The 57,671-nt window shown below is 69.3% G+C and carries 54 protein-coding genes and 1 pseudogene (2 of these 55 cut by a window edge); 26 read left to right on the top strand and 29 right to left on the bottom strand.

Annotated features, from left to right (window positions below):
- A protein-coding gene (locus RYH79_RS09285; RefSeq protein WP_370898415.1) for a GNAT family N-acetyltransferase crosses the window boundary here: on the top strand, positions 1 to 464 show its 3' portion. The gene continues 133 nt to the left of window position 1, outside the view; only the last 464 of its 597 coding nucleotides appear in the window; its start codon lies off the left edge, out of view; it ends in the stop codon at positions 462 to 464.
- On the opposite strand, the gene RYH79_RS09290 is transcribed toward RYH79_RS09285, so the two are convergent.
- On the bottom strand, positions 444 to 1,472 hold the full coding sequence (locus RYH79_RS09290; RefSeq protein ID WP_370898417.1) for a ZIP family metal transporter: 1,029 nt from the start codon (positions 1,470 to 1,472) through the stop codon (positions 444 to 446). The two genes, RYH79_RS09285 and RYH79_RS09290, sit on opposite strands and share 21 nt — an antisense overlap.
- 85 nt (positions 1,473 to 1,557) lie before the next feature.
- Entirely contained in the window at positions 1,558 to 1,851 is a 294-nt protein-coding gene (locus RYH79_RS09295) for a hypothetical protein (RefSeq protein WP_370898419.1), read from the bottom strand.
- Positions 1,852 to 1,921: 70 nt separating this feature from the next.
- On the opposite strand from RYH79_RS09295, the gene RYH79_RS09300 reads away from it, so the two are divergent.
- Entirely contained in the window at positions 1,922 to 2,404 is a 483-nt protein-coding gene (locus RYH79_RS09300; RefSeq protein ID WP_370898421.1) for a hypothetical protein, read from the top strand.
- Positions 2,405 to 2,413: 9 nt separating this feature from the next.
- Here the strand turns inward: RYH79_RS09300 and RYH79_RS09305 are convergent, their stop codons facing one another.
- Positions 2,414 to 3,166 carry a YqjF family protein gene (locus RYH79_RS09305; protein WP_370900837.1) on the bottom strand — a complete coding sequence of 251 codons (753 nt, stop codon included), beginning with the start codon at positions 3,164 to 3,166 and terminating at the stop codon, positions 2,414 to 2,416.
- 110 nt (positions 3,167 to 3,276) lie between these two features.
- On the bottom strand, positions 3,277 to 4,668 hold the full coding sequence (locus RYH79_RS09310; protein ID WP_370898424.1) for a cryptochrome/photolyase family protein: 1,392 nt from the start codon (positions 4,666 to 4,668) through the stop codon (positions 3,277 to 3,279).
- A gap of 159 nt (positions 4,669 to 4,827) precedes the next feature.
- On the opposite strand from RYH79_RS09310, the gene RYH79_RS09315 reads away from it, so the two are divergent.
- Both RYH79_RS09315 and RYH79_RS09320 read left to right on the top strand, forming a co-directional pair.
- Positions 4,828 to 5,343, top strand: coding sequence for a DUF8743 domain-containing protein (locus RYH79_RS09315; RefSeq protein ID WP_370898426.1), 516 nt, complete (start codon positions 4,828 to 4,830; stop codon positions 5,341 to 5,343).
- 109 nt (positions 5,344 to 5,452) lie between these two features.
- Positions 5,453 to 6,409, top strand: a complete 957-nt coding sequence (locus RYH79_RS09320; RefSeq protein ID WP_370898428.1) for an oxidoreductase — start codon at positions 5,453 to 5,455, stop codon at positions 6,407 to 6,409.
- Positions 6,410 to 6,416: 7 nt separating this feature from the next.
- Here RYH79_RS09320 and RYH79_RS09325 read toward each other — a convergent pair whose 3' ends face one another.
- The gene (locus tag RYH79_RS09325; RefSeq protein WP_370898430.1) at positions 6,417 to 7,589 is read right to left on the bottom strand and encodes an ABC transporter permease; all 1,173 of its coding nucleotides are present in this window, start codon (positions 7,587 to 7,589) and stop codon (positions 6,417 to 6,419) included.
- A gap of 96 nt (positions 7,590 to 7,685) precedes the next feature.
- Here RYH79_RS09325 and RYH79_RS09330 point away from each other — a divergent pair, with 96 nt between their 5' ends.
- Both RYH79_RS09330 and RYH79_RS09335 read left to right on the top strand, forming a co-directional pair.
- The gene (locus RYH79_RS09330; protein ID WP_370898432.1) at positions 7,686 to 8,621 is read left to right on the top strand and encodes an ABC transporter permease subunit; all 936 of its coding nucleotides are present in this window, start codon (positions 7,686 to 7,688) and stop codon (positions 8,619 to 8,621) included.
- Positions 8,622 to 8,676: 55 nt separating this feature from the next.
- Entirely contained in the window at positions 8,677 to 9,609 is a 933-nt protein-coding gene (locus RYH79_RS09335; protein ID WP_370900839.1) for an ABC transporter permease, read from the top strand.
- A gap of 64 nt (positions 9,610 to 9,673) precedes the next feature.
- On the opposite strand, the pseudogene RYH79_RS09340 reads toward RYH79_RS09335, so the two are convergent.
- Positions 9,674 to 9,853: pseudogene (locus tag RYH79_RS09340) on the bottom strand (TrmB family transcriptional regulator); the annotation flags it as partial.
- A gap of 37 nt (positions 9,854 to 9,890) precedes the next feature.
- Between RYH79_RS09340 and RYH79_RS09345 the strand changes: the two are divergent.
- Positions 9,891 to 10,208, top strand: a complete 318-nt coding sequence (locus RYH79_RS09345) for a hypothetical protein (RefSeq protein ID WP_370898434.1) — start codon at positions 9,891 to 9,893, stop codon at positions 10,206 to 10,208.
- Here the strand turns inward: RYH79_RS09345 and RYH79_RS09350 are convergent, their stop codons facing one another.
- The 8 genes from RYH79_RS09350 to hisD all read right to left on the bottom strand — a co-directional run bounded on the left by RYH79_RS09350 (position 10,209) and on the right by hisD (position 18,754).
- Positions 10,209 to 11,258: a 3-oxoacyl-ACP synthase gene (locus RYH79_RS09350; protein ID WP_370898436.1), complete on the bottom strand. Its 1,050-nt coding sequence runs from the start codon at positions 11,256 to 11,258 to the stop codon at positions 10,209 to 10,211.
- Positions 11,255 to 12,487 carry a branched-chain amino acid ABC transporter permease gene (locus tag RYH79_RS09355; protein ID WP_370900841.1) on the bottom strand — a complete coding sequence of 411 codons (1,233 nt, stop codon included), beginning with the start codon at positions 12,485 to 12,487 and terminating at the stop codon, positions 11,255 to 11,257. Before RYH79_RS09355 ends, RYH79_RS09350 begins: the two co-directional genes overlap by 4 nt.
- Positions 12,488 to 12,623: 136 nt before the next feature.
- Positions 12,624 to 13,613: a branched-chain amino acid ABC transporter permease gene (locus RYH79_RS09360; protein ID WP_370900844.1), complete on the bottom strand. Its 990-nt coding sequence runs from the start codon at positions 13,611 to 13,613 to the stop codon at positions 12,624 to 12,626.
- Between the two features lie 23 nt (positions 13,614 to 13,636).
- On the bottom strand, positions 13,637 to 14,356 hold the full coding sequence (locus RYH79_RS09365) for an ABC transporter ATP-binding protein (RefSeq protein WP_370898438.1): 720 nt from the start codon (positions 14,354 to 14,356) through the stop codon (positions 13,637 to 13,639).
- Complete coding sequence (locus RYH79_RS09370; protein ID WP_370898440.1) at positions 14,353 to 15,255, bottom strand: ABC transporter ATP-binding protein; 903 nt, start codon at positions 15,253 to 15,255, stop codon at positions 14,353 to 14,355. The genes RYH79_RS09365 and RYH79_RS09370 overlap by 4 nt, the downstream gene beginning before the upstream one ends.
- A gap of 2 nt (positions 15,256 to 15,257) precedes the next feature.
- The gene (locus RYH79_RS09375; RefSeq protein WP_370898442.1) at positions 15,258 to 16,670 is read right to left on the bottom strand and encodes an ABC transporter substrate-binding protein; all 1,413 of its coding nucleotides are present in this window, start codon (positions 16,668 to 16,670) and stop codon (positions 15,258 to 15,260) included.
- A 196-nt stretch (positions 16,671 to 16,866) separates the two neighbouring features.
- Complete coding sequence (locus tag RYH79_RS09380) at positions 16,867 to 17,232, bottom strand: HesB/IscA family protein (RefSeq protein WP_370898444.1); 366 nt, start codon at positions 17,230 to 17,232, stop codon at positions 16,867 to 16,869.
- A gap of 238 nt (positions 17,233 to 17,470) precedes the next feature.
- Positions 17,471 to 18,754 (bottom strand): histidinol dehydrogenase, encoded by a 1,284-nt coding sequence (gene hisD, locus RYH79_RS09385; RefSeq protein ID WP_370898446.1) that lies wholly within the window; start codon positions 18,752 to 18,754, stop codon positions 17,471 to 17,473.
- Between the two features lie 84 nt (positions 18,755 to 18,838).
- On the opposite strand from hisD, the gene RYH79_RS09390 reads away from it, so the two are divergent.
- Both RYH79_RS09390 and RYH79_RS09395 read left to right on the top strand, forming a co-directional pair.
- Positions 18,839 to 19,612: a biotin--[acetyl-CoA-carboxylase] ligase gene (locus RYH79_RS09390; RefSeq protein ID WP_370898448.1), complete on the top strand. Its 774-nt coding sequence runs from the start codon at positions 18,839 to 18,841 to the stop codon at positions 19,610 to 19,612.
- 42 nt (positions 19,613 to 19,654) lie between these two features.
- Complete coding sequence (locus RYH79_RS09395) at positions 19,655 to 21,106, top strand: hypothetical protein (RefSeq protein ID WP_370898450.1); 1,452 nt, start codon at positions 19,655 to 19,657, stop codon at positions 21,104 to 21,106.
- On the opposite strand, the gene RYH79_RS09400 is transcribed toward RYH79_RS09395, so the two are convergent.
- Positions 21,088 to 21,543 (bottom strand): universal stress protein, encoded by a 456-nt coding sequence (locus RYH79_RS09400; protein ID WP_370898452.1) that lies wholly within the window; start codon positions 21,541 to 21,543, stop codon positions 21,088 to 21,090. The two genes, RYH79_RS09395 and RYH79_RS09400, sit on opposite strands and share 19 nt — an antisense overlap.
- A 97-nt stretch (positions 21,544 to 21,640) precedes the next feature.
- Here RYH79_RS09400 and RYH79_RS09405 point away from each other — a divergent pair, with 97 nt between their 5' ends.
- Positions 21,641 to 22,375: a class I SAM-dependent methyltransferase gene (locus RYH79_RS09405; RefSeq protein ID WP_370898454.1), complete on the top strand. Its 735-nt coding sequence runs from the start codon at positions 21,641 to 21,643 to the stop codon at positions 22,373 to 22,375.
- A gap of 14 nt (positions 22,376 to 22,389) precedes the next feature.
- Here RYH79_RS09405 and RYH79_RS09410 read toward each other — a convergent pair whose 3' ends face one another.
- Positions 22,390 to 23,730, bottom strand: coding sequence for a hypothetical protein (locus RYH79_RS09410; protein WP_370898456.1), 1,341 nt, complete (start codon positions 23,728 to 23,730; stop codon positions 22,390 to 22,392).
- A gap of 44 nt (positions 23,731 to 23,774) precedes the next feature.
- Positions 23,775 to 26,978, bottom strand: coding sequence for an isoleucine--tRNA ligase (gene ileS / locus RYH79_RS09415; protein WP_370898458.1), 3,204 nt, complete (start codon positions 26,976 to 26,978; stop codon positions 23,775 to 23,777).
- 166 nt (positions 26,979 to 27,144) lie between these two features.
- On the opposite strand from ileS, the gene RYH79_RS09420 reads away from it, so the two are divergent.
- The 8 genes from RYH79_RS09420 (at position 27,145) to RYH79_RS09455 (ending at position 34,581) form a co-directional block, all read left to right on the top strand.
- Positions 27,145 to 27,666 (top strand): hypothetical protein, encoded by a 522-nt coding sequence (locus RYH79_RS09420; protein ID WP_370898460.1) that lies wholly within the window; start codon positions 27,145 to 27,147, stop codon positions 27,664 to 27,666.
- A 68-nt stretch (positions 27,667 to 27,734) separates the two neighbouring features.
- On the top strand, positions 27,735 to 28,316 hold the full coding sequence (locus RYH79_RS09425; RefSeq protein WP_370898462.1) for a DUF7500 family protein: 582 nt from the start codon (positions 27,735 to 27,737) through the stop codon (positions 28,314 to 28,316).
- Between the two features lie 150 nt (positions 28,317 to 28,466).
- Positions 28,467 to 29,369: a GAF domain-containing protein gene (locus RYH79_RS09430; RefSeq protein WP_370898464.1), complete on the top strand. Its 903-nt coding sequence runs from the start codon at positions 28,467 to 28,469 to the stop codon at positions 29,367 to 29,369.
- Positions 29,366 to 30,010 (top strand): DUF7504 family protein, encoded by a 645-nt coding sequence (locus RYH79_RS09435; RefSeq protein WP_370898466.1) that lies wholly within the window; start codon positions 29,366 to 29,368, stop codon positions 30,008 to 30,010. Before RYH79_RS09430 ends, RYH79_RS09435 begins: the two co-directional genes overlap by 4 nt.
- A gap of 43 nt (positions 30,011 to 30,053) precedes the next feature.
- Positions 30,054 to 31,328, top strand: a complete 1,275-nt coding sequence (locus tag RYH79_RS09440) for a hypothetical protein (RefSeq protein ID WP_370898468.1) — start codon at positions 30,054 to 30,056, stop codon at positions 31,326 to 31,328.
- Positions 31,329 to 31,380: 52 nt separating this feature from the next.
- On the top strand, positions 31,381 to 32,859 hold the full coding sequence (locus RYH79_RS09445) for an aryl-sulfate sulfotransferase (RefSeq protein WP_370898470.1): 1,479 nt from the start codon (positions 31,381 to 31,383) through the stop codon (positions 32,857 to 32,859).
- Positions 32,860 to 32,894: 35 nt separating this feature from the next.
- Positions 32,895 to 33,521, top strand: a complete 627-nt coding sequence (locus RYH79_RS09450) for an NUDIX hydrolase (RefSeq protein ID WP_370898472.1) — start codon at positions 32,895 to 32,897, stop codon at positions 33,519 to 33,521.
- A 67-nt stretch (positions 33,522 to 33,588) separates the two neighbouring features.
- Entirely contained in the window at positions 33,589 to 34,581 is a 993-nt protein-coding gene (locus tag RYH79_RS09455) for a S1C family serine protease (protein WP_370898474.1), read from the top strand.
- Here the strand turns inward: RYH79_RS09455 and RYH79_RS09460 are convergent, their stop codons facing one another.
- The 6 genes from RYH79_RS09460 to RYH79_RS09485 form a co-directional block, all read right to left on the bottom strand.
- On the bottom strand, positions 34,582 to 35,310 hold the full coding sequence (locus RYH79_RS09460; protein WP_370898476.1) for an endonuclease III domain-containing protein: 729 nt from the start codon (positions 35,308 to 35,310) through the stop codon (positions 34,582 to 34,584).
- Between the two features lie 26 nt (positions 35,311 to 35,336).
- Positions 35,337 to 36,770, bottom strand: coding sequence for an ATP-binding protein (locus RYH79_RS09465; RefSeq protein WP_370898478.1), 1,434 nt, complete (start codon positions 36,768 to 36,770; stop codon positions 35,337 to 35,339).
- Positions 36,771 to 36,881: 111 nt separating this feature from the next.
- Positions 36,882 to 37,382 (bottom strand): hypothetical protein, encoded by a 501-nt coding sequence (locus RYH79_RS09470; protein ID WP_370898480.1) that lies wholly within the window; start codon positions 37,380 to 37,382, stop codon positions 36,882 to 36,884.
- Between the two features lie 6 nt (positions 37,383 to 37,388).
- A complete protein-coding gene (locus RYH79_RS09475) occupies positions 37,389 to 38,243 on the bottom strand; it encodes a hypothetical protein (protein WP_370898482.1) in 855 nt (284 codons plus the stop codon).
- Between the two features lie 106 nt (positions 38,244 to 38,349).
- Positions 38,350 to 42,963 carry a glutamate synthase large subunit gene (gltB, locus tag RYH79_RS09480; RefSeq protein WP_370898484.1) on the bottom strand — a complete coding sequence of 1,538 codons (4,614 nt, stop codon included), beginning with the start codon at positions 42,961 to 42,963 and terminating at the stop codon, positions 38,350 to 38,352.
- Between the two features lie 419 nt (positions 42,964 to 43,382).
- Complete coding sequence (locus RYH79_RS09485) at positions 43,383 to 44,183, bottom strand: inositol monophosphatase family protein (protein WP_370898486.1); 801 nt, start codon at positions 44,181 to 44,183, stop codon at positions 43,383 to 43,385.
- 87 nt (positions 44,184 to 44,270) lie between these two features.
- On the opposite strand from RYH79_RS09485, the gene RYH79_RS09490 reads away from it, so the two are divergent.
- Complete coding sequence (locus RYH79_RS09490; protein WP_370898488.1) at positions 44,271 to 45,134, top strand: TIGR01548 family HAD-type hydrolase; 864 nt, start codon at positions 44,271 to 44,273, stop codon at positions 45,132 to 45,134.
- Between the two features lie 19 nt (positions 45,135 to 45,153).
- Here the strand turns inward: RYH79_RS09490 and RYH79_RS09495 are convergent, their stop codons facing one another.
- The gene (locus RYH79_RS09495) at positions 45,154 to 45,642 is read right to left on the bottom strand and encodes an Lrp/AsnC family transcriptional regulator (RefSeq protein ID WP_370898490.1); all 489 of its coding nucleotides are present in this window, start codon (positions 45,640 to 45,642) and stop codon (positions 45,154 to 45,156) included.
- Positions 45,643 to 46,111: 469 nt separating this feature from the next.
- On the opposite strand from RYH79_RS09495, the gene npdG reads away from it, so the two are divergent.
- Together npdG and RYH79_RS09505 are read left to right on the top strand one after the other, a co-directional pair.
- Positions 46,112 to 46,780 (top strand): NADPH-dependent F420 reductase, encoded by a 669-nt coding sequence (npdG, locus tag RYH79_RS09500; protein ID WP_370898492.1) that lies wholly within the window; start codon positions 46,112 to 46,114, stop codon positions 46,778 to 46,780.
- Positions 46,781 to 46,861: 81 nt separating this feature from the next.
- A complete protein-coding gene (locus tag RYH79_RS09505; RefSeq protein ID WP_370898494.1) occupies positions 46,862 to 47,071 on the top strand; it encodes a hypothetical protein in 210 nt (69 codons plus the stop codon).
- Positions 47,072 to 47,143: 72 nt separating this feature from the next.
- Here RYH79_RS09505 and RYH79_RS09510 read toward each other — a convergent pair whose 3' ends face one another.
- Positions 47,144 to 47,491 (bottom strand): hypothetical protein, encoded by a 348-nt coding sequence (locus RYH79_RS09510; protein WP_370898496.1) that lies wholly within the window; start codon positions 47,489 to 47,491, stop codon positions 47,144 to 47,146.
- 351 nt (positions 47,492 to 47,842) lie between these two features.
- On the opposite strand from RYH79_RS09510, the gene RYH79_RS09515 reads away from it, so the two are divergent.
- The gene (locus tag RYH79_RS09515) at positions 47,843 to 48,016 is read left to right on the top strand and encodes a hypothetical protein (RefSeq protein WP_370898498.1); all 174 of its coding nucleotides are present in this window, start codon (positions 47,843 to 47,845) and stop codon (positions 48,014 to 48,016) included.
- Between the two features lie 315 nt (positions 48,017 to 48,331).
- On the opposite strand, the gene thsA is transcribed toward RYH79_RS09515, so the two are convergent.
- Positions 48,332 to 49,870 carry a thermosome subunit alpha gene (thsA, locus tag RYH79_RS09520; protein ID WP_370900846.1) on the bottom strand — a complete coding sequence of 513 codons (1,539 nt, stop codon included), beginning with the start codon at positions 49,868 to 49,870 and terminating at the stop codon, positions 48,332 to 48,334.
- 238 nt (positions 49,871 to 50,108) lie between these two features.
- Here thsA and RYH79_RS09525 point away from each other — a divergent pair, with 238 nt between their 5' ends.
- Positions 50,109 to 51,467 (top strand): M28 family peptidase, encoded by a 1,359-nt coding sequence (locus tag RYH79_RS09525; protein ID WP_370898500.1) that lies wholly within the window; start codon positions 50,109 to 50,111, stop codon positions 51,465 to 51,467.
- A gap of 1 nt (position 51,468) precedes the next feature.
- Here RYH79_RS09525 and RYH79_RS09530 read toward each other — a convergent pair whose 3' ends face one another.
- Entirely contained in the window at positions 51,469 to 51,594 is a 126-nt protein-coding gene (locus RYH79_RS09530) for a hypothetical protein (protein ID WP_370898502.1), read from the bottom strand.
- Between the two features lie 479 nt (positions 51,595 to 52,073).
- On the opposite strand from RYH79_RS09530, the gene RYH79_RS09535 reads away from it, so the two are divergent.
- Positions 52,074 to 53,510, top strand: coding sequence for an ATP-binding protein (locus RYH79_RS09535; RefSeq protein ID WP_370898504.1), 1,437 nt, complete (start codon positions 52,074 to 52,076; stop codon positions 53,508 to 53,510).
- 84 nt (positions 53,511 to 53,594) lie between these two features.
- On the top strand, positions 53,595 to 55,235 hold the full coding sequence (locus tag RYH79_RS09540) for a gamma-glutamyltransferase family protein (protein ID WP_370898506.1): 1,641 nt from the start codon (positions 53,595 to 53,597) through the stop codon (positions 55,233 to 55,235).
- Between the two features lie 55 nt (positions 55,236 to 55,290).
- Here the strand turns inward: RYH79_RS09540 and RYH79_RS09545 are convergent, their stop codons facing one another.
- Positions 55,291 to 56,412 (bottom strand): S8 family peptidase, encoded by a 1,122-nt coding sequence (locus RYH79_RS09545; protein ID WP_370898508.1) that lies wholly within the window; start codon positions 56,410 to 56,412, stop codon positions 55,291 to 55,293.
- Positions 56,413 to 56,633: 221 nt separating this feature from the next.
- Here RYH79_RS09545 and RYH79_RS09550 point away from each other — a divergent pair, with 221 nt between their 5' ends.
- Positions 56,634 to 57,332, top strand: coding sequence for a type I 3-dehydroquinate dehydratase (locus RYH79_RS09550; protein WP_370898510.1), 699 nt, complete (start codon positions 56,634 to 56,636; stop codon positions 57,330 to 57,332).
- Here the strand turns inward: RYH79_RS09550 and RYH79_RS09555 are convergent, their stop codons facing one another.
- Positions 57,333 to 57,671 carry the 3' portion of an LD-carboxypeptidase gene (locus tag RYH79_RS09555; protein WP_370898511.1) on the bottom strand. It continues 648 nt past the right edge of the window, so 339 of the gene's 987 nt are visible here — the last part of the coding sequence; its start codon lies beyond the right edge, outside the window; it ends in the stop codon at positions 57,333 to 57,335. It lies immediately after the preceding gene.

A 57,671-nucleotide genomic window follows, 5' to 3' on the forward strand; every position in this document is an offset into this window, starting at 1 on the left:
GCGCCGCCCACGAGGTGGAGACGGAGGTAGAAGACGGCGAGCGGTCCGACCGTTACGTCGTCTGTCTGGGCGACGACGGCGACCCACCGCCGGAGCCGGACGCGGTCACTCGGGTCGGTGCCGTCTCCGTCTCCGACGCCGACTGGCGCCGACCGGAGCTGGGCTACTGGCTCGTCCCGGAACACCACGGGCGAGGGTACGGGAAGGCGGCCGTCGGCCTGCTCGTCGATCACGTGTTCCGGACGGTGGACCACCCCGCCGTCGGCGCGGTCGCCTACGGGTTCAACGACGCCTCTCGCGGACTCCTGGAGTCGCTGGGGTTCGAAGAGGAGGGCCGCACCCGACGCGACCGGTTCGTCGACGGCGAGTACGTCGACACGGTCCACTACGGCCTGCTCCGCGAGGACTGGTGGGCCGACCGTCCGCGCTCGTGGCGCGAGGCGTCAGCCCAAGACGACGTCTAGGGTCAACATCACCGCGGCACCGGCGAGCAGGCCGAGCGTGGCGACCCGTTCGTACCCCCGCGAGTGGGTCTCCGGGACGATCTCGTCGCCGATGACGTACAGCATCCCGCCGGCCGCAAACCCCATCGCGTACGGGAGCAACGGCGCTGCGACCGACACCGCCCAAGCGCCGACCACCGCCAACGGCACCTCGACGAGCCCCGCCCTGATCCCGGCGACGGCGGCGTACCACCGCCGCGCGAGGCCGGCGTTGACCGCGGCGACAGACACCGCCAACCCCTCCGGGACGTTCTGGAGCCCGATGGCGATCATCAACGCGATCCCGCCGGACACGTCGCCGCTGCCGAACCCGACCCCGACCGCCAACCCCTCCGGCATGTTGTGGAGCGTGATCGCCACGGTGAACAGGAGCACGCCCGTCAGCCGCTCGTCGACGAGCCCACCCTCCTCGGAGCCGTCACTCTCGCCGGCGACGCTCGTCTCGTTGGACGCGTCCGGGGTCGGCGAGTCGTCGCCGTCTGCCGGCGAGTCGTCGCCGATCCGGAGGTGGTCGCCGAACCGTCGCGGGTCGATCCGTTCGCGGTGGACGTCGTCCCGCGGAGGGACGGTGTCTTCCACCCCGCCGTTGCGCCGGAACAATCGGTTGCCGACGACCGGGCCGGCGTAGTGAATCCAGTTTTGCCCCCGGTCCAGCAACGCGACTCCGAGCCCGAACCCGATCAACACCGGGACGATCCCGACGAGCGCGACCCCCCCGATTCGGACGGGAGTGTACTCCGGTCGGGCGGCGAACTCGATCCCCGGGAGGAGGAGACTCGTGAAGCTGGCCGACAGCATGACACCGGCAGCGAAGCCGAGCGCGGCGTCCAGCCACTTCTCGGTCGGGTTGCGCCAGGCCAACACCACCGTCGCCCCGAGGAGATTGAACCCCGCGATCACGAGGCCGGCGACGAACCCCTGGACCACCGTGTTCTCCCCGACGAGATCGACGAACAGCTCTTCGATCACGCTTCGACGACACCGCCCGTCCCGATAGTCCTGTCGGCGAGATCGGGCGGTGGCGTCGCGCTGCCGGCGGGACCGGGCGGTCTCGTCACAGATCGACGGAGACGATCTCCACGACACGGTCGTGCGGAACCGTGTACGTCGTGTCGTCGCGCTGGACCACCTGGACGACCGGCCGGTCGTGCTCCAGCGTCGTCGCACGGCCGAGCCCTTCCACCGTCACCGTCCCGTCGGGCGTTGCGTACCGCAGTCGAATCTCGCTGTACTCCGGGTCGCGTTTCAGCTTCGAGAAGTCGAGTTGCACGCCCGTCGTTACGACCGCCAGCCTGGTGAAGCTACGCCCGTGCTCCGTCTCCGAGACGAGACGGGTGCCGACTGCCACCAGGCCCCCCGACGCTCAGTCTGTGAGACTGGGAGTGGCCTTTATACTACCCACGACTCCACAGAAGTTCGTGTCCAGAGAACGCAGCCGTCGGCGGTTCCTCGCCGGCGCGTCGACAGCCACAGTCGCAGCACTGGCCGGGTGTTCCGGCATCCTGAACTCGGCCGTGTCCAGCATCTTCGAAGACGTCAACGTCGTCAACAACGCCGGCGAGCCAATCTCCGGGACGATCACCGTCACCGATCCGAACGACGAGACCGTGCTGGAGGAGACGTTCGACCTCGTCTCCGAAGACGGGGCCGAGACGGAGACGGAGTCCGGTGCAGTGCGGTACGACGACGTGTTCACCACGACGGGGAGCTACACCGTCTCGATCACACTCGACGAGGACTCGGCCGTGCAGGGCGTCAGAGAGTCCGAAGAGACGGTCGAGGTGGCCGACACGGACAACACGAACGTCATCGTCGCCATCGGGGAGACGGAGGAGGCGAGCGGGCCGATCAACGTCGCCGTGATCGACACCGACGGCGACACGGACACGTCGACGGGCTGAGTCGCGGAACTACTGCGTGGACGCCGCGAGCTCCGCCACGGACTTGCTCTCGGACGCCCTGGTCGTCACCCGAGGACTGTACAACAGCGACGGCTCTCCCGTCGGCTCCCGAAAGCCGTTGGCGGCGAACAGGTCGTTGCGGTAGAACTCCGCGTCCGCCTCGTACAACGGCCAACGCTCGTGGGAGACGGTCGCGTACCGGAGGTCCCCGTCGCTCGTCTCCGCGAAGTACCGCGCCCGGTCCGTGAGGAAGGAGTCGAGTGAGCCGGACTCGGCGGTGAACTCCTCGCCGGTCGGGCCGTAGCGGGCGGCGAACGCCGTCGCCCGCGCGCCGGGGTGTCGGCGGCGCGACTCGAACCGGACGCCGTCGTCCGTCTCCTGGAGGTCGATTTTCGCGAGGTAGTACGGCAGCCCGTGGAACAGCCGGGCGCCGGCGACGCCCGCCAACCCCTCCGCGTCCAGACTGAAGAAGTACACTCCCGCGTCCGGGTCCGTCGGGGTCCCGCCGACGGCGTCACCGTCCGTCACGCCGGCGGCGGCCGCGTCGGACAGCCGGACGTACGTCCGGAGGTTCAGCTCCGGCAACGGGAGCCCGACGCCCGCCGGTAGCCACTCCGGCCGCACGTCGACGTTCGTGAACGGCACCACGGAGAGGTAGGCGTCGCCGTCGTACGTGTCGGCCGTCAACCCGTCCGGCAGTTTGGGCTCGACGAGTTCGGGGTCGACCGGCCAGCTGGCGAACAGGACGTGTTCCCAGCCCATGTGGAGCGACAGCATCGTCTCCGCTCGGGGCGCCACGGGCTAAAGTCGCCCGGAGTCGCCACACGCCGGGAGTCAGTCCGGAGTCGCCACGCTCAGAGGTCCGACCGCGATCAACGCTTGCCCAGCGCCTCCTCGAACACTCGTTCGGCGCGGTCCCAGCCGTGGTTACGGTCGACGATGGGGTGGTGGTACTCCGGCGCGAGCTCTTCTCGCTCGCTCCGGGACAGCGTCGGCCAGTCGATTATCTTCCGCGGCGAGACGCCCGACAGCTCCGGGACGTACTCCGTGACGTAGTCTGCGCCCTCGTCGTACTTCCCCATCTGCGAGACCGGGTCGAAGATCCGCACGTCGACGGAGTCCGTTCCCGTGGAGGCGATCCACTGCCAGGAGCCGGCGTTCGACGCCGGGTCGTGGTCGACGAGCTTCCGCCGGAAGTAGTCGGCCCCCAGCCGCCAGTCGATCAGGAGGTGTTTGGTGAGCAGCGACGCGACCAACTGCCGTGGCCGGTTGTGGATGTACCCCTCGCGTTCGAGTTGGCGCATCCCGGCGTCGACGAACGGGTAGCCGGTCTCGCCGGCTGCCCACGCCTCGAAGTCCGCCTGGGCGTCCTCGCCCGTCCGCCACTGGATCTCGTTGGGGAACGACTTGTAGTTGACCGAGTCCAGGTTCGGCTCGTAGTAGAGGAGGTGGTACATGTGTTCCCGCCAGGAGAGCTCGTAGCGGTACTTGTCCACGTTCTTGCGGTCGCTGCCGTGGACGGCGTCGTAGGTGTCGGAGGCGTCGGCCCACAGTTCTCGGACGCCGATTGCGCCCGCCGAGAGGTACGGCGACATCCGGGAGACGCTCGTGGCCGGGTTCTCTACCGCCGCGGGCATGTCGTCTCTGCGGTCGTTGTAGCTGTAGATCCCCTGGTCCAGGAAGTCGTCGAACCGCTCGCGGGCCGCCTCGTAGCCCGCCGGCGGGAGTTCGATCTCCGTGTCGACGCTCGGAATCGTCGTCTCCTCCGACAGCGTGGCGAACGCGTCCGTGTCCGGGTCGAACGGGGACGGCTTCGCCTGTTGCTCCCAGTCGGAGTGGAACGCGCCGTGGGTCGGGTAACGGTCGTCGAGTCGCTCGGGCGACACCAACACCAGATCCGTCCGGGAGTCGTGGTCGATCCCGGCGCCGGCGAGGGCGTCGCGGACGGCGTCGGCCCGCTCGCGGCGGGCCGCGCGGTAGTGGTCGTTCCAGACGACACGGTCGGCGCCGAGCCCTTCGGCGACCGTCGGCAGGATCTCCGCCGGGTTCCCCGAGCGGACGATCAGGTCGCTGCCGACGGAGCGGTAGCGTTCCCGCAGTTCCCGCACACACTCCAGGAAGAACGCTCGTTGCCGTCGCCCCACGTCGCCGAGGATCTCTCGGTCGACGACGAACACCGGGACGACCGTCCCGTCGCGGGCGGCGATACTCAACCCCTTGTTGTCCGGAATCCGGAGGTCGCGTCGGTGCCAGAATACCTGCATGGCAGTGCCTGGAGCGGGAGACGGTTCACCGCTTCGGTCGGCGGCCGTCGGGCGGACTGGACGCCGCCCGGTCTTCGGTCGCAGGGCGACCTGTACCCACGCCCAGCAACGACGGTCGCCGTCCGTGGGTTGAAGCATACCCCGCCCGTACGGCGGTCGATGTCGGGCAACGCCGATCTGGGCACGTTCGGGCGGGCGGCGGAGACTGAGTCGGCGCCGGCGGACGACCGCGTCTGCACGGTGGCGACACAGACCGAGACGTTCGACCGTTGTCGGGGCGGGTTCTACCCCTGTCCGCGGTCGTACCCGCGGAGCAAGAAGCCGTTCGACTGGATGGCGTTCTACCGTACCGCTCCCACGTCGGCGATCACTCACATCGCCTCCGTCGAGTCTCGGACCGTCGAGGACGCCGCCGACGCTCCCGCCGCCGACGGCGACACCGACGCGACCACGGACGGGCCGGTCTTGTCCGAGACGGACTGGGCGGAACTGATCGAGCCGTTCTCCGACGAACGGCGCGTGACCGTCTTCCACCTGGGCGAGCTCCAGCCGCTCGCCGACCCCGTCGTCAACGACCGCAACGGCGTTCGAGGGGCGTGGTACACGAGCGTCGCGGAGCTGCGAGCGGCCGAGACGCTGTCGGAGTTGGCGTCGGCCGCCAACACGACGCCGTGAGATCATATCGACCCACGCGACGCCGTGCGTCCCGTCGACCCACACGGCGCCGTGTGTCTCGTCCGCCGGCCGACGACGGTCTCTTTGCGTTGCCGCCCGAATCGAACGTATGGCAGACTGGACGGCGGACGACGTACCCCGAGTGGACGACGACGTGATCGTGGTGACGGGCGCCAACAGCGGCTTGGGGCTCGCGGCGACGGAACTGTTCGCGGCCCGCGGCGCGACGGTCGTGATGGCCTGTCGCAGCACGGACCGGGGACAGCAGGCCGCCGACGAGGTTCGGGAGACGACCGACGACGGCGAGTTGGACGTACGCGAGTGTGACCTGGCAGACCTGGACACGGTCGCGGCGTTCGCGGAGGGAGTCCGGGAGACGTACCCCGAGATCGACGTGTTGTGCAACAATGCCGGCGTGATGGCGATTCCGCGGAGCGAGACGACGGACGGCTTCGAGACGCAGTTGGGCGTCAACCACATGGGCCACTTCGCGCTGACGGGCCAGCTCCTGCCGGCGCTGGTCGCCGCCGGCAGTCGCTCGGAGCCCGCACGGATCGTCACGCAGTCGTCCGGGGCCCACGAGATGGGAGAGATGGACTTCGACGATCTCCACTGGGAGGAGTCGTACTCGAAGTGGGAGGCGTACGGCCGGAGCAAGCTGGCGAACCTCCTGTTCGCGTACGAGCTCGACCGTCGGCTGGACGATCACGGGCTGCCGGTCGAGAGTGTGGCGTGTCACCCGGGGTACGCGGCGACGAACCTCCAGCTCCGCACCGGCGCCGAGAGCGGGTTCCCGTTCGCGGAGACGGTGATGGGGCTCGCGAACCGAGTGCTCGGACAGAGCGCCCAGCAGGGGGCCCTGCCGATGCTGTACGCGGCCGTCGGCGAGGCGCACGGCGGCGCCTACGTCGGCCCGGACGGCTTCGCGGAGATGCGGGGCTACCCGGAGATCCAGGAGTCCAGTTCGGCGTCGTACGACGAGGCGGACGCCCGACGGCTGTGGGAGCGGTCCGTCGCAGACACCGGCGTCGACTACGAGTTCGAGACAGCGGTGACGCCGGCCTGACCGGCGGCTACTCCCCGCGCGGGTCGAGAATCCGTTGGAGCGCGTCGGCGAACACCGTGACCGCAGCGGTGGTCCCCAGCAACGCGGCCGCCGGCAACACGACCCGCCACCAGTACAACTGGAGCATCGGAAGCTCGCCGCCGATCGTCTCGCCCCACGACTGGTACGACGGCGGCATCGACAGGATGGGTGAGGCGGGAGCGCCGAACTCCAGGAACGCCAGCGTCGCCTCCACGGTGAGGAAGATCGGAACCCGGGCCAGCGACGTGCTCGCAGCCGCGCGAGCGACGTTCGGCAAGAGGTGTCGTCGAATGACGGTCAGCCGGGAGGCACCCGCCAGTTCGGCACCCCTGACGTAGTCTTTCGACGCCTCGGACAGCGTCCGCTCGCGGACCACGCCCGCGACGGTCCCCCAGGAGAACAGCCCGAAACAGACGACGAGCATGAACGGCGTCCCGCTCCCCTCCAGCCACCGCCAGGCGAGGAACACGAGCAACGCCGGAATCGTCTTCACCGACTCCGCGATCCCCGAGAGCACCCGGTCGGTCGTGCCGCCGGCGTACCCCGAGACGACGCCGACGAGCGTCCCGAGCGGCGCCGCGAGCGCCACCCCGGTGAGGCTCACCTTCACGAACGCCCGAGCGCCGGCGACGATCGACCGGGTGACCCCTACACCGCGTTCCGTCGTCCCGAGCGGGTACTGGAGCGACCCCCAGCACCGGTCGCCGACGGCCCCGGCGACACACGACACCAACAGGTCCGCCGACACGCTCGTGAACAACGGGGGTTGGTTCCTGATCAACAAGTCCACGTCCTGCTCCGGCAGCAACACCGGGCCGACGGTGCCAGTGACGACGACCGCCAGCGTGACGACGCCTCCGACGGCGCCGACGGGGTGACGGCGGAGCCGCGACAGCAGCCGCCAGGCTCCGGCGGGGTTCCGGACGACCGGCGCGAGCGTGAACACCGTCACGACCCAGGTCGCCGCCAGCCACAGCCAGTCCAACGGCGTCGGCTCGTAGCCGAAGATCGGGGTGTCTGGCGGGGTCACGCCGTAGTAGTAGGCGACCGTAGCCGCGACCGCGAGGGTACCCGCGAGCGCGACCACGACCGCCACTCCCGGGCGGCGACTCGGCGCGTCGTCGAACTCCAGATCCAACGTCTCGACCGGGTCGGCCATCCTCCGTGTTCGGTGGCGGAGGCGGCATCAACGTGGCGGTGGCTGCAAACGGCGTTTGAGTAACTTTGACGTGGCTCACGCTACCGAGACACGTGTGTGTCCGACGGTCTCCCGCTCCGGCCCGTGCTCGCCCGGCTCGGCTGGGCGGCAGCCGTCTGCTGGGTCGTGTTGACGGCCGCGTTCCTCGTGGTGGCGGCCGTGCCGGACACCCGGATGGTGTACTTCACCGAGGTGGAGATGGGGTTCGTGGCCGTCGACACGGTCTCCGGTGGCCCGGTCTCGGCGTACGTCGACTGGCTCACGGCGGTGGCGACGCTCCAGTGGGGCCAGTCCGTCTACTTCGAGACGAGCGTGCGGTCGCTGTACGCCCGTCGGATCCCTGTCACCGCCGTGTACGTCCTCCCGGGCGCCGTCGCCGCGGTGCTCGTCGGCACCCTCCTGACGACGTACGCCGCCGTCGAGCCGGACGGCCTGCTCGCACGGCTCCTGTCCGGGAGCGGCGTGGTCGGCCTGACCGTGCCGGCGTTTCTCCCGGCTGCCGTCCTGTTCGCCACGATGGCGGACACACTCGGCTGGCTCCAGGTGTACGACCCGGATCTGGGGCTGTGGCACGCTCGGAACCTCCGTCGGCTCCAAGTGCCGGGTGCCATCGTCGGTCTGTCGCTGCTGGGCGTCCAGGTGCGACACGTCCGCAGCGAGACGGCGGAGCGACTGCACGAGACGTTCGTGAAGACTGCAGAGGCGAAGGGGGCAGGCAGGCGGCGCGTGGCGGCACACGTCTTCCGGACGGCGTGGCCCTCGGCGGCCTCGCTCGTCGTCGGCGAGTCGCTGGGCGTCCTGTTGCTGGCGACCGTCGCCGTGGAGACGGTGTTGGAGTTCCCCGGCGCCGGTCGGCTCGTCTTCCTCGGGTTCGTGGCCGGCGACCCGATGGTGAGCGCGGTCGCGCTCGTCGGAATCGTCGTCGTCGGCGTCGCCGGGACGCTCGCGATCGAACTGCTGCGGGCCGTGTACGACCCTCGGGTGGACAGGTGACACGAGTTCGTGTGACAAGCTTGACGTGGGTGGCGTCCGACCGCCGTCCGTGACTATGGACCGAACGACGCTCCTCCCGGTTGCCCGGCGACTCGGCTGGGCGACCGCCGTCCTGTGGACCGTTCTGACCGGGTGTTTCCTCCTGTTGGCCAGCCTCCCGCCGACACGGCTCGTCGGCTTCAGCAAGGTGGAGATGGGCCTGGCGACACTGGAGGGAGCGGGCGGGAGTCTCCCGGCGATGTACGTCGACTGGCTGACGGCCATCGTCGGGCTCCAGTGGGGCCAGTCGGCCCACTTCGGCGAGCCGGTGGCCGCGTTGTTCGCGCGTCGGCTGCCCGTGACCGCCGTCTACCTCCTGCCGAGCGTGACCGTCGCGGTGCTCGTCGGCACCCTGCTGACGACGTACGCCGCGGTCGACCGCGACGGGCTGCTCGCCCGGGTCGTCTCGGCCACCGGCGTGGTCGGACTGGCGGTGCCGGCGTTCCTCCTGGCGAACGTCGCGTTCCTCTACGCCACGGCGTCGTTCGAGGTGATTCGGCTGTACGACCCGGATCTGGGGCTGTGGCACACTCGGAACCTCCTCCGGCTCCAGGTGCCCGGCGCCATCGTCGGCCTGTCGCTGTTGGGCGTCCAGGTGCGACACGTCCGCAGCGAGACGGTCGAGCACCTCCGGCTCCCGTTCGTGAAGACCGCACAGGCCAAAGGCGCCGGGCGGTGGCGGGTGGCGGCGCACGTCTTCCGGACGGCGTGGCCCTCGGCGGCCTCGCTCGTCGTCGGCGAGTCGCTGGGCGTCATGTTGTTGGCGACCGTCGTCGTGGAGTACCAGCTCGACGTGCCCGGACTCGGGACGCTCGTGTTCGAGGCGTTCGCGGCCGGGGATCCGACGGTGAGCGCGGTCGCGCTCGTCGGCACCGTCGCCGTCGGCGTCGCCGGGACGCTCGCCGTCGAACTGCTGCGGACGGCGTTCGACCCCCGGGTGCGACGCTGACAGGGTGGAAGGCTGGCTCGCTCCTCGGGCGCTGTGTCGCTCCTCGGGCGCTACGATGTCGTCGTCACAGCTCCACCTCGTCCGTCTCGTAGTCTTCGAGGAACGAACCGGGGCCGCCGACTGTCACCGTCTCGCCGCCGACTTCGACGACCAGACTGTGTTGGATCGGGCAGGGGTCGGTCCCCGGTCGGACGAGCCCCTGGCGGGTCTCCACGACCGGGCCGGCGATCTCGCCGGAGTCGTCGGCGGCGGTCGCGGTCGCCGTCGGCTACGAGCGGGCGGTGTCGTACGACTGGGTCGTCGACCGGTTCGAGCCGGTCGAGCGGGAGACGGCGACGCCGCCGGCGGCCGTGGCGCCGCGGTACCCCGCCGTGACGGCTCGGTACCGCGCTCGTCGACTCCTCGGGCGTGTCGACGCCGGCGCTGTCGTCCACCTCCGGTACGACCGGCGCGTCGAGACGGGCGAGACACCCCGGACACTCTCGGTGACGGCGAACCACCTCCCGACGCCGTCGGTCGCGGTTCGGGCGACGACCGACGACCACGTCACCCCCGGGCCGCACCCGACCGACGAGGGCGAGCGGCTGGCCTGCGAGTAGCTACCGCCCGTCCCACTCCAGCACGGTCGCGCTCCAGGTGTAGCCCGTGCCGGCCGCGAGCAACAGGACCACGTCGCCGGAGGTGAGCCGGTCGGTCTCCAGCCCGGCCTCCAGCGCGAGCGCCTGGTCGACGCTCTGGACGTGGCCGAACTCGTCTAGGTAGTAGTGGCCGTCGTCGACGCCCAGTTCGCCGACGAGGTAGTCGTGGAACGACCGTTTCATGTGGGTGAGCGCGACGAAGTCCAGGTCCGCGCGGTCGTAGCCGGAGTCGGCCAGGGCGTCGTCCGCGACGGAGAGGAACGCCGGCGCGCTCACGTCCGCGAGTCGGTCCTTCATGCCCTCGGGGTCGGGCACGTCCAGGGTGTGGAGCCCCTCGCGGACCGTCGTCTCGCTGGGCGGGTGCTTCGAGCCGCCGGCGGGCATCACCACGTCCTCGGAGAAACTGCCGTCCGTCTCCGCCGCCGAGGCCCGGACGGTCGCCAGCGCGTCCGTCTCGTCTGCCGGGCCGTCGTCGCCGCCGGCCGCCAGCACGACCGCCGACGCCCCCGACCCGAAGTTGAACATGAAGGAACTGTCCTCGTTGCCGTAGTCCACGAGGTCCTCCTCGCGGCTGGCCGCCACCAGGAGCGCGCGGTCCACGTCGCCGATCCGCAGTTGGGCGGCCGTGTGCCGGATCGCAATCGGTGCGCCGGCACACAGCGTGTACGACTCGTGTGCGTAGGCGTCGTCGGCCCCCAACCGTTCGGTGACGTTCGCGGCTGCAGACCAGACGACGTGGTCCTTGTACTCGCTGCCGTGGAAGCAGACGAGATCCAGGTCGTCGGGCGAGATGCCGGCGTCCGCAAGCGCCCGCTCGCCGGCGGTCACGCACATGTCCGTGACGTGGTCGTCGTCGGGGGGACAGACGCGCTTCTCGCGGACGCCCATCTTCTCGACGACCACGTCCTCGGGAATCCCGCTCTCGGCGGCGATCTCCGCGCCCGTGATCCGTTCGTCGGGGACGTACGTCGCCAGCCCGGTGAGCCGGACCGGCCGACCGGTGTCGGTCACCGGAGCCACCTCCGGAGCGCCGGGATGCCGGCTTTCGCCAACGGTCCGCCGGCACGGTCACGCAGCGTGCCCAGCAGTCCGTTCGGGACGTACAACACGAACAGGACGAACATCAGCCCGATGTACAGCTCCGCGTGGCCGTTCAGGAACGTGTCGATGGCCTCCGCGACGGTGACCCCGCCGACGAGATCCGCCGTCAACACGCTCTCGGGCACGTTCGCCCGCAGCCACGGGAGGAGCCCGCCGCCGGAGCCGGACTTCGAGAGGAACTCCTGGAGCGACTCCTCGAACAGCCGACCGTACAACGGCCCCACGAGCGTCCCGAAGCCGCCGATGATCGACGCGAGCAGGGCGTCACCGGCCACCAGGAAGTAGAACCCGTTCTCCGGAGTGACCGACCGCCGGAAGGAGGCGAACAACGCGCCGGCCACGCCGCCGAAGAACCCGGAGATGGCGAACGCCCCGAGCTTGTACCGGTAGGTGTCGTAGCCGACCGCTCGAGCGCGTTCCTCGTTCTCCCGGATGGCGATCATCACGCGGCCGAACGGGGAGTGGACGATCCGTTGCATCACGAGGTACGACGCCAGGACGACCGCCCCGATGGCGTAGAAGGACACGTCCGTCGGGGAGAACGTCACGGCCTCGTTGAACAGGGTGACCGTGTCACCGGCCAACACCCCGACGGCGACGTTGAGCTGGTCCACCCCGGGGACGCCGATCTGGAAGCCGCTCGTCCGGGCGGTGACGGCGACGCCGTCGCGGGGGGCCTCGCTGACGAAGTCCCAGTCGCGGACGAACACGTACAGCACCTGCGAGAAGCCGAGGGTGATCATGGCGAAGTACACCCCGGACAGCCGGAAGGAGACGGAGCCGATCAGGAGCGCCAGCAGTGCCGCGAGCAGTCCCGCCAACAGCATCGACACCACGAACGAGGTCTGTGGCGCCAACACCGTCCCGAGTACGGGGAGCGTCACCGCCAGCTTCCCGTTGGCGATCAACACCGTGAGGTACGCCCCCGCGCCGTAGAAGACGGCGTGGCCGAACGAGAGGTACCCCGTGTAGCCGCTGATGAAGTCGAACGACATCGCGAACAACCCGAAGTACAACACCCCGACCATCGCCTGGACCTCCGGCAGGATCGCCACGAACTCCCGGGAGAGCCCGGAGTTGACGAGCAGCTTGTACGCGGGCGGGTACGCCGCCAGCAACACCACCGTCAGGACGTGAATCCGGTGTTCGGCGAGGTACTGGCGGTACCACGGCGTCCCGTCGTCTGCGAGGATCGCCTCGGGCGACGCGGTCGACGCCTCGGCCGTGCCGCCGTCCGTGACCGCCCGGTCGTCCGTCGCGCCGTCGTCGGGGTCGCTAATGGCCCCCCACCTCCGAGACGCCGAACAACCCCTGTGGACGGACGATCAGCATGATCACCAACACGAGGAACACGGTGATCTCCGGCAGCCCGGTGAAGTCGACGTAGTTCTGGAACCACCAGGTCATGGTGGCGTCCGTCAGGCCGACGAGCAACGCCGCGACGACCGTCCCGCGGAACGTGCCGAGCCCGCCGACGATGACGACGACGAACGCCGGCAGCAGCGTCTCCGCGGCCAACGGGACCGAGGCCGCCCAGTTGGGGTCCCACGCCAAGAGCACGCCCGCGACGCCGGCGACGCCGGTGCCGAGCGCGAACACGACGGTGAACACTCGGCGCACGTCTACGCCGAGCGCCGACAGCATCTCCCCGTCCTCGCTGCCCGCCCGGACGTACAGCCCGTAACGGGTGCGGGTGAGAAACGCCCAGATACCGACGACGGTCGCCAGTCCGAACAGGATCTGGAACACGGCCAGCCCGTCGACGCTCACGCCGCCGAACGTGACGCTCTCGCCCAACAACGCCGGGCGGGTCCCCAGCGCGTCCTGCCAGTCGGAGATCGGCTGGATCCCGTAGAACAACAGGACGATCCGGACGAGTTCCTCCAGCGTGAGCGTCAGGCCGAACGTGAGCAGGATCTGGTACAACGGCGGTCGGTCGTAGATCGGCCGGATCAGCGACACCTCGATCGCGCCGCCCAACGCCGCCAGCGCGCCGAACGTGACGAGGACGGCCGCGAAGAAGGCCAGGAACCGGAGCGGGCCGCCCGTCGCGGTCCCGACGAGCAGGACGGTGACGAGGCCGCCGAGGTAGGCGCCGATCATCGTCAGGGCGCCGTGGGCGAAGTTCAACACGCCCATCAGCCCGAAGATCAGCGTCAGCCCAGTGGTGATCATCACGTACAGTGCCGCCAGCGACAGCCCCTCTATGGCCACTCCGGCCAGCGTCGACGGCCGGAGGAACTGCCCGAGGGCGTCTACGATCAGTGGGAGCGTCGGTGTGAGAGGTGTCACGCAGAGAGGTACCTCCTGAGTCGGTCGGAGTCGGCGGAGACGGCGTCGGCGTCCCCGCTGTCGACGACGGTTCCGTGGTCCAACACGTAGAAGCGGTCGGCCAGGTCCAGTGCCAACGGCAGATTCTGCTCGACGAGCAACAGGGTCGCCTCCTCGGCGGCCTCCGACAGCGCGTCGGCGACCGCCTCCACGATCATCGGCGCGAGTCCCTCGGAGGGCTCGTCGACGAGCAACACGTCGTTGTCGCCGACGAGACCGCGAGCGACCGCCAGCATCTGTTGTTGACCGCCGGAGAGGTCGCCGGCGTTGGCCGCCTGGCGGTCTTCGAGGTCGGGGAATCGGTCGAACGCACGCCGCATTCCGGCGTCCACGTCACCCCCCTCCGGGACGGCCGCTCGGACGTTCTCGGCGACGCTCAGCTGGGAGAACACGCGGCGGTCCTCCGGCACCCAGCCGATTCCGCGGGCGGCCACCTCGTGGGTGCCCAGCCCGACCAGCTCCTCGCCGCGGTACCGAATCGACCCCTCGCGGGGCGGAGTCAACTGGAGAATCGACCGCAGCGTCGTCGTCTTGCCGACGCCGTTACGCCCGATCAGGGCGACCACCTCGCCTTCGTACACCTCCAGATCGACCCCCTCCAGGACGTGGCTGTCGCCGTAGTAACTCTGGATTCCGTCGACGGACAACAACGGCTCCTCGTCGGGGGTGTCGGTCACGACGGCTCACCCCCGGTCGTCGCGCTCGCGGCGGAGTCGTCCTCGCCGTAGCCGCCCAGGTACGCTCGTTGGACCGCCTCGTCGTCCCGAACCGCAGCCGGCGGGCCGTCGGCGATCACGGCGCCCTGATTCAACACGACCACTCTGTCGGAGACGTTCATCACGATGTCCATGTTGTGTTCGACGAGTAACACGGCGTGGTCGCTGGAGACGTCTTCGATCAGCGCGACGATCTCGTCGACGCTCTCCGAGGACACCCCGGCGTTCGGCTCGTCCAACAGGAGCACGTCCGGGTCGCCCGCGAGCGCGATGGCCACCTCCAGCTTCCGTTTCGCGCCGTGTGACAGCGCCGACGCCGGCTCGTGGGCCCGCTCGCCGAGCCCGACCCGGGCGAGGATCTCCGCGGCCTCCTCCCGGTAGCGGTCGAGCCGACCGGCGTTGCGCCAGACGGTCGCCGCGTCCGGCCCGGCCGCCTGTGCTGCCACCCGGACGTTCTCCAACACCGTGCTCGTCGGGAACACGTTGGTGATCTGGTACGACCGGTGGACGCCCAGCGCCGCGGTCTCGTGTGGTCCGGCGTCAGTCACGTTCTGCCAGCCGGCTCCCGTCGTCGACTCGGACTCGCCGACCGACCCGGCGTCGGTCGCTGGCTCGGAGCCGCCGTCGGTGGCCGCCTCCGCCTCCTCGGGGTCCGCGTTCGCCGTGCCCGCGTCTGCGGCGACCTCGACGACCCCCTCCGTCGGGGTGAGCGTCCCCGTCAGCAGGTCGAAGAACGTCGTCTTGCCGGCGCCGTTCGGGCCGATCAGCGAACACAGCTGGTTGCGGCCGAGCTCGAAGTCCACGTCGTCGACCGCGGTCAGCCCGCCGAACCGCTTCGTGAGTCCGCGCGTGCGGAGCATCGCTACAGCGAGCAGTCCACGTCGCTCTCCGGGATGGTCGCCTGTTCGCCCGAGACGGTCGCCAACGGGTCGCTCGGCTGGATCGCCGCCCCCCAGGTGTCGGTGTACTCGTCGGCCGTCGGGACGACCCCGGCGACCGTCATCGACGACTGCGCCTGGTTGTTGTACTTCTGGAACGTGTAGCCGTCCTCCCCCTTCGGCGTCTCGGCGACGGTCATCCCGCGCAGCTGCGAGACGATGTCTCCGGGCTCCGTCGAGCCACCCTCCTCGACCGCCTGGACCAACGCCGACGCCGACGTGAACGTCCCGGAGGTGAACAGGTCCGGCACCGTCCCGTACGTGCTCGTGTACGTGTCGACGAACTGTCGGTTGATGTCGTTGTCGTACTGGTTCCAGTGGTACCGCGTCGTGAACGGTCCGGCCTTCACCCCGCTCAGCTTCTCTTCTGTCAGCGGCTTCCCGAACACCTTCTGGAGGATCTGGCCGACGACCGCGTTCGTGATCCGGGTGGCGAGACCACCGAACAGCCGGTAGGAGTAGTCGCCCTGGAGGAACGCGGTGAACAGGTTCGGCAGCGTCGACACGGTGAAGCCGCCGACGATCCCCTCTGCGCCCGCCTCCTCCGCGTTCGACAGGAGCCCGTCCCACTTGCTGTACCCCCGCGGGACGAACTTCTCGCCCACGATCTCCACGCCCTGGTTCTGGAGCACCGTCTTGTAGTTGTTGACGACCGCCCGTCCGAAGGAGTAGTCTGCGCCGAACAGGTACACCTTCGACACGTCCGTCTCCTGGGCGACGTACGTCCCGCCCGAGCGGGCGTCCATCGCGGTGTTCTCCGACGCGCGGAACACACGCCGGTCACACGACTCCGCGCTGGCGGTCAGCGACGCGGACGCCGCCGGCCCGGCCAGGTACGGCACGTCCGTCTGTTTCACGACCGTGTCGATCACGCGCCGGGCCGCGCCCGAGGAGGCGGCCCCGAACAGGACATCTACGTCCTCGTTCGTGACGAGGCTCGTCGCCACCGTCTGTGCCTCGTCTGCCGAGAACTTCGAGTCCCGTACCACGAGCTCGTAGGTCACGTCGCCCGCCTCGACCGTCTTCGTCCCGGTGGACGCGTCCGGAACGGGGTCCGTCCCGGTCTTGTGAGCCAGTCCGGCGTAGAACCCCCACAGTGCCTGCGAGCCGTAGTACTTCAGGTCCCCCGACACCGGCTGGAGTACCCCCACCTTCACCGTGCCGGAGGCGTCGCCGCTCGAACCCATCGTCGTCCCCGCTTCCGTCGCCGTCGGCGTGCCTCCGTCCGTCTCCGTCTGGTCACCGCCCCCGTCACCGCCCGCACAGCCGGCGATCCCGGCCACTCCCGCCGCACCCATCGCTGCCAGCGCCTTCCGTCGTGTCACGTCGTCTGTCATGTACGACTGTGTCACAGTCTACGGCCCGGCAAATACTGCGGGGTTAACATGTGAACCGACGGGTGGGTTCCGTCAGGTTCACCGGAAGCCACCTGTTGATCTATGCCGTCAGCGTCGTCGGATTAGGGCGCGACCGGAGCGTCGTAGAACCGTCGCTGGGAGGTGACCGACGGACGGAGATATCGGAGAACGACGGCTACGTTCGGAAGCTCTCGCCACAGCCGCACTCGCTGACGACGTTCGGGTTCTCGACGTGGAACCCCGCCGCCTGGAGCCCGTCCTCGTAGTCGAGCGTCGACCCGCCGACGTACTCCAGCGAGGCCGGGTCGACGAACACCCGGAGCCCGTGGTGTTCCGTCACGCGGTCGTCCGGCTCCGGCTCGTCGTCGAACCGCATCCCGTACGACAGTCCGGCACAGCCGCCCTGTTGGACGAACAACCGAAGTCCGCCGACTCCCGTGTCCATCCCCTCCGACTCCATCAGTGCGATCGCCTGGTCTGCCGCCGCCGTCGTCACGACGACCGGCTCCCCGGCGTCCCCTTCGGTGGCTTGGGTGCTCATGTGTACCCGTTCGACCGTCACCCGCTTAGTCCTGACGCCGAGCCGTAATCGATTGCCGTTACGTCTCGGGGGCTGCGGGGTCGGCGACGGTCTCGGACCGTCACCGGCGGACGGCGGCGCGGCTGTCGACGACGACCTCTGTTCGGGGCGGCTGTCGACTCCAGTCTGGCCGACCCGGGTCACGCTCGGCGGGACACCGTGTGGGCACGGTCCTGGCTCCGACGACGCGACCGCGGCGTCACTCCGTCCGTTCGCGGACGCTCTCGGCGTGGGCCTCCAACCCCTCTGCGTCTGCCAGCGTCGTGATCGTCTCCGACAGCCCCGCCAACCCGTCTTCGGTGAGCCGTTGGACCGTCGACGACCGGAGGAACGTGTCGACGGACAGCCCGCCGAACGCCTTCGCCCCCCCGTTCGTCGGCAGGACGTGGTTCGTTCCGGTCGCGTAGTCGCCGGCCGCGACGGGGCTGTACGGCCCCAGGAACGCGCTGCCGACGTTGTCGATCCGGTCTAACACGCTCTCCGGGTCGTCAGTCTGGACGGAGAGGTGTTCGGCCGCGTACTCCTCGGCGAACAGGACCGCCTCCGACATCGACCGGGCGTACAACACGCCGCTGGCGTCGTTGTCCAACGCCGTCCGGATCGTCTCCTCGCGGTCCCGCTCCGGCAGCCGGTCGTCGACGGCCGTCGCGACCGCCGCCGCCAGATCCTCGTCGTCCGTGACGGCGACGACGGAGGCGTTCGGGTCGTGTTCCGCCTGTGCCAGCAGCTCCGCGGCGACGTGGCCCGGCTCCGCCGTCTCGTCTGCCAACACGAGCACCTCCGACGGACCCGCCAGGAAGTCGATCTCGACTGTCCCGCGAACCTCCGCCTTCGCGGCCGTCACCCAGCGGTTGCCCGGACCGACGATCTTCCGCACGGACGGCACCGTCTCCGTACCGTACGCCAGCGCGCCGACCGCCTGCGCGCCCCCGACGGAGTACACCGCGTCCGCCCCCGCCTCGTGGATCGCCGCCAGCGTCACCGGGTTCAGCTCCTCGGCCGGCGGCGTCGCCACGGCGACGTGGTCCACACCCGCCACCTTCGCCGGGACGACGCCCATCAGCGCCGACGAGGGGTACGCCGCCGCCCCGCCGGGGACGTACACGCCCACCCGGTCCAACGGCCGGAACCGTCGCCCGAGTTCCCGCCCCTCGGCGACTGTCTCCGTCCAGTCGTCCGGCACCTGGCGCTCGTGGAACGACCGGACGTTCTCGGCCGCCTCCCGGATCGCCGCCAACGTGTCGTCGTCGACACGCTCGGCTGCCCGCTCGGCCTCGTCGGTCACGTTCAAGTTGGCGACTGTCACGTCGTCGAACTCCTCGGAGAACTCCCGGACCGCCACGTCACCCTCGTCGCGCACTCGGTCGAGAATGTCGCGCACGTCGCCGCGGACGGCGTCGACCCCGGCGTCGCGCCGGAAGAACGCCTTCCGTTCCGTCGGCGACAGCTCCGCGACCGCCCGCGGCTCCGTCGACTCTGTCATACCCGCCGTTCCGTGCGTGACCCGAATAGTCGTTCCGACTCGCCGGACGGCAGTCTCTTGTCGCCGGCGCTCCAGCCTGTCGGCGTGACACAGTACGACGCCGCCGGGGTCGCCGACGCCGTGACGGCCGACTTCGACGTGGAGTACCACGACACGCTCGCGTCCAGCAACGACCGCGCCCGAGAACTCGCGGCCGAGCGCGCCCCGGAGACGGTCGTCGTCGCCGACGAACAGACCGCCCCGCGGGGGCGGGGAGACCGCGAGTGGGTCTCGCCCGCCGGCGGCGTGTGGTTCTCCCTGCTCGTCTGGCCGTCGCGCCCGCCGGCGGAGACGCCGGTCGTCACGCTGGCGACGGCCGTCGCCGTGACGGACGGCTGCCGGCAGGCCGGCGTCCCCGCCCGGATCAAGTGGCCCAACGACGTGATCGTCGGCGACGGGGAACGCGGCGGCGCGAAGCTGTGCGGAGTCCTGACGGAGGCGGGCGAGACGGACGGCGACCGGTGGCTCGCCGTCGGCGTCGGGTTGAACGCCAACGTCTCTCCGTCCGCGCTCCCGGCCGACGCCGACGCCACGACGCTCCGAGCGGAACGCGACGGCGACGACGTCGACCGCCGCCGGCTCGTCGGGACGATCGTCGACCGGTTCGCGGAACTCCGGGCCGACCCCGAGGCGGTGCTCCCGGCCTGGCGGGAGCACGCCGACACGCTCGGCCGCCGCGTCCGGGTGGAGACGCCGACGGAGACGCTCGTCGGCGAGGCCGTCGACGTGGAGTTCCCGGGTTCGCTAGTCGTCCGGACGGACGCCGGCGACCGGGTCGTCACTGCCGGCGACTGTGAACACTTAAGACCTATAAGATGACGCACAAAACAAATATACGTCTCTGGATTTTACCCGTGTCACATGACTAGTGAGTCTGAAATCTCTGACTGGATAGTTAATTCTGTTAAAGAAGTAAGAGAAGAGTCGTCTGAGACGGAGTCTGGCAGGAGTGATACCCACCCAGGAGAAATTATTAGCTACGAACCACCATCACAATTTGAAGCATTTTGGATAAACGAGCCTGTTGAACTCTTACTGATATTGCACTCTAAAGACGAAGGAAGAGAAGACCTGGAAACAATAGTAAATGGCCCCATAAAGTTTGAAAACTTTCTTGATAGGGTTGAAAAAATAATACAAAGCCCTAGATGGCAACAAGTTGAACCAGTTCCATCTCACGTTCAAAATGTATCAGATGACTATGCTGCACGAGGTGAACTGTTGGCACCTGAATTCTCGCGTGTGTATGAGATGGCCGATGCATTACTAACAAATCAAGCAGATAAAGGACTGCACATTTCAAATGTAGTTAATAATACTCTCTGCATCTATATTTATGACGTATCCAAAGAAAGTATTTTTAAAAGTATTAAAGGATCAACAAATATTATTAAAAGTTTAGAAAATATAGAAATGGAAGAATCGGACTCAGAAGAACCTACAGGCAGCGGTACCTATATCTACCCTCCTGTCTGGGTCGGATCTGTCCCGGAAATGTCGTTTAGTGAGAAAGTTCTTCAGGGTCCGGATAACTTCGCAGAAACAGTCATAGAAAGATCAATCGGCGGAAATAAGCTATCTGTTCAAAAAGACGGTTTTATATACGTTGACATAGGCGACTCAGAAAAGGCGATAGATATGTTCAACTGCATATTCGCGGCCGGATTATTCAAAGGAGAGGTGATGGATAGTGTGAAGGCTGGTGGGGTGACCGGTACAAGAGATCCTGAAAGCGAACATGAAAGGTTCGGGATTTTCTCACAACTACGTAAGGACCTTACACCGAGCAACAGCCCGGCCCCTTTGTCGCAGAGGGCTGATCCGCCCCGTAGAGGCATTATAAATAAAGATGACATGGATTCCATAATATCACTAGCAGAAGATATATACAAAAATGATGAAGAAAAGGAAAAAGCATCATTTTTACTCCAAGCATATACTCATCATAGAAATAATGAATTTTCTCAGTCATATTTGTTTTCTTGGATTCTAATTGAAAACCACATTAATCACAGCCTGAGATCACACTTAAAAGATGCAAGAGAGATGAGTAACAGTAGAGTGAGAAAAGTTATTGATAGCTCTAACTGGGGGGCATCAAATAAAATAGAACTGGCAGAAATTATAGGACACATAGACAAGAGTAAATATAGCAAGCTAAACGGTTTTAGAAAGAAAAGAAACAAACTCGTACATAATATGACAGAAGTAGACAAGAAGGACTCGACAGAGATATTAAATGCTGCGTTTGAGATGTTATATAATGATGATGTTACACCAGAAGACGAGTCAAATCAGATCCCAGGATTATGACTAGTTAGATTTACAGTAAGGACCGGCACCGTCGCCGACCGCACCACCTTCTCGGCGGTGGAGCCGAGCAGGAGTCGGTCGATCCCGCCGCGGCCGTGTGTCGCGGTGACGATCAGATCACAGTCGTTCGCCTCGGCGTACGTCACGATCCGGCCGCTGGGGGTGCCGTCGCGGATCGCCGTCTCGCAGGGCACGTCGTAGTCGTCCGCCAGCGACGCCACCGCCGCGACCGCGTCCTCGGCGTCCGCTCGTAACATCTCGTCGACCCCCTCCAACGACGCCTCCGTCGGCAGCCCGGCGTACGCCGCCGCGTCCACGACGTACAGCGCGTGCAGCGTCGCCCCGTGGACGACCGCCAGATCGACCGCGTGCCGGACGGCCCGCTCGACGCCGTCTGAACCGTCCGTCGGCACGAGAATCCGGTCGTACAACCCCATGTGACGCTCTCACACGCCGGGCGCACAAGAGCGTTGCTCCGCCGTCGGCCTCGCCGGCTCCGACAGCCACAACCCACGCGGCGGCCACCCTCCGGCCGTGTTCGACTACTACTTCGGGATCGCTCGAGCCCGTCGGCGTGGCCGCCGGATCGCCGTCGGGCTGGCGGTCGCCGCGGTCGCGGCCGGCGGCGGCGCGGCCGTCGCCTCCGACACGGGCTACGTCGTCGGGCTCGCGGGCGTCGTCGCCGGGACGTGGTACGCCCAGCCGGCCGCGAAGCGCCTGCTCGTTCCCGCACCCTGGAGTCCGGAGCGGTGGAAGTACGCCCCGCTGGCGGAGGGGGTCGACTGGGACGGCGTCGACCACTGGCTCGACTTGGGCACCGGGACGGGTCGGTCACTCGTCGGCCCGGCGCCGGCCGTCGACGACGCCCGCGTCACCGCGCTGGACCCGTTCGACGGCGGCGTGATCGCCGGCGGCCCCGAGCGCGCCCGCCGCAACGCCGCGACTGCCGGGCTCGACGCCCGGCTCGTCCGCGGCGACACCACGCGGCTCCCCTTCACCGCCGACTCGGCCGACGCCGTCACCGCTTGTGGGCTGCTCCACGACCACTCGCGGGCGGACGCCGAGGCGACGCTCGCGGAGGCTCGCCGCGTCCTCCGGCCGGCCGGGACGCTCGGCGTGATCGAGTCCGTGGCAACTCACGAGGAGACGGACGACCCACTGGGCTACTGGTCGGATCTCGTCGTCGACGCTGGCTTCGAGGTGACCGCCAGCGGCACGGTCGAGCGCCGGGACTCGACGTACCACTACGTGATCGCGGCACCGGCGTAGTCCGACCGAGCCGATTATCGGTCGGTCGTCGCCGTCGTCTCCCGCCGCCGTCGCAGCCGCCGCTGGAGCCGGTCTGCGACGTGATCCGGTCGTTCGACACAGACGAGCGACTGCCGGACGAACCCGTACGGTCTGTCGGTCGTCGCCAGATCAGATCGTTCGAGACGTACTGTCCCGGCGTCCGTGCCGGGCGGTGACAGCCACGGCCCGTCGGCGACGGTCACGTCGTGGATCGACTCGACCGGCGCTCTCCACTGGACGGCGTCCAGCCGCGTGTCGTACGCGACCAGCGTCTCGTCGTACAGTCGGTACTCCATCGCCCCGAACGCCAACTCGAACTGCGCGACTCCCGCGAGGACGAACGCACCGCCGACCGCGACCGCCGGCACGACCCCGTCGACGAAGAGCGCGACGGGGAACGCGAGGTCGGCGACGACCACACCGAGGAACACACCCACGAGCGGGAGGAACCACCCCGCGACCCGGACCCAGAGGTTGAACATCCCCGCGTCGACCCAGGGGACGAGCCCGTCGAGAGCGCCCGCGATCCGTGCCGCACGGCGGTCGACGCCGAACCGTTCGACGGGGGGGCCGTCCGGCTCCGAGAGGGTGACCGGTTCGGTGTCGACTGTCGTGCTTGGGGCGGTCGTCGCGTCGGTGTCGACCGTCGCGTCGGTGTCGACCGCCGCGTCCGGGTCGACACCCCGCCGGATGACGATCCGAGCCGCGACCGCCAACACCGCGACGAGGGTGACCACCGCGGTCACGTTCTCCGGCGCGTCCGCGTAGGCTGTGTCCGCTCCGACGACGAACAGCCCGGCGGTGAGCGACCACAGGAGTTGCCGCCCCCGGAGTGTCTGCCGTCCCGGCCGTCGATCCGACCGACAGAACCGCCGGAGCGTCCACCCGTGGCGGGCGAGCACCGTGGCCGTCCCGACGGCCACCACCCCGGCCGTCGGCGGCACGGCCAACGGCGTCCGAATCACCGTCGCCACCGCGGCGATCACGACGGCCGACAGACACGCCCAGAGGGTGCCGGGGACGGCCGACCGGACGTTGTGCGGCGTCACGGGCGGGAGCCACTCCGTCGGGGTGAGGGCACCGAGCTTCGGGATCAGGAACCGGAACGGCCCCGGGCTCCCGTTCGGCCGGGTCACCGGCGGCCCCGTCGGCGAGTACTCTCCGCGTGGCCGCTCCAGTGCCGTCCGGAGCGCGACTCTCAGAGCTCCGACGGTCGTGTCGATCCAGTACAGCAGGAACACGACTGCCAGCGGCGCTGGCGTGAACGGGACCGCCGCGAGCGCGACTGCGTCGACCGCCAGCGCGCCGTCCGACCAAGGCCAACTCCGGGACACGGGTGAGAGAGACGTCAGAGGAGACTGCTCGACAGCCTCGCCGCTCAGTCGTCGGCCGCCTGCGCCGCGACCCGGGCGACGCCGATAGTCACGGCGATGTTCTCGACGTCCCACTCCTCGGTGAGGTCGGCGTCCGACAGCGACCCGAGGTCGAACTCCTCGGCACGGGTCTCCTCGGCGACGTGGTCGGCGTGGTCGGCGACGAAGCCGGCCACGCGCTCGTCGGCCACGTCCACCGCGACCCGGATCGGTTCGTCCACCTCCAGGTCCAGTTCCTTCCGCATCTCCTGGATCCGCCGGACCACGTCGCGGGCGTACCCCTCCGACTCCACGTCCTCGGTCAGCTCCGTGTCGACGTACACGTTGCCGTCGGCGTCGTCGACGGCGAACCGGGTGCCGGAGACTCCCGCCGGCGACTCCGTGTGGAACGACACCATCTCCTCGGTGAGCTCGTGACGTTCGCCGTCGACAGTGACGGCGAACCCGCCGTCGTCCGTCGCCAGGTCCTCGCGGGCCGCGCCGTCGACGGCCTGCATCACCGCCTCGGCGTCGCCGCCGAACGCCGGGCCCAGCGCCGCCATCTCCGCTTCGGCCACGTCGACGAGCTGGCCGTACGACTCCGCGACGGTGACGGTCCGGGCGTTCACTCGGTCGGCGAACAGGTCGGCGTGTCGAGAGACCGCCTCCCGGACGCTCGCGTTCGAACTCTCGACGACCACCTCCGTGACCGGCCAGCGCAGCTTCCGCTCGGCCTGTTGGCGGGCGTTGGCGGCCGCCTCCTCGGCCGCTCGCAGCACCGCCACGTCGGACTCCAGTTCCGGCCGGCGCAGGTCGTCGTTCGCCTCGGGGTACGACAGCGCGTGGACGGTCGTCGCCTCGCCGTCGAGGTGCTGGTAGAGCCGTTCGGCCAGGAACGGGGCGAACGGCGCCAACAGCCGCGTCACCTCGTCCAACAGGACGGCCATCGTGGCGTACGCCCCACGCTTCTCCGGGGAGTCGGCGTCCTCCCACATCCGCTCGCGGGTCGCCTTCACGTAGAACCGCGACACGTCCTCCGTCACGAACTGTAAGACGGCGTTCAGTGCGTCGTCGACGTGGTAGTCGTCCCACGCCGCCGCGACCTCCCGCTCGACGGTCTGGAGCCGCGACAACACCCACTCGTCGACGGTCGTCAGCTCGCCGTCGTCCAGACTCGCCGTCGCCGGATCGTAGCCGTCCAGCTCCATGTACTCCAACGGGAACCGGAACACGTTCCAGAGGATGTTCAGCGTGGACTGGGTCTCCTCGAGCCCGTCCCACTCGAACCGGAGGTCGTCGCCGTGTTGCTCCTGGCTCAGGAGGTAACACCGCAGCGGGTCGCGGCCGGCCTCCTCGATGGCCTCGTCGGGCGTGATGACGGTGCCGCGGGACTTCGACATCTCCGTCCCGTCGCCCAGCCGGGCGAACCCGTGCATGACGACCTCGTCGTACGGCACCTGCCCGAGCGCGGCCGTCCCCATGCCCAGCTGTGACCAGAACCACCCGCGGGTCTGGTCGTGCGCCTCCAAGATCACGTCTGCGGGCCACAGCTCCTCGAACGCCGCCTCGTCCGTGGGGTAGCCGATGGTGCCCAGCGACGCGACGGAGGAGTCGAACCACACGTCGAACACGTCCGGCACGCGCTCGTAGGTGACGCCGTCTTCCGTGATCGTCAGGTCGTCGACTGTCGGGCGGTGGAGGTCGATCTCGTCGGGGTCCACGTCCTGGTCGACCCGCTCGGCCAACGCCTCGCGGGTGGGGACGACGATCGTCTCGTCGGCCGTGTACGACCCCTCGCGTTCGCGGTCCGCGTCCGTCGGCACCCAGATCGGCAACGGGATCCCCCAGTAACGCTGCCGGGAGACGTTCCAGTCGGGCGCGTTCTCCACGAAGTTGCGGAAGCGATTGTCGCGGGCGTCCGGCGGGTGCCACTCGCTGTCCTCGATGTTGGCCAGCAGTTCGTCTTTGATGTCCGTCACCGTGATGAACCACTGGTCGGTGACGATCCGGACGATGTCCGTGTCACACCGCCAACACTGCCCCTCGTCGACGACGTGGCCGTCCTCGCTGGCCAGCAACAGTCCCCGGTCGTCCAGGTCCGCGACGATCTCGTCGTTGGCGTCCCGGACGAACTGGTCGGCGTACTTCCCGGCGGCGTCGCCGTAGACGCCGTCCGTTCCGACCGGACAGAAGACGGGCAGGTCCAGCTCCTGACCCCGTTCGAAGTCCTCCTCACCGTGGCCGGGCGCGGAGTGGACGAGCCCCGTCCGGTCGGCCTCGACGTACTCCGCCGTGTACACCTGCTGTGTCCCCGGCTCGTCGACGTAGTCCGGGACCGCGTCCGCGAGCGGGTGTTCGTACGCCGTGCCGGCCAGCTCCTCGCCCGACAGCTCCGACAGCACCTCGTAGTCGTCGTACCGCCCCCGCGAGAGAGCGTCGTCGACGCAGTCGGCCGCGAGGAGCAGTTCCTCCGTCTCCCCGTCCCGCTCGGCGCGTACCCGTTGGTACGTCAGGTCGGCGTCGGCCGCGACGAAGGTGTTGGCGACGACGGTCCAGGGGGTGGTCGTCCAGATCACGAGGCTGGCGTCGTCGTCGACCAACGGGAACTTCACGTAGACCGACGGCTTGCCCACCTCGTGGTACTCCACCTCGTTGTTGGCGATGGCGGTCTCACACCGGGGACACTGGTTGATCGAGCGTTTGCCCTGCTCGACGAGCCCGCGGTCGTCCACCTGGGCGAACGCCCACCAGGCGGCCTCCATGTACTCCGGCGTGATCGTCTTGTACGGGTCGTCCCAGTCCATCCAGACGCCCAGCGACTGGAAGTCCTCGTCCATCGCCTCACGGTTCTCCTCCGCGAAGCGACGGCACTCCTCGATGAACGCCTCCATCCCGTACTCTTCGATGTCCCGCTTGGTCTCGAAGTCGAGCTCCTCCTCTACTTTCGTCTCGATGGGGAGCCCGTGCATGTCGTAGCCCGGCCGGTCCGTCACCCGGTGGCCGGTCATCCGCTTGTACCGGATCACGGCGTCCTTCAGCGACTTGTTCCAGGCCGTCCCCAGGTGCATCTGCCCGGTCGTGTACGGCGGGCCGTCGACGAAGAAGAACGGCGGGTCGTCGGCGTGCGCCTCCACCGCCGCCTCGTAGGCGTCTTCTTCTGCCCAGAGTCCGTCCACTCGGTCCTCCACCTCGTGGGGGGCGTACTGGTCTGGGATCTCCGTGTCGTCCATACCACAACGTCCGGCCCAGCGTATATCAAAACGGTGGTCCGGCAGACGACCTGTTCGAGGGGTGTCGTGTTCGGCGTTCGAGGCGTCGGCTCGACTGGCTCGCTCGGGTCCGTGGCGTCCACAGGAGCCAGCAGACACTTCACACTAGCCGGCGAGCCAGCCGACCGTGTCAGACGACCTGGAGATCGCAGTGGTTCGGGCCGAGTCACACGACGAGGCGAGAACACGCATGGAGACGGCACGCGAGCGCCTGGCGGCGACACTGGACCCGGACGCGACCGTCCGGCTGCGAGACGTGCCCGTACCCGACGCCGTCGCCGCCGAGCCGACAGTCGATCCGGAGACACGGCTCGAAGAACTGCGCGACCGAGTACTCGAACTCGTCGACGACGGCGGGGTGGAGGACCTGTCGGACGACGAACGGACGCGACTCGACGGCCTGCGCGAACAGTTCCACTTCTACGAACAGCTGGCCGAGACGGCGACACAGCCGGTCCGGTACCCGGCGCTCCGTGCGAGTGACGCCACGGGCGCCGCCCCCGAGGCCGTCGCTGCTGCGGTGCTGGAGCCGTTGGAGCCGTTGTCGCCGAAGACGGTCGTCGTCGACGAGACGCCGGTCGAGCCGGTCACGGAGACGGCGCTCGCGGACGCCGTCGCGGCCGCGACCGACGGCTCGACGACCGCGTGACGTCCGTCGTGACACCACGGCCCCGCCCACCCCGAGGAACTAAGCTGTTGGCCGTCGAACGGCCGAGAGTGAGCGACGACGGTCCGCCGACGGGCGACGAGGGAGACGGTGACAGCGTCGGCGACCGCGCGGACGCCGAGGCGAGCGGCCAGACGGAGACGGACTCGTTGGACGCCGCCGCCCGGGAGTGGGCGGAGCCGGACCCGGACGACCACGAGGACGTGCTCCGGCCGGAAGACCTCGACATCAGCTCCCGCGAGGGCGTGGAGACGACGGAGGACGGCCAGTTCGTCATCTCGACGGACGGGGAGGCAATCGATCCGGACGTGCCCGCGGTTCGGGTGGTCGACGAGACGGGCGAGGGCCACCACGCGGACGACGACCGGGACCGCGAGAACCCCCTGTCGGCCGCGGAGTCGGACCTGGCGGCGCTGTCGGTCGACCACGCCCTCAGCGTCGTCGCCCGCCACGGCGAGACGACGGGGAGCATCCAGACCGCCGCGGACGACCGGGCCGCGGCGCTGACCGCAGTGTTGCGCTGGTACGCCGACCGTGTGGACCCGGACACACCCGCCGAGACGACGCTGCGGCGACTGCTGACCGAGACGAGTCTCGACCTCGGCGTCGACGACCCGGACGGCCAGGAGTGAGGAACTCGCCTACCGGTGTCGCGGCACAGCGTGCTCGAAGCCCCACCGTCGTCCCCCGGCCACTATCATAAAGTTGTGTATATTTATCGGACGTATCTCGAATTCGATAGAGTAACGAACAATCAAGTGTCCCCTAGTGTATCTGAGAGTGTGACAGGGGGAACGGTACTTTGTGTCGACGAGGAGGGGTCGGTGGCCGACACCGCGACCGTCGTCGACGACGAGACGGAGTTCGAACCGCTGACGCGGACGACGGCTGCGGGCGCACGGGAGGCGATCAGAGACCACCCCGTCGTCTGTGTCGTGACGGAGTACAGTCTCCCGGACGGCTCCGGGCTGGAGGTGGTCGAGGCGCTGCGTGAACACGCGCCACAGACGCCGTGTGTCCTGTTCACGGACGCCCGGCCGGGGGAGATCGACACCGACTCCTTCGAGGAGCTGATCGTGGAGTACTTGGACAGGACGCTGCCGTCTGCGGGTGAGGAGCTGGCGTTCGTCGTGGACGACCTCGTCGCCCACAGCGCACAGGTCGGCTTCCTCGCGCCCGACGACGAGGCGTCGCGGCTGGCGGCGCTGGCGGAGTACGAGGTCGACGAACTGCCGATCACGGAGAGCTTCGAGCGAATCACCGACCTGATCGCCGACCACTTCGACATCGAGGTGGCGTTCGTCGGGCTGATCGAGGAAGACGAGGAGAACTTCCTGGCGTGTACGGGTGCCGACTGGGACTCGCTCACGCGAGAGGACACGATCTGCACACACAGCATGCTCCAAGAGGACGTGATGGTGGTCGAGGACGCACGGACGGACGATCGGTTCTCCAGCAACGAACAGCTCCTGAACCTCGGGATCCAGTTCTACGCCGGGGCCAACGTCACCACGCCCGACGGTCACGTCATCGGCCAGGTGTGCGCGCTGGACGACGAGCCGCGGCAGCTCTCGGAGCCGGAACGGGAGCGGCTCCAGAAGTACGCCGACACGGTGACGGAGATTCTGGAACTGCGACAGTCGTTGCGTGACGCCCGCACGGCGACCGCGGAGGTGGAGCCGTGAGCACCGCAGAGTTCGACTCCGGGACGGAGCTCGGGCGGATCGACGCCGGTACGAGTGTCCTGCTCACCGGGGACGACGAGGCGGTGTTGTCGGATCTGTTCTACCGGCTCGCCGCCGCCGGCGAGTCGGAACGGTCGGTCGTGCTGGCGACGGACAGCCGGGGCCGGACGGTCACCCGGGAGTTCGACGGGGTCACCGACGGCGCCGGCCAGCGGACGACCGTCCTCGCGGCAGAGGGACGCGCCAGCGACGGTGTCGCCACGGTCGACGACGTTGGCGACCTCACCGCCGTCGGGATGGAGCTGTCGTCACTCGTCCGGGAGGCGCGGACGGACGCCGACCGGCTCCGTGTCGGACTGTTCCTCTGTTCGTCGCTGTGTGCGGCCGCCGAAGACACGCGGTCCGTCTACCGGTTCCTCAACTCCAACTTCCTGTCGACGCTCCGGCGGGCGGAGGCGGTCGGCGTCTGCGCGCTGGACACGAGCGCAGACATCGGCGCGAACGTCGACAGCGTCGTCTCCGGGCTGGAGACCTCCTTCGGCGCCCGGCTGGACGTGGTCGACTACGACGCCACGACGGCGACGGTCGAGGTGACGGGTCTCCCGGGCGTCGACGACACGGTGACGGTGAGCCGGACGTAGCCACCCCCGACGTACTTCAGTGTGGGGGACGCAGGAGGGAGTGATGACAGACGACCGGGGGGTAGCGACGCTGGCGTCCGAACTGTCGGCGTCGACGGCGGCGGACAGGGCGGCCGCGGCCGAGGCGTTGCGGGCGCGGGCAGACTCCGAGCCGGCGGCCGTCGCCGGCGTCGCCGACGACCTGGACGCCGGGCTGACGGACGTCGACGACGGCGTCCGTGCTGACACGACCGCCGCGGTGGCGGAGGCGGCCGACGCGGACCCGACGGCCGTCGCGGCGCTCTCGACACACCTCGGCGACCGGCTGAGCGACGACGAGCCGGCGGTGTGTCACCACGCCGCCTACGCACTCGCCAGGGTCGCCGCCGTCGACGCCGTCGCCGTCGAGCCGGCGCTGCCGGCGCTCGCCGACGTCTCGACGGCCGACGACGAGCCGTTGGCCGGGCTCGCGGTCCACGCGCTCGCGGCCGCCGCCGACACGGACCCGACCGTGCTCGCCGGACTCGACGACGCGACGCTGACCGGACTCCGGAGCGGGCTGGTCGCGGCCGCCGACACCGACGACGCGACCGTCCGGCGACGAGCGGTCCACGCGCTCGCCAGGCTCGCCGAGGCCGACGTCGTCGCACCGCCGACACCCGAGACCGTCGTGCCGTCGGTGGCGGACGATACGGCCGCGACCCGGCGTGACGCGACCTTCCTGTTGGCACGGGCGGCCGACGGCGACCCTGCGGCAGTCGCGCCCCACGTCGACACGCTCGTCGACAGCCTCGCCCCGCCGGATCACGGCGCCGTGGTCGTCCACGCCGTCGCGGCCGTCGAGACGGTCGCCCGCGAGACGCCGGCGCCCGTCGCGGCCCGCGCCGAGCCCGTCGCGGCGTTGTTGACCCACGACCGTCCGGACGTGCGGGCCAACGCCGCGGCGGCGCTGGGCCGGGTCGCCACCGAGACGGACACGGTCGCGGACGCCGTGGAGACGCTCGCCGAGCGACTCGCCGACGATGCGGCCGCCGTTCGGGTGAACGCCGCGTTCGCGCTCGCGGCGCTGGCGGCCGCCGACCCGGACGCGGCCAAGCCGGCGATGGAGCCACTCCTGGGCCGACTGGAAGACGAGACGGAACGCGAACAGGTCCGCGCGCACGCCGGCACCGCGCTCGACAGACTCCGCTCGGCGCTGTCGCCGGCACCGGAGCCCGTCTCCGCGGAGGCGGCCGACGACGGCGTTCCGCGGGGTGCCGCCGCCGTCACGGACGGGAATCGAGGTGTCGGCGGCGGCGGGGACTCGGCCCCGGACGCCACGGAACCGCCGGACGGGTGACGGGTCGGCTTCCGAAGGCTTATGACTCGACCGGGGCAGACGTTCGACAGAGATGGACCGGGGGCTCGCCGCCGTCGCCGTCGGCCTGACGCTGCTCGTCGTCGGACTGGGAGCGAGTGCGGTCGCCGCGCCCGACCCCGGCGGGGCGGCCGCGGACCCGGACGGCGTGACTACGACCGACACCGTCGACCCGACCGAGACGGCGACGACAGAGTCGACCGAGACCGCGTCCACAGCGTCGACACAGACTTCCTCGCCGGCGTCGACGCAACCTTCCCTGTCGGGGACACTCGTCGGCGTCCAGGGGAGCGGCGGTTACATGAGCGGCGGCTACGTGGAACTCGCGGGCGAACGGGTGCTCCGCGACTCCGTCGACACCTACTTCGACGTGTCGTCGTTGTCCGACGGCCGGCTGCTGGCGGCGTGGATGGACGCCGGGCGGTCGGAGTGTGGACCCTACGAGTCCCCGTGTGCACGGACGGGCTTCGTCGTGTTCGACCAGGAGGGGGCGGTCGTGAACCGGTTCTCGTTCCCCGTCCGGACCTCTCACAACAGCGAGGTCCACGACGTAGAGGCGCTGCCGGACGGCGGGTTCGTCCTGACGGACATGGACCGCGAGCGGGTGATGATCGTCCGTGACGGCGAGGTGACGTGGCAGTGGAACGCCAGCGAGTTCTACGAGGCGCCGCCGGACCCGACGACACGCGACTGGCTCCACGTGAACGACGTCGACCGGATCGGCGACGGTCGGTTCCTGGTGTCCGTCCGCAACGCCAACCAACTGCTCGTGTTGGAGCGGCGGGGCGACGACGGCGAGGTGGTCGAGGTGATCAACGCCGACCGCGGCGGCTCCGACGCCTCCTGTACCGAGGGGGCACGCCTGTACGACGCGGACGGGGACGGCGACGTGCGCTGTGGCAACCCGGACGCCTTCCGCGAGCAACACAACCCACAGTGGCTCGGCCCGGGGGCGGTGCTCGTCGCGGACTCCGGCAACGACCGCGTGGTGGAACTCCACCGCCGGAACGGGGTCTGGCGACCGGTGTGGGCGCTGACGGGCGCGAACGGTCGGTCGTTCTCCTGGCCCCGGGACGCCGACCGGCTGCCGAACGGCAACACGCTCGTGACCGACTCTCGTGGCCGGCGGGTCGTCGAGGTGACGGAGTCGGGCGAGACGGTGTGGTCGTACTCGACGGGCAACGGCATCGTGTACGAGGCCGACCGACTCCCCGCCGGGGAACGACCCCGTGGCCCGTTGTACGCGAGCGACCGTCCGCCGACGGGTGTCGACGACGGGACGGCGACGGACGGCCGTACGGCGACCGTGACGCCCGGCGGGACCGGAACCGAAGTCGTCGAGGTCGGCCCCGGCGAGAGCCGACTGCCGGTGTTCGGGGAGGCCGCGCGGCTGGTCCGAGCGGGGCTGCCGTGGCTGCCGCTGTGGCTCCGCGGACCGCAGGTCGCGCTCTCCGCCGCGTCGCTCCTGCTCGTCGTCGGCGGTGTCGTCGACGCGGTCTGGCGCCGACGGTAGGGCGGTCTTTTGACCCCCGGCCGCCAACGACGGTCGTGAGCGACGACACGGAACTCGCCTGGGAGACGGTCGGGACGGAACTGGAGTACGACTGCCCCGGGTTCGGGGTACGACGCGACGACGTGCGGCTGCCGGACGGCCGCGAGACGGACTACCACTACGTCGACGAGCCGCCGGCGGTCGTCATCTTGCCGCTGACGGCCGACAGCGAGGCAGTGTTGGTAGAAGAGTGGCGTCAGGCCGTGGGTCGCGTCAACCGCGGGCTGCCGGCCGGCACCGTCGAACGTGCCACCGAGCCCGCAGACGCGCCGGAGCCGTGGTTCGACGCCGACCCGACGTACGAGTCCGTCGAGACCGCCGCCCGGCGCGAACTCGCCGAGGAGACGGGGTACGAGGCCGACGAGATCCACCGGCTGACGAGCGTCGAGCCCTCCAACGGGGTGAGCCAGACCGTCCACCACCACGTCCTGGCGACGGGCTGTACGCCCGGGTCGGGCCAGGATCTCGACGACGACGAGACGATCCGGGTCGCGACGACGGCGTTCGAGGAACTGCGCGACGCGGTCCTCGCCGGCGAGGTGCAGGACGGCCGCACTGCGCTGGCCGTCCACCAGTTCCTGGCGAGCGGCCACGCGACCGAGCTCGGGCTCGACACGGAGTGACCGGCCGGCGAACCCACCGCGGCGCACGACCGCGGAAGGCATACGTTCACACGCCCCAAGGATCCGTATGGACGGAGACTACGAGCGGCTCTACCGCGAGACGGCGCCGTCGGTGGTGTCGGTGTACCGCGAGGCCGGTCGTCGCGGCGCCGGCTCCGGCTTCGTGTACGACGCAGACCACGTTCTGACGAACGAACACGTCGTTCGGGGGAGCGACAGCGTCGACGTGCGGTACGCGAACGCGGCCTGGACGACCGGTGTCGTCGTCGGCAGCGACAGCTACACCGACCTCGCCGTCGTCCAGGTTCCGGACCGCCCGGCCGACGCCGACCCGTTGACAGTGGCGGACGGTGACGCGGCGCCGACGCCCGGCCGGCCGGTGGCCGCGCTGGGCAACCCGCTCGGGCTCGACGGCTCCATCACGACCGGCGTCGTCAGCGGCGTGAACCGTTCGATGCCGACCTCCGGCGGGTTCGCCGTCCCGGACGTGGTCCAGACCGACGCCCCCATCGACCGAGGCAACAGCGGCGGGCCGCTCGTGTCGGCCGCGGACGACGGCTACCCGGTCGTCGGCGTCAACCGGGCGAAGTCCGGCGACAGCGTCGGGTTCGCCGTCTCCGCCCGGGTGATCGCGGCGGTCGTCCCGGCGCTGATCGCCGAGGGGCGGTACCGCCACGCCTCGTTGGGTGTCGAGACGGTAGACGTGACGCCGCGGGTGGCGACCGCGAACGGGCTCGACACACCCCGTGGTGTCGTCGTCGTCGGCAACCGCGACGGGACGACGCCGCTGCGGGGGAGCCGCGGCACACGCCGCGTCCGCGGCACCCGCGTGCCGGTCGGGGGCGACGTGGTCGTCGGCTTCGCCGGGCACGACGTGCGGTCACACGAGGAGCTCACGCGACTCCTCCTCACGGACGCCACGCCGGGTGAGTCGGTCGGGCTGACGGTCGTCCGGAACGGCCACGAGCGGGACCTCACCGTGACGCCGACGGAACGCCCCGTCACCCGACGGGACCGCGAGCGTGCGGCCGGCGACGCCACGACGATCCCGGTGGAGTAGTCAGCAGTCCTCGCAGTCGCAGTGGGCCCCACAGACGGGGTTGTCACAGTCCGGCGACCGCGCGGTGCAGTGTGTGCGGCCGTGTCGGATCAACAGGACGTGCAACGGGTACTTCAGGTCGTCCGGGATCACCTCGTCTAACACGTCGTGAGCGCGTTGGTTCGTCGCCGACTCCGGGACGAGCCCGAACCGCTTGGACACCCGTTCGACGTGGGTGTCGACGGCCATCGTCGGCTTGCCGAAGTGGAAGTTGAGGACGACACTCGCCGTCTTCGGACCGATCCCTTTGATCTCCGTGAGCCACCCCTTCGCGTCGTCAGTCGTCATCGCGTCCAGGAACGCCAACGAGTAGGCGCCGCCGGTCTCCTCCCGGATCGCCGACAGCGACCGTTGGATGCGTTCTGCCTTCGTCTCCGGCAGGCCCGCGACCCGGACTGTCTCCGCCAGCTCCTCCAACGGTGCCTCCTCGATGGCCCGGAAGTCGTCGTACGTCGAGAACAGACTGTCTGCGGCCCGGCGCGTGTTCTGGTCGGCGACGTTCTGCGAGAGGATCGTCGTCAGCAGCTGTTCGACCCCGCGGGCGTCGGCGGTCGTCCCGTGTTCACCCTCCGGGGCGGCGTCCGTCTCCGCGCCCGTCTCCTCGCGTTCGACGGGCTCGTACAGTTCGACGAGGTCGTCGTGGAGGTCCCGGACGGCATCCGGTGTCCACTCCGTCGGCTCGGTCGACATGTCCGTCTCACGGGGCGTGACGTGCTTCAGGCCGTCGGTCCGGGGTCGGTGCCGGCGTGGGCGGCCACCACGTCTCCGATGTCGAACAGCCGAACGTCGTCTCGTTCGTCTGCCAGCGTCGTCAGCGACTCCGTGAACCCGCTGCGAGAGAACAGCGCGTACTGCACGTGGCGGTCACCTCCGTCGGGGGGAGACCACCGGAGCTCTGCCGTGTGGCTCCGGAGTGATTCGAGAGCGTCGAACCCCGCCGGCGACGACTGGAACTTGCACTCCCCGACGACGAGCGTGTCGCCGGCCGTGAGTCCGACGGCGTCGATCTCGTGTTCACCGTACCACCACCGCCCGGTCTCCGTGACGGTCAGGTCGGGGTACAGCGGTCGGAGCGCCCCGCGACACAGCCGCTCGAACGCGGGGGCGACGAAGTCGGGCAGTTCCGGCCGGATCAGCGTCTCGAACGCCTCGTGGCCGAGCTCGTCGTTCCGACCGCCGGCACCGTAGACGAACCGGAACCAGAACCTGAAGAAGCTGTCGCGCAGCCGGTAGCGGCCCCGCTTCGACCGCTCCGGCCGTTCTGTCACTGGGACAGTCCGCTCGATCAGCCGCAGCCGTTCGAGTCGGCTCAGGTACGTCGACAGGCTGTTGTACTCGATTCCGGTCGCGCCCGCGACCTCGTTGCGGCCCGTGTTACCGCCCGCAATCGCCTCCAAGATCGAGAAGTACCGGGTCGGCTCCTTGAGCTCCATTCGGAGGACGTAGTCCGGCTCGTCGTGGAGCGTTCCGTGGACCGACAGGACCGTGTCGTGGACGTTCGCCGCCAGCGACGCCGTCGGGTCGAGTCGTTCGAGGTAGTACGGCACACCGCCGAACACACCCCAGAGAAACACCGCCTCCGTCGGTGTCGGGTCGTCGAGAAACTCCGTCGCGGCCCCGAACGGGAGTTCCCGAACGTCCAGCTTCAGCGAAGACCGCCCGTACAGCGGGCTCGACCCCAGGAGAGCAGCCTCCTCCATCGTGCTGATCGAGGAGCCGACGAGGACGAACGTCGGCGCGGCGTCGTCGAACTCCCGATCGAACAGTGCTTGGACGACGGACGGCAGACTCTCGTCTTCCGCGACGAGGTACGGGAACTCGTCTAACACGACGACGGCGTCGTTCTGTCCGAGGTACGTGAGAATCGGCTCCCAGTCCGGGCGGAGTCGACTCACCCCGGGGTACGACTCCGCGGCTCTGTCGAGGAACTGCTCGATCTGGAGCGCGCGGGTCTTCTGCCGGGCCTGGTAGACGACTGCGTCCGCCCGCCCGTCCAGCGACTGCGAGACGAGTTCCGTCTTCCCCAGCCGTCGCCGGCCGTACACGACCGCGAGCTCCGCCGAATTCGAGCGGTACAGCTCCCGGAGCCGCGACAGCTCCGCCGTCCGGCTCACGAACCCTGGCGCACGGCTGACGACGGCGTCCGCCAACAAAATAGTTTGGAGAACAGTCTTCTGCAGAACTGTTCTACAGAGTACGATAACTTAGAGAACAATAACTCGGAGAACAGTTCTGTAGCCGACGACACACCGACCGCCGACTCACTCTGCGTTCACCGCTCGCCAGAGCCGCCGCACCACGGCCTCCGCGACCACGATCAAGATCTCGACGCCCAACACGACCGGGGAGACGACGACGGCGTAGATCACCAACGGGTCCGACTCCCCCCCGACCCGGAGCAGCGCGAACGCCAGCAGTCCGGTCGCGCCCGCGAGCGGGGCCAACGGGGCGACGAGCCCGCGCCGGAGCGTCGCCGCGGGGACGACGACGCAGGCCGCGATCGCGACGAACCCGACGAGGGCGGCCGTCGCGGCGGCGCTCGGCGGCGAGAGGTACTCCCACGGCGGCACCCAGGCGACCACCCGGACGACGAGCCAGACGGCGACGAAGCCGGCGGCGACGACGCCTGTCACCCCGGCGGCGGTCCGAGTCGAACGGTTACGGCTCCAGACGACGGCGCCGACGGTCACGGCGGCGAAGGAGACGGCGACGGCGACGGTGAGGGCAGTCGAACCGAGCACGGGGTCGGGGGTTCCGGGCACGGTCGGTCAGGCGGTGTGTCTCGGGGTCGTCGCCGTGTCCTCGGTCTCGATCGGGACCGACAGCGTCCGGTCCCCGTCGGCCCAGGTCAGCGACAGTCTGACCGTCGATCCGGGCTGTCCGAACGCCTCCGGCTGCACGGTCGCCTCGCGGGTCTCCCCCGCCGGGACGCCGGTCGTCGGGGTGTAGTAGACCCCGCTCTGTTGAATCCCGCCCAGCCACACGCCGCGGCCGTCACCCTCGTTGCGGACGCTGACGCTCACCTCGAACGACGCCCCCTGCCGGACGCCGTCGGGCGTCGTCACGTCTGCGACCCGGAGCGCCGACCGAGCGTCGAGACCTGCGAGCCGGTCGGCCGGGAGCCGGGCCCGCCGCCCGTCCGGCCCGACGAGCGTCGCGTCCGTCGCCGCCGTCTCGCGCACGTCGAACAGGAGCCAGCCGGCCGACTCGTCGCCGGTGTACAACTGCCGGACGCCGGGCGTCTCCGAGAACACCCCGGGGAACGACTCGGCGGTGTACGACGCGCCGCCGAGCCGGAGTTCGAACGCAGACGCGGGCGGGCCGGCGAGTTCGGACGGCAGCCTGGCGGGGACGAAGGCGTCCCGATCGGGCGCCGTCACCCGGATCGCGTCCGGGCTCTGGACCCACCGGACGGCCGGGACCACCCTCGCGGCCGCCCGGAGGCGTGGCGTCCCGTCCGGTTCGGTCCCCGTCGCGGTCGGACTCGTCTCGTCCGTCGCGGTGCGAGAGCGGTCGGTGGCCGTCCGGGTCGCGGCGCGGCGGCCGCCGACACAGCCGGCGAGGGCCACGGCCGCGCCGGCCGACAGGAGGGCGCGTCGTGTCGGAGGGGGAAAACGGCTCACGCTCCATCGCTGTCGCGGGCAGGGTAAGTGTCTTCAGGCGGCCAGGAGCGGCGACCCGGCGCCACGGGCGGATCGACACCGCAGGCGACGCGGCGCCGTTCCCCACTCAGTCGTCGCCGAGGACCCCCGGAGACTCCCCGGTTGCGTCGGCGACGCGAGGTGGGAGGTCCGCCCGCACGTCCTCGGCGTCGCCGGCCGCCAGCACGTCCGCGTACGGGTCCGGGAACACCCGGAGGAACTCACCGACGACACGATCCCAGTCGGCCAACAGTTCGCGGGCGTGGTCGCTGTCGGTGCGGGCGGCGTGGTTCTCCACCAGTCGGCGGAGCATGGCGCGGTCGCGGTCCGACAGCGTGTCGCTCGTCGACACCATCCCACGGTTCACCCGGTCGGCTGCGGTGCCGTCCGGGTCGTACACGTACGCGACACCGCCGCTCATGCCGGCCGCGAAGTTGCGGCCCACCTCGCCGAGCACGGCGACGACCCCGCCGGTCATGTACTCACAGCCGTGGTCGCCGACACCTTCGACGACCGCCGTCGCGCCGGAGTTGCGGACGGCGAACCGCTCGCCGGCCACCCCCTCGACGTAGGCGGCGCCGTCCGTCGCGCCGTACAGCGCGACGTTGCCGATGGCCACCTCCTCGGCGGGGTCGTAGGCCGCCTCCGACGGGGCCCGGACGACGACCGTCCCACCGGAGAGCCCCTTGCCGACGTAGTCGTTGGCCGTCCCGGTCACGGTCGCCGTCACGCCCGACGCCAGGAACGCACCGAACGACTGGCCGGCGGCGCCGTGGAAGTCGAGTTCCACCGTGTCCTCCGGCAGCCCGTCGCCGCCGTGGGCGTCGATCACCCGCCTGGAGACGGTCGCGCCGACCGTCCGGTCCGCGTTCGTCACGGGGTGTTCCACCTGGACGGACGTTCCCTCGCGGACGTGGTCGCCGATCCGCGACAGGAGTCGGTCCTCCAGTTGGTCGCCCGCGGGCGTCGGCTGCGACTGTCGTTTCGTCCGCGGGCCGTCGGCCGGCGTGGCGAGCACCGCACTCGGGTCCAGCGTGTCCGCCCGCCCCGGCAGTTCCTCGCGCCGGCTCAACAGGTCCGGTCGCCCGACGACCTCCTCGACGGAACGGTAGCCCAGGTCCGCCAGGATCTCCCGGAGTTCCTGCGCGACGAACTGCATGAACTGGATGACGTGCTCCGGCTCGCCCGGGAACCGGTCGCGGAGGTCCTCGCGTTGGGTGGCGACACCGACCGGACAGGTGTTCTGGTGACACTGCCGCGCCATCACACAGCCGGAGGAGACGAGCGAGGCCGTGCCGAAGGCGAACTCCTCGGCGCCAAGCAGGGCCGCGACGGCCACGTCGCGGCCGGTCTTCAGCCCGCCGTCCGTCGACACTCGAATCCGGTCGCGCAGCCCCGTCTCCCGGAGCATCTGGTTGGTCTCGGCGAGTCCGAGCTCCCACGGCAGCCCGGCGTGTTTGATACTCGTCCGCGGCGACGCCCCCGTCCCGCCGGAGTGGCCGGAGACGTGGACGGCGTCGGCGTTGGCCTTGGCGACGCCGGCGGCGATGGTGCCGATGCCGGAGCCGGCGACCAACTTCACGTTCACGTCCGCGTCCGGGTTGACGGACTTCAGGTCGTGGATCAGCTGCTTGAGGTCCTCGATGGAGTAGATGTCGTGTTGTGGCGGCGGGGAGATCAGCCCGACGCCCGGCGTGGAACACCGGACGTGTGCGATCAGGTCGTTCACCTTGCTCCCGGGCAGGTGGCCGCCCTCGCCCGGCTTCGACCCCTGGGCCATCTTGATCTGGATCTCCTCGGCCGCTCGGAGGTACTCCGTCGTCACGCCGAACCGTCCGGAGGCGACCTGTTTGACGTAACACCCCCGTTCCGTGTCGAACCGCTCGGGCGGCTCACCCCCCTCGCCGGTGTTGGACTTGCCGCCGATCCGGTTCATCGCGGCGGCGTTCGTCTCGTGGGCCTCCGGCGACAGCGAGCCGAGCGACATCGCGGCCGTCGAGAACCGCTCGACGATCTCCGTCACGGGCTCTACCTCTTCGACCGGAATCGGGTCGCGGTCGGAGTCGAACGCGAGCGTGTCTCGGATCGCGTCCGGGCGGTCGCCGCCGTTGACGGCGTCGGCGTACGCCTCCCACTGCTCGCGGTCCCCCTCGCGGACGGCGCCGTGGAGCGCGCCGACGGAGTCCGGGTTCCAGCCGTGTCGCTCACCGTCGCTCCGGTGGGCGTGCTCGCCGGTGCGTGGCAGCTCCGGCTCGCGGTCGTAGGCGTCGGCGTGACGCGCTCGCACGTCCGCCTCGAGCTCGTCGAGACCGATCCCCTCCGTCTTCGACGCCGTGTCGGTGAAGTACCGGTCGAGGAACGACGCCTCCAGGCCGACGGCCGCGAACACGGCCGCCCCCTGGTACGACGACAACGCCGAGATTCCCATCCGCGCCATCGTCTTCGAGAGCCCGTCGGCGACGGCACCGCGGTACGCCGCAATCGCCTCCTGCGGGTCTGCCCCGTCGTCGCCGGCGACGAGCTCCCGGACGGAGTCGTACGCCAGCTGCGGGTGGACGGCGCCGGCACCGTAGCCGATCAGACACGCGACGTGGTGAACCTCACAGGCGTGAGCCGACTGGACGACGAGCCCCGTTCGGGCGCGGAGCCCCTCTCTGACCAGACCGGTGTGGACCGCGGCGGTCGCCAGCAGCGCCGGAATCGCCGCCCGCTCGTCGTCTTCCGCGCGGTCCGAGAGGACGAGCACGTCCGTCCCGTCGCGGACGGCGTCGGCCGCTCGTTCGCGGAGGTCGGCGACGGCCGTCTCCAGATCCGTCGTGTCCACCGGGAACGTCGTGTCGAGCGTCGTCGCGGTGAGGTCGCCGTCGGTCGCCTCGCCCAGTCGTTCGACGGCCGCGGCCTGCTCGTCCGTCAGCAACGGCTGCTCACAGACGACCTGCCGGGCGTGCTCCGGCGACTCCGACAGGAGGTTCCGTTGTGGCCCGAGCCGGGTCTCCAGCGTGGTGACCAAGTCCTCGCGGATGTAGTCGATGGGCGGGTTCGACACCTGCGCGAACCCCTGGACGAAGTAGTCGAACAACGACCGCCGGCTGTCGGACAGGACGGACGGCGGCGTGTCGTCGCCCATCGAGCCGACCGGGTCCTTCCCGTCGCGTACCATCGGTTCCAGCATCGTGTTCAGTTGGTCGTGGCTGTAGCCCGCCGCCACCTGGCGTCGGCGGAGGTCAGGGGGGTACGCCCCCGGGTCCGTGGCGGCGTCCGGCGCGTCCGCCTCGCCCGCGTTCGCCGCCGCGCCGGTGTCGACGCTCGCGGCGACCGTCTGGACGTCCCGCGACTCCGCCTCGACCCACTCTCCGTAGCGCTCGTCCGTCAGGTCCGCGAACACCTCCTCGTCCGGGACGACCCGACCGTCCTCCAGGTCGGCGACGAACACCTCGCCCGGTCGGAGTCGGCCGCGTCGCTCGACCCGTTCCGGCGGCGTCTGTAGGGCGCCGGCCTCGCTGGCGACGATCAGCCGGCCGTCCGTCGTCACGTCGTACCGACACGGTCGGAGCCCGTTGCGGTCCAACACGCCGGCGACCTGGTCGCCGTCGAAGCCGATCACGAGCGCCGGCCCGTCCCACGGCTCCACGAGCGAGGCGTGGAAGTCGTAGAAGTCGCGCCGGTCGGCCGACATCTCCGGGTCGCCACGGTACGCCTCCGGCACGAGCATCCGGAGCGCGTGGGGGAGCTCCCGGCCGCCCTGGAGCAACAGGTCCAACGACTCGTCGACGGTCGCGGTGTCGGACTGGTCCGGGTCGGTGACGACCGGCCTGATCGTCTCCAGTTCCTCGTCGGTGAAGCCGCCGCCGGCCAGGTCCGCCTCCCGGGCCCGCATCCAGGAGACGTTGCCGTCGACCGTGTTGAACTCCCCGTTGTGGACGACGTTCCGGTACGGGTGCGCGAGGTGCCAGGCGCCCAGCGTGTTCGTCGAGAACCGGGCGTGGACCAGCGCGACCCGCGAGCGGAGGCGGTCGTCACGGAGGTCCGGGTAGTAGTCGCGGAGCTGCTCGGCCGTCAACAGTCCCTTGTACACGACACGCTCGCGGTCCAGCGAGACGACGTACGGCTCCCGACTCTCGTCTCCGTCGTCGAACGCCGACTCGACGGCCCGACGGCCGACGTAGAGGTCGCGGTCGAACCGCTCCGTGTCGGCGTCGCCCGCGGGCGCGACGAACGCCTGCCAGACGGCCGGCTCCGCCGTTCGTGCCGTCTCTCCCAGTTCGGCGCGGTCGGGCGCCGTCGGCACGGCGCGCCAGGCGAGTGTCGTCACGTCGTGGGCAGCCAACTGCGTCTCGACGGTCTCGCGGGCGGCGTCGACACCGTTCGGCGGCAGGAAGAACGTCCCGACGGCGTACGTCTCGGGGAGATCGCAGTCGACGACGGCACGGAAGAAGTCGTCCGGTCGCTCGATCATCACGCCGGCGCCGTCGCCGGTGTCCGGGTCTGCGCCCTTCGCGCCGCGGTGTTCCATGTCCGCCAGGAGTCCGAGCGCGTCCGTGACCGTGTCGTGCGTCGGGGCCCCCTCCAGGTCGACCACGCCGCCGACGCCACAGTTGGCTCGACTCTCTGCCGGGTCGGCGAGCCCACCGCCGGCGGCTACCTCGTTGTCGGCCGCGACGGCCCCCTCGTCGCGGTCGGGTTGCACGTCAGTGTCTGTCATACGTACTCCTTGGACCGCATCCCTCTTGTAGCCTTCTCGAAAGGTAACACGAATATACATACCGTATAAGGTACCTTCCATACGCGGCGAGACGGCCGTCAGAGTCGGTCTCGGACGCTTTGACGGGGTTTCGGAACGTGGTTGTACCGAGCGCCGTGCCCCTCACGTCCTGTGATTTTCTGTCCCGAGACGAGAATCAAACGTGATCTGTCGTTCTCGGGTTCGACAGACACCCAGTGGCGGACGGCGGTCGCGTCGGTGTCGGTGAGGGCAGGTGGGTCGGTGACGGGTGTGGGTGAGGGATCGATGTCGGTGAGGCCAGGTGGGTCGGCCGCGAGGTGGGTCCGTCGGAGGAGGAGTCGGCCGCGAGATGGGTCCGTCGGAGGAGGGGTCGGTCGCTGGGTGGGGCCGTCGTCGTGTCAGTCGGCCGCGGTGTCGATCTCCCGGGCGGTCGACAGCACGGCGTCGTGGACGGCGCCGTTGGAGGCGACGAGCCCGCGGTCGCCGGCGGTCCACCGGTCGCCGTCGAGGTCGGTGACTCGGCCGCCGGCGACACGCACCATGTGGACCCCGGCGACCGTGTCCCAGGGGTTACAGTCGACGTTCGTGACGACACCTTCGACGGAGCCGGCGGCGAGTCTGGCGAGCGCGGCCTGCGCGCTGCCGAACCGTCGTAGGTCGGCGAACCGTCGGACGATGGCGGAACACGCCCGGGCGTACTCCTCGCGACGGTCCGGCGGCCACCACACCGTCGGCACCACACACGCCAACTCCGGCTGCGACACGTCCGACACGGACACCGGTTCGTCGTTGCGGTACAGCGTCTCCTCGTCGGCGCGGTAGGCGTCACCGTGGGCCGGCAGCACGGTCGCGGCCGCGAGCGGCTCCGCGTCGTCGACGGCCGCGACCGCGGTGGCGAACTCCCCGACCTCGCGGACGAAGTTGTTCGTGCCGTCGATGGGGTCAACGATCCAAGCGGGGCCAGTCTGTGGGACGGTCTTCCGGAGGTCTCCTTCCTCACCGACGACCGTCTCGTCGGGGAACGTCTCCGCGACCGTCTCGACCACCCGCGACTGAGCCTCGCGGTCGGCGGCCGTCACCACGTCCGTCTCCGACGACTTCGTCTCGACGGGGAGGTCGCCACGGAACTCGCCGCCGGCAACTCGTGCGCCCGCACGGGCCGCCGCGATCGCGACCGCGGCGCGTGTCGACTCGCTCATGGGCCGCATTGCGCCGAGCGGTTGGAATAGCCGTCGCTTCCGTCGCCGACGCAAGGCCTTAGACCGCCGGCCAGCACTCTCCGCCCGATGCAGGTCGACACGGTCGTGCTGGACGTGGACGGGGTGCTCGTAGACGTGGCCGACTCCTACCGTCGGGCGGTCGTCGAGACGGTCGCGCGGGTCCACGACACGGACCCGCCACGGGCGGTGATCCAGCCGCTGAAAGACGCCGGCGGCTTCAACAACGACTGGCTCGTCACGGACGCGGTCGCGTTGTACGTCCTCGCGCGACGGGCCGGCTACGACGGCGACCCGACGGCGTTCGGCGGCGCCGTCGGCGACCACGGCGGCGGTCTGACGGGAGTCCACGACGCCCTCGAGGCCGCGCTTGGCGACGACTACGACGAGATCCGGGCGGCGTGGGACTCCGACCGGCTCCGGGAGACGTTCCAGGCGCTGTACCTGGGTGCCGACCTCTACCGCGAGATCGAGGGCGGCGAACCACCCGTCGAGACCGCGGGGTTCGTCCACGAGGAGCCCCTGCTGGCGACGGCGGCGACGCTCGCGACGCTGACGGATCGCTACCCGGTGTGTGTGCTCACCGGGCGTCCGGCGGCCGAGGCCGACATCGCGTTGGACCGAGTCGGGCTGTCCGTCCCGTCGAAGCGGCGGTTCACGATGGACGACTGGGAGGCGGGGAAGCCGGACCCGGGGGCGCTCGTGACGCTGGCCGATCGGACGGACGCCGACCGGGTGGCGTTCGCCGGCGACACCCTGGACGACGTGCGGACGGCCGTCAACGCCGACACGGCCGACGAGACGACCGACTACGAGGGCGTCGGGGTGCTCACGGGCGGGCTCCGGGGGACGGAGGGTCGTCGGAAGTTCGAGGGCGCGGGCGCGAGTCTCGTCGTCGACGACGTGAACGCGCTGCCCGACGCGCTGGAGTGACCGACCTCCGGGGTGGCTGTCACTCCTCGACGGTGTCGAAGTCGTCGACCGTGCCGAAGCCGTGGTACGGACAGACGTACTCGCTGCGGACGAGCTGTTCGTTGACCACGTCCAAGCCGAGTTCGTCCAGTTCGCTGGCGATCCGGAAGAGGTCGTCGTGTGACTCGCCGATGGCGTTGACGTAGACGTTTCGCTCGCCGGTCATCACCTCTCGGACGGCGGTGACCCCGTCGATCTCCTGGGCGCGCTCCGCGAGTTCGTCCCGCTCCGTGACCGGTGCCGTACAGACGATCTTCGTGTACAGAGGGTAGCCCGCCCGTTCGTAGTCGATGTCGACGTGGTAGCCGCGGACGATCCCCCCGTCTTCCAGCCTGTTGAGCCGCGTCCGGACAGTGCTGGGTGACACGTCCAGCTTCTCGGCGATCTCACTGGAGGAGGTCCGCCTGGCGTCGCGCTGGAGGTGATAGAGAATCCGCCTGTCGACCGAGTCGAGCTCACCGTCGTCCATACCCGTCCGGACGGCGCCACCGGATTTCAGTCTGTCTCACCCGCGACGACTACCGGACTCTCGTGACAGTTGCGGTTGATTGTGGCCCCTCTGCTGACGGATCAGCAAATAGATTCGATACTTTATCGGGTTCCGTCTTCTACGAGCGAGCAGAGGCCGGAGACACGGACACAGACAACGAGACTCGACGGACCTACCACAGACAGCCAGTCGGGTGCGACACACGAGACGACCCACGTCGTGTTGGGCGGCGGCGCTCGGCTGCACGACGATCACGGTGTACCCGCGGGCAGACCGACAGCCGGGAACGGCCGACCGGCTGCTCGCGTGGTTCGTCCGCTGACGGGGGTCGGTCGGAGACGGATAGTCGACACTGCTCACGGGCGCGGTCGATCCGTGTCACTCTCCCGGCGCGGCAACGCCGTCCGGTCACGCAACCCTTAGTGTCGTCTCGGCCGGAACGGGTCCTATGCGAGTAGCACTACTCGGCGGCACGGGCGACGTTGGCGAGGGACTGGCGGTCAGGTGGGGGCTGGACACGGCCCACGAGCTGCTGGTCGGCTCGCGGGATCCGGAGCGAGCCCGGACGGTCGCCGAGACGTACACGGAGACTGTCGCCGACGCCGGCGGCGACGCGGACATCGCGGGTTACGTCAACAAGATGGCAGCCGACCGGGCGGACGTGGTCGTCCTGGCGGTGCCGCCGTACCACGTCGCCAACACGATCGCGGCCGTCGCCGACAGCCTCGACGACGACGACGTGGTGGTGACGCCCGCAGCCGGGATGCAGCGAGACGAGGACGGCTTCTCCTACCGGCCGCCGTCGGCCGGCAGCGTCGCCGCGCTCGTGCGCGAGGAGACGCCCGACGCCGTCCCGGTCGTCGGTGCCTTCCACAACCTCGCGGCCGGGCGCCTGGCCGACCTGGACGCGGCGATGGGGATCGACACGCTCGTGTTCGGCGACGACGACGACGCCGTCGCTCGGGTCGTCCAGTTGGCCGAGGAGATCGACGGCCTGCGCGCGCTCCGGGTCGGCGGGCTCGGCGCCGCTCCGGAGGTGGAGTCGCTCACGCCGTTGCTCATCAACGTCGCCCAGCAGAACGACGACCTCCACGACCTGGGGGTCCGGTTCCACTGAGTCGGGCGAGGGTTGAAGTACGGTGCCGGGGCCAAACTGGCGTGCCAGCGGCCGGAAAACGACAAGCTGGCACACACAACCATGAGTCTGCACTGTCGCAACTGCGGTCACGCGGAGTCGGTCGTCCTGCTCGTCGAACTCGCCGCCGAGGTCCGGACGGACGAGGGTGGCGGTCCCCGAGCGGCCGGTCGAGACTGGTCGCTGGACGCCGCCTGTACGGCCTGTTCCAGCACGGACCTGGCGGGCGACCCGAACGCGCTGCTGGATCGGGTCACACCAGTCGGGGGCTGACGGCAGGCCCCGCCGGCTCTCGGGAGCCCGACGCCCCCGTTCGGCCGAGAGAACCGACCGCACGGACTGCGACTACTCTTCGCTGACAGAGTCGCAGTTGTCACAGACGCACTGACAACACTCGACACACGGGTTGTCCCACTCACAACAACCGATGTAACAGCCACACTGGTCGTCGAGCGTGACCGTCGAGTCCGTCTCGTCGACGACGATGGACTTCGTCGTCAGGTCGACGTCCTCACCGCCCCGTTGCAACTGTTCGTCTGTCAACAGTTCCGACAGCGGCACCTGCCCGGACCGGTCCGACACGTCCACCGAGCCGATTCCCTCCAACGCCCCGCCGAGTGGGGCAGTCTCTGCCGATGCGACGCCACCCAGACCGGCCAGCCCCGCGGACGCGGCGCCGAGCCGTCTGAGCACTGTTCTTCGTTCTATAGTTGCGTTTTCGAGTTGAGGTAGTTATAGCATAAAACTACTGCAATTGTAAGCTGAAAAGCTTCTAGAACACTTATATTTGCTGGGTCTCGGTGCGAACCGGTCGGTTCGGTGACGGGTCTCGGAGTCGTCCGACCCCCGTGCGAGAGCCCGTCGTCACGACGGCACGAACTGTCGTCGGCTCCAGCCGATAATCGTGGCCGCCGCCACACATCTTTTGTAGCTCCGTTTTTTATACTTATTCGCACACGACTCGGTGGCAAAATATGTGTGAGCCAGCGACTCTGTCGATGTAGCTAATAGTTCATATATCGGTGGAGGTACACTGTCCGGTGTATGTCGGACGAAGACGCCGAGATTCTCGGCACTACGAAGGTCGCACGGCGCTGGCGAATCAGCCTGATCAAAGCGGTTCGAGAGGAGCTCGGCGACGAGGACGAGGAGCCGGAGATCGGCGACCGGGTCGTCTTCCGCAAGAAGGACGGGGAGATCGTCGTCGACCTGGCCTGAGGCCGGGCCGTCGGTCGGTGGCCGACCCTCCGACCGGCGAGGGAGGCTCTGCGGGTCGTCGAGACACGGACAGACGCCATCGAGTGTGGACGGCAGCGCTACACCGACGGTGCCGCCGACGAGGCGGAGCCCACCGCCGAAGCCGAGCCGTCGCTAGTCGTCGTCGGTCGGCCGTGTTCTACGGGCTGTCGAGGCGAGTGCCCCGAGGTTTGCCCACGAGGTAGTTCACTCGGAACAGATCGGAGAGGTGAACGACAGTCGAGAGACCGGTACTGCGGAGTCGGTAGCCGGACTAGACTCGCCCGGCGAGCGGCGTCACTCCGCGGAGATCACGTCGTCGATGCGGGCGAGCATCGTCGCGGCCTCCGTCGCCGAGCGGATCGCCTCCCGCTTGACCGACGCCGGGTCGACGACACCCTCGCCGACGGGGTCGACGACTTCCGTGTCCTCGCCCGTCTGGACGAGACCGGCGCGGCCGGTTTCGTTCGCACTCCGGAGGTCAACGAGCGCGTCGATCGGGTCCTGGCCGGCGTTCTGCGCGAGGGTACGCGGGATCACGTCCAACGCGTCGGCGAACGCCTCGACGGCCAGCTGCTCGCGGCCCTCGACGGAGGCGGCCTCCTCGCGGAGGGCGGCGGCGACGGCCAACTCCGTCGCGCCGGCGCCGGGGACGATCTCCCCGGTGTCTGCGGCCTCCGTCGCGGCGTCGACGCCGTCGCGGATGGCTCGCTCCAGCTCGTCGGTGACGTGGCCGGTGCCGCCCCGGACGAACAACGTCACCGTCTCCGTGGCGTCGCCGCCCTCGACGAACACGAGGTCGTCGTCGAACGACTCGATCCGAACGGAGTCGGCCGCCCCGAAGTCGTCGGCCTCGAAGTCGTCGAGGTCGCCGATCTGTGCGGCGCCGGTCGCCTTCGCCACCGAACGGGCCGTGTCCGAGTCGACGGAGTCGAACACGAGCACGTCCTCGCGGGTGAGCGCCGCGGCGACCTGTTCGTTCACGTCACCGGTGACGAACAGGGCGTCGACGTCCAGGTCGAGGACGGCCTGGGTGAACTCCTCCAGCCGTTCGCGTTCCGCCTGGAGTGCCTCGTCGAGCTGTTCGCGGGACGACACCTGCCACTCGGCGTCCACGTCCGGCTCCGCCTGGTCCAGGTCGGCGTCGAGCACGCCGACGGACGCGTCCGTCAGGCTGCGCGGCGAGTCGTCGCGGGCGGCCGACTCCTCGGCGATCACACCCTCGATCAGCTCCGTCGCGCCGGCGGAACTGCCCGGCTGGGTGGCGATAGAGATGGCGTCGCGGTCGACACCCGCCTCGGTCTCGACGCGTTGGACGGCGTCGACGATGTCGCCGGCCAGCGACTCCGGCGTGACACCGCCCGTGCCCTTGCCGGTCATCGCGGTCGTGACGATCTCCGTCAGCGTCTCCTCGTCGATCTCGCCGTCGACGACCGTGTCGTCGACTGCCTCGACGGCCGCTCGCTCGGCCTGCTTGTACCCCTGGACCACCGTCGTCGGGTGGATGTCGTCTTCCAGAAGCTGCTCGAACTGCGAGAGGAGCTCGCCGGCGAGTGTGACGGCCGTGGTCGTCCCGTCACCGACGTCCTCGGCCTGGGACTCCGCCACCTCGACCAGCATCTTCGCGGCCGGGTGGTCGATGTCCATCTCCTCCAGGATCGTCGCGCCGTCGTTCGTGATGACGACGTCCCCGGAGTCGGAGACGAGCATCTTGTCCATCCCGCGAGGGCCGAGCGTGGTGCGCACGGACTCCGCGACCGCCTTCCCGGCGTCGATGTTGGCCGCCTGTGCGTCCTCCCCAGAGGTTCGTTCCGAGTCCTCCGAGAGTACGAACATCGGCTGTGCTCCGCCGCGGCGTCGCTGCGCGCCTTCAGATGACATGTTCAGTTCGAAGTGTGGTTTCGGTTCTATATAAACGTTTCTCTCGACGCTCGGGGAGTCGGGGTACGGCGGTCGTCTCGGGGTGTGTCGACGCTTGTCACGCAGGGTTCTTATACCGGATCGAGCGGGTCGGATCCCGGGGGGAACCGCCGCGGGCCCAAGGCTCACGGCGGTCGCAGCCTAGCGGGTCGTCGTGTACGGAGACGCCGACCTGGCGTTGCCCGACGCGGTCGTCGGGGACGCCTACCGGAGCGCGTTCGGGTGGGAGACGCTGACGAGTCTCGCCGACGTGGGGAGTCGGATGGCCGGCCAGGCGGGCGAGCGCCGCGGAGCCGAGGTCGTCCGGGACGCCTTCGACGCGGCCGGCGCGCGCGACGCCCGGATCGAGTCGTTCGAGATTCCTGGCTGGTGGCGCGGCGAGTCGAGTCTGACCGTCGACGGCTCGACGGAGCGGCACCACGACGGCGACCACGAGGTGCTCGCGCTCCCGGGCTCGCCCGCCGGCGAGGTCACCGGTCGGGTCGTCGACGTCGGCGCCGGCGGCTACGACGAGTTCGACGCTGCGGGCGACCTCTCCGGGGCGATCGTCCTCGCGTCCTCCCGGACGCCCGAGACCGCCGACCGTTGGATCCACCGGATGGAGAAGTACGTCGCCGCCGCCGACGCCGGCGCGGCCGCGTTCGTCTTCCGCAACCACGTCGAGGGCGCCGTCCCGCCGACGGGCGAAGTGGGCTACCACGAGCGCCCCGGACCGATCCCCGCCGTCGGCGTCTCGAAGGAGGTCGGCGCCAGGCTCGCCCGCTACGCTCGCGGCGACGCCACCGCGACCGTCGACGTCGACTGCCGGTCGGAGTCGACGGACTCGCACAACGCCGTCAGCGAGGTGGGCCCGGCGACCGAGGAGACCGTCCTGCTCACCGCCCACGTCGACGCCCACGACATCGCCGACGGCGCCAACGACAACGGCGCCGGCTCCGCGCTCGTCGCCGAGGTCGGCCGGCTGCTCGCCGACGACGACGTAGGCCTGGACACCCGGGTCCGGCTCGTCACCTTCGGCGCCGAGGAGATCGGCCTCTGGGGCGCCTACCACACCGCCGAGACGACCGACCTCGACTCGATCCGAGCGGTCGTCAACTTGGACGGTGCCTGTTCCTCGCGGGACCTCCGCGTCGGCTCCAACGGCTTCGACGCGCTCGCGGGGCTGTTCGAAGGGGTCACGGACGATCTCGGCGCCCCCCTGGCCACCGGCGACACGATCTCGCCCCACGGCGACCAGTGGGCGTTCGTCCAAGAGGGCGTCCCCGCCACGATGGTGTCGACCCAGTCCGACTCCTCGGGCCGCGGCTGGGGCCACACCCACGCCGACACGCTGGACAAGCTCGACTCCCGGGACCTCCGGGCCGTCGCGGTTCAGGTGGCCGAGGCCGTCGTTCGGCTGGCGAACGGCGACGTGTCGCCGGAGCATCGCACCCGCGCGGAGATGCGCGACCGGATCGACGAGGGGTACGAACAGGAGCTGAAGCAGGGCGGACGGTGGCCGTACGGGGAGTAGTTCACTCGTCTACCGCGTACCGCTCGGGACGACCGTCGTCGCCGACGAACCACGACTCGCGCAGCGTCTCCACGTCGTCGTAGACGGTTCGCCTCGGGAGGTCCAACGCCGCAGTCGTCTCTCTCACAGTCGCCGGCCCAGTTTCGTGGTGGTGTTGTACACCCGAGCGAGCCGTGGCCGTTCGACGAGCCGCGCCACCGGCAGCGTGTCGCCCGACGGCGTCGCGCGGTCGTCTGCGGTCTTCGATATCAGTTTCGGATCTAAGGTTGTTTGTAAAATCGTTGTGGCGGGGGTGCGGTTTCGCGCTCGTTCGGCAGTGACCTCGCGGGCGGCCGCGTGCCGACTGTTTCAGTTCGAATTGCCAGACACACCGTACAACTCGTGCGCTAAACTGCCAGACACACCGTACAACTCGTGCGCTAAACTGCCAGACGCACCGTACAACTCGTGCGCTAAACTGCCAGACACACCTTACAACTCGTGCGCTAAACTGCCAGACACACCTTACAACTCGTGCGCTAAATTGGCAGACGCACCTTACAACTCGTGCGCTAAACTGCCAGACACATACCCAAACTTTTCATTGCCGGCAATAGTTGCTACTGTATGGACGAGGAGCGCCTGCTCCGCCTGCTCGCACGATTGAACCCGTGGTGGGACGGGGGCGATGTACCCGAGACACTGTTGATGGGACAGTACAGACGCCGCGACTTCCACGCACTGAAGTCAGATATCGACAACGAGCCAGTGACGACGATCTGTGGCCCGCGGCAGGTCGGGAAAACCACACTCGTCGGACAACTTGTCGATCACTTACTGAACGAACGTGGTGTCGATCCACGCCGCGTGCTGTATCTGACCACGGAGACCAGTCAGCTCTTGCCGGAGTCCGGGGAGGTGGTCGCGGACCTGCTCGAAGCGTACGAGCGGCACTTCCTGGAGAAGTCGTTCGATAAACTCGACGAGACGGCGTACGTCTTCGTCGACGAGATCCAGAAGGTCGACGACTGGGACGAGACGCTCAAGTTCTACGTCGACACGGTGTCGAATCTGTCGTTCGTCGTGACGGGTTCGGTGAGTGCACTCATCCAGCGTGACGCGAGCGACACGTTAGTCGGGCGGACGGAGCAGCGGACTGTCGTTCCGTTCAAATTTGCCGACTACGTCGACTACCACAGTGATCTCGACTCGCCACAGGCCACGGGTCTGCGCGCCAGTCTCAAGGACGCGCTGACCACCGGTGATCGTGAGTCCTTCGAGTCCGAACTCAAGCGTAGCTTCGCCTTCCGCTCGGAAGACGAGCCCGAACTTCGTTCGCTGCTGAACGACTACCTCACGAATGGGGGGTACCCTGGGGTTCTCGACAAGGACCCGGCCGCTGCGCTCTACAAACTCGATCAGGACCTCCAACGGGTCGTCACGGGCGACATTGAGTCGACGTACTCGGTCAAGAAGCCGAACGCGGTGTTCGGCGTACTACGGTACTTCGCGGAGTCTACCGGTTCGAAGATCAATGTAGACCGGATCAGTAAGGAGACCGAGACGGCGCGGTCGACGGTCGAGCGGTACGTGAGTCACCTCGAAGAGTTCTTTCTCGTGTACAGGTGTCAGCACTACACTGGGTCGGCGAAGCCAGGACGCAAGCAGCCGATGGCGTACGTCAACGATGTCGGACACCTGAACACGTTGCTCGGCGTGACGCCCGATACACCGACCGCTGCCGAAGACCGAGGCGTCCAGTTGGAGACGATGGTCTGTGATCACCTGCGGCGGTTACAACACTACCTCTCGGGCAGACGGAACACGACGGTCGAGTACTGTGAGACGACCGGCGAAGTCGACTTCGTCGTCAGCGGACACGACTACGTCCTCCCGGTCGAGGTGAAGTGGGGTGACTCCACCGACGCGAACCTCGGGAGTGTCAGACAGTTCGTTCAGAGAAAGAACGCGGAGTTCGGTCTGGCGGTCAACAACGCCGGCGCGTTGGCGGTCGACGATCGAGTCGTTCACGTTCCGGCGTGGCTGTTTCTCTCGCTCTGCTGAACCACGCCGTCTCCCCGCTCGGCCAAACCCGGAACAGGCGGCCGCCTGCCGTGACCTTTTGCCCACCACACCCGACGGACGGGTATGGAACCCGATCCGGACCGGTTCGAGTCGCGTCGCTCCACCGTCTACGGCCAGCGAGGCGTGGTCGCAACGAGCCAGCCGCTCGCGGCCCAAGCCGGCCTCTCGACGATGGAGGACGGCGGCAACGCCTTCGACGCCGCGGTGGCGACGGCGGCGGCGTTGAACGTCGTCGAGCCAACGTCGACGGGGCTGGGCGGCGACGTGTTCGCGCTGTACCGCACGGCCGACGGCGAGGTGGGGGCGATGCGGTCGTGTGGCCACGCGCCCGCCGACGCCACGATCGACAACGTCCGGCAGGCCGTCGCGGACGACCCGGAGACGGACGCCGACGAGCCGAGCGAGGCGACGATGCCGGACACGGGCCCGCACACGGTGACGGTGCCCGGGACCGCCAGAGGGTGGGAGGTCACCGCCGAGCGGTTCGGCGAGAAGTCGCTGTCGGAGCTGCTCCAGCCGGCGATCCGGTACGCCACGGAGGGGTACCCCGTCTCGGAGCTGATCGCGGGCGCTTGGAGCCACGCCGAGGAGCTGTTCACGGACGACAACGCCCGCGAGGCGTACCTGTTCGACGGGGAGTCGCCGGACGTGGGCCAGACGGCGACGCTGCCGCGGCTCGGCGAGTCGCTCCAACAGATCGCCGACCGGGGCGCCGACGTGGTGTACGAGGGCGAGATCGCGGAGCAGATCGCCGAGGAGGTGCAGTCACACGGGGGGTTCATGACCGTCGACGATCTCGCGGAGTTCGAGCCGGAGTTCCCCGACCCCGTCTCGACGACGTACAACGGGACGGAGGTGTACGAGCTCCCGCCGAACAACCAGGGGCTGATCGCGTTGGAGGCGCTGAACGTCGCCGAGGAGATCGGCGCCGGCGACAACCCGTTGGACTCGCCCGAACGAGTGCACGCCTTCGCGGAGGCGATGAAGGTCGCCTTCGAGGACGGCCACCACTACATCACGGATCCGGAGTACGAGGACCACCCGCCGCTGGGGTCGAAAGAGTGGGCGCGCGACCGGGCGGAGCTGATCGGCGACACCGCGAACCACGACGTGACGTTCGGCGTGCCGGACGCGAACGCGGAAGACGCCGACACGGTGTTGCTGTGTACCGCCGACGACGCAGGCAACGTCGTGGCGTACATCAACTCTCGGTTCGCCGGGTTCGGGAGCGGACTCGTCGCGGGCGACACCGGAATCGCGCTCCAGAACCGTGGGTCGTCGTTCTCGTTGGATCCGGACCACCCCAACAGTCTGGCGCCCGGCAAGCGCCCGTTCCACACCCTGATACCGGCGCTCGCGGACTTCGCGCCCGAGGGTGACCGCGAAGACTGGGCCGCGTTCGGCGTGATGGGCGGTTACATGCAGCCGCAGGGCCACCTCCAGGTGATCTCGAACGTCGTCGACTACGGGCTGCCGTTGCAGGCCGCGTTGGACCGGCCGCGGTGGCGCTACCGCGAGGACGGCTCGCTGGCGGTCGAGCCGCAGTTCGACGGCCACACTGCGGGCAAGCTCGTCCGAAAAGGCCACGAGGTGCAGACGCTGCCGCCGTCGTTGTTCGGCGGGGCCCAGATCGTCCGCAGCGAGGACGGGACGCTGTCGGCCGCGACCGAACCGCGGAAAGACGGGAACGCGGTCGGGTACTGAACAGTCACGGTCGCGGGAGCGTCCGCGACCGGGGTCGTCACTGGGTCGCCGCAGTTCAGATCGCGGAGCCGAGGTCGATCTGGCCGGCGCCCTGTTCGTTGCTCGAGAGCCCCAGGTCCGTCGCAGTGTTCTTCAGTCGCTGCCGGGCCTGGCTCGCGGAGTAGCCCTCGGCCATCAGCACCGCGGCCGCGCCGGAGACGTGCGGACAGGCCATCGAGGTGCCCGACAACACCTCCGTCCCGCCGCCGGCCCGCGTCGACAGCACGCCCTCGCCGGGCGCGGTGAGTTCGACCTCCGGCCCGGTCGAGGAGAAGCCCGCCAGACTCTCCCGGTCGTCGACCGCCGAGACGGCGACCGTCTCGTCCAACGCCGCCGGGTAGCCGACACAGTCTCGACACGGCCCGGAGTTGCCGGCCGCGGTAGACAGGAACACGCCGGCACCGGCGGCGTACGAACAGGCGTCCGCGACGGCTCGGGAGTAGCCCCCGCCCAGCGACAGCGAGGCGACGTCCCAGCCCTGGTTCGCGGTGTACTCGATTCCGGCGGCGATGTCGGAGTAGGAGCCGCCGCCGCGGGCGCCCAGCACCTTCACGGCGTGCAGCGTCACGTCCGGCGCGACGCCGACGACGCCGCGACCGTTGTTGACGGCGCCGACCGTCCCGGCGCAGTGAGTGCCGTGACCGTTGTCGTCGCCCCAGCCGACAGAACAGCCTCGACACTCGACGGCGTAGGCACCCTGTCCGAGATTCGGCTCCAGGTCCGGGTGGTTCGGGTCGATTCCGGTGTCGACGACGGCCACGTCCGCGCCGGCACCGGTGTACCCCGAGGTGATCGACTCGTCTGCGCCGACTTGGTAGATCCCGTACGGTACGTCCTGCGCGAGGGCGAACATCTCGCCGTTCTCTTCGACGTACCGAACGTTCGGGTTGTTCTCGAGCGCCTCGGCGGCCCGTGCCGGCATCCGCATCGTCGCCACGTCGAAGTCGAACTTCCGGACCGTCTCCGTGGCCTTCCGCTCGGCCGCACGGCGTCCAGCCCCGTTGACGAAGCCGACGTTCACCTCCACCTCGTCGTCCGGCGCGGCGGCGGCGAGCCCGGACAGCGCCGAGGCCCCCGCGGTCGCACCGATCGTTCGAAGCGCGTTGCGTCGTGACAGTGGTGTCCCGTCCTGTGACATCGCATGCGTCACCTAGTGGCACCCCCAATTAACTTTTGTGTTATATTCTACGTACCTTTGTCGTCGAAGCGTGTATTTCGTGTGCCCGAGCAGCGACTTCCAGAAAATTCTGTCGTAATTCTTTCTGATCTACAGCCACTCGACTAGCAGCAGTGGGCGGAGAACGGGGGCTCCGGCGAGTGACGGTAGCTTTTCACGCCGCGGCCGCGTCTGTCGCCGTGATGTTCGACGGATTTCGCTTGGCCGCTTCGACGGCCGACCTGACCGAAGAGCCGGCCGCCAGAGCCGAGGCTGACCTCCTGGAGTTTCGCGCGGATCTCGCGGACGACCCGCGGGCGGCGTTGGACGACTACGACGGGGAACTCCCTCTGCTCGTGACCAATCGCCCGGTCTGGGAGGGTGGTGAGGCCGACCCGGAGGGACGGCTCTCCCTGCTCGCGGAGGCTGTCGACCACGAGGCCGTGGTCGCGGTCGACGTGGAGTTGGCCGCGCTCCGGGGCCGGACGGAGCCGGGGGACACGGGCGCGTCGAGGCTCCGGGAGCGGGCCGCAGCCGCGGGCGTGACCGTCGTCGCCTCCGTCCACGACTTCGAGGGGACACCCGACGACGGCACCTTGGACGGGCTGTTCTCCGCGGCCGCCGAGGCGGGCGACATCGGGAAGGTGGCCGTCACCGCGACGGACACCGCCGACGCGCTCGCGCTCCTGTCTGCGACCCAGCGCGCGACGGACCGCGGCCACCGTGTCGCCGCGATGGCGATGGGTGCCGCCGGCGCCCACACCCGCGCCGTCGCCCCCGTCTACGGCTCCCTGATCGGCTACGCGCCCGTCCGGACGGACGCGGCGACCGCACCCGGCCAGTACGACCTGACGACGCTCCGGCGGCTCGTCGACGGACTCGTCCCGTTGAACGCGCGGTAGCTACTCGAAGACGAGCCCGCCCGTGTCGGGCACGAGCCGCGCGGTCGCCCCGAGCGGCAACGGCACTGCGGGCGTCGACCCACCGAACGCCACTCCCGCGAGGAGGGTCGTGTCGGGGGCGTGTCGCGCGAGCTGTCGCTCGGCTGCCTCGAACACTGTCGAGACGGCCGGCGTCTCGCCGCCGGGCGGCCGAGCCAACAGGAGCCCGTCGACCCGGGTCAGCCACCCTCGCCGTCCGAGGGCTCCCAACAGCCGCGTCACGGCCGTCCCGGGCGGCAGCGCTCCGCCGGCCGACAACGCCAACACCGCACCCTCCAGCCGCTCGGGCGCCGGCGAGAG

The organism is Halobaculum sp. MBLA0143 (genome assembly GCF_041361465.1).
Classification (GTDB): domain Archaea; phylum Halobacteriota; class Halobacteria; order Halobacteriales; family Haloferacaceae; genus JAHENP01.

Coding starts and splice junctions, on each gene's coding strand:
- RYH79_RS09445 (WP_370898470.1), top strand. CDS start 31,381: ATGGACCGGGGGCTCGCCGCCGTCGCCGTCGGCCTGACGCTGCTCGTC.
- gltB (WP_370898484.1), bottom strand. CDS start 42,963: ATGACAGACACTGACGTGCAACCCGACCGCGACGAGGGGGCCGTCGCG.
- RYH79_RS09380 (WP_370898444.1), bottom strand. CDS start 17,232: ATGAGCACCCAAGCCACCGAAGGGGACGCCGGGGAGCCGGTCGTCGTG.
- RYH79_RS09400 (WP_370898452.1), bottom strand. CDS start 21,543: ATGGGGTTGTACGACCGGATTCTCGTGCCGACGGACGGTTCAGACGGC.
- RYH79_RS09540 (WP_370898506.1), top strand. CDS start 53,595: ATGGAACCCGATCCGGACCGGTTCGAGTCGCGTCGCTCCACCGTCTAC.
- RYH79_RS09310 (WP_370898424.1), bottom strand. CDS start 4,668: ATGCAGGTATTCTGGCACCGACGCGACCTCCGGATTCCGGACAACAAG.
- hisD (WP_370898446.1), bottom strand. CDS start 18,754: ATGACAGAGTCGACGGAGCCGCGGGCGGTCGCGGAGCTGTCGCCGACG.
- RYH79_RS09550 (WP_370898510.1), top strand. CDS start 56,634: ATGTTCGACGGATTTCGCTTGGCCGCTTCGACGGCCGACCTGACCGAA.
- RYH79_RS09440 (WP_370898468.1), top strand. CDS start 30,054: ATGACAGACGACCGGGGGGTAGCGACGCTGGCGTCCGAACTGTCGGCG.
- RYH79_RS09455 (WP_370898474.1), top strand. CDS start 33,589: ATGGACGGAGACTACGAGCGGCTCTACCGCGAGACGGCGCCGTCGGTG.
- RYH79_RS09335 (WP_370900839.1), top strand. CDS start 8,677: ATGGACCGAACGACGCTCCTCCCGGTTGCCCGGCGACTCGGCTGGGCG.
- ileS (WP_370898458.1), bottom strand. CDS start 26,978: ATGGACGACACGGAGATCCCAGACCAGTACGCCCCCCACGAGGTGGAG.
- RYH79_RS09545 (WP_370898508.1), bottom strand. CDS start 56,412: ATGTCACAGGACGGGACACCACTGTCACGACGCAACGCGCTTCGAACG.
- RYH79_RS09315 (WP_370898426.1), top strand. CDS start 4,828: ATGTCGGGCAACGCCGATCTGGGCACGTTCGGGCGGGCGGCGGAGACT.
- thsA (WP_370900846.1), bottom strand. CDS start 49,870: ATGTTCGTACTCTCGGAGGACTCGGAACGAACCTCTGGGGAGGACGCA.
- RYH79_RS09460 (WP_370898476.1), bottom strand. CDS start 35,310: ATGTCGACCGAGCCGACGGAGTGGACACCGGATGCCGTCCGGGACCTC.
- RYH79_RS09395 (WP_370898450.1), top strand. CDS start 19,655: ATGACTAGTGAGTCTGAAATCTCTGACTGGATAGTTAATTCTGTTAAA.
- RYH79_RS09370 (WP_370898440.1), bottom strand. CDS start 15,255: ATGCTCCGCACGCGCGGACTCACGAAGCGGTTCGGCGGGCTGACCGCG.
- RYH79_RS09485 (WP_370898486.1), bottom strand. CDS start 44,183: ATGAGCGAGTCGACACGCGCCGCGGTCGCGATCGCGGCGGCCCGTGCG.
- RYH79_RS09325 (WP_370898430.1), bottom strand. CDS start 7,589: ATGGCCGACCCGGTCGAGACGTTGGATCTGGAGTTCGACGACGCGCCG.
- RYH79_RS09305 (WP_370900837.1), bottom strand. CDS start 3,166: ATGGGCTGGGAACACGTCCTGTTCGCCAGCTGGCCGGTCGACCCCGAA.
- RYH79_RS09535 (WP_370898504.1), top strand. CDS start 52,074: ATGGACGAGGAGCGCCTGCTCCGCCTGCTCGCACGATTGAACCCGTGG.
- RYH79_RS09375 (WP_370898442.1), bottom strand. CDS start 16,670: ATGACAGACGACGTGACACGACGGAAGGCGCTGGCAGCGATGGGTGCG.
- RYH79_RS09490 (WP_370898488.1), top strand. CDS start 44,271: ATGCAGGTCGACACGGTCGTGCTGGACGTGGACGGGGTGCTCGTAGAC.
- npdG (WP_370898492.1), top strand. CDS start 46,112: ATGCGAGTAGCACTACTCGGCGGCACGGGCGACGTTGGCGAGGGACTG.
- RYH79_RS09515 (WP_370898498.1), top strand. CDS start 47,843: ATGTCGGACGAAGACGCCGAGATTCTCGGCACTACGAAGGTCGCACGG.
- RYH79_RS09320 (WP_370898428.1), top strand. CDS start 5,453: ATGGCAGACTGGACGGCGGACGACGTACCCCGAGTGGACGACGACGTG.
- RYH79_RS09495 (WP_370898490.1), bottom strand. CDS start 45,642: ATGGACGACGGTGAGCTCGACTCGGTCGACAGGCGGATTCTCTATCAC.
- RYH79_RS09505 (WP_370898494.1), top strand. CDS start 46,862: ATGAGTCTGCACTGTCGCAACTGCGGTCACGCGGAGTCGGTCGTCCTG.